This window comes from Pseudofrankia asymbiotica, from assembly GCF_001983105.1.
In the GTDB taxonomy this organism is placed as follows: domain Bacteria; phylum Actinomycetota; class Actinomycetes; order Frankiales; family Frankiaceae; genus Pseudofrankia; species Pseudofrankia asymbiotica.
This window is the reverse complement of sequence record NZ_MOMC01000027.1, coordinates 57,672-115,342: the sequence shown is the minus strand read 5'-3', so window position 1 is coordinate 115,342 and position 57,671 is coordinate 57,672. Positions and strand designations below refer to the sequence as shown.

Genomic DNA, 57,671 nt, shown 5'->3' with positions numbered 1-57,671 from the left:
GGTGATCCGGCCGCCGCGGATGTTGCGGGAGGACAGGACCTGCCGCCGCACGAAGTCGGTGCCGGTCTTCGGGAAGATCTCCATGCCCGTGTGGTTCGGGGCGAACGCGCAGCCCATGTACAGGCCGAACAGCGCCTGGTGAGCCGCGATGAAGACCAGGGCCTTCAACGGCGACAGGACGAGGAAGATCGCGCCGAAGTAGGCGATGGTGTGGGCCGCGAGCAGCACGGCCTCGGTGACCGCGGCCCGGTTCCGCCGCGCCACCACCTCGCGGACGCTGGCCACGTGCAGGTTCAGGCCCTCGAGCAGCACGACCGGGAAGAACAGGTATGCCTGGTAGCAGGTCATCCAGCGCAGGAAGCCGCGGCGGTCGTGGGCCTCGTCCGGCGCGAACACGAACGCGCCGGTGCCGACGTCGGGGTCGCGGCCCACGGTGTTCGGCTGCGAGTGGTGGCGGCCGTGCTTGTCCATCCACCAGCCGAAGCTCAGCCCTATCAGCAGGTTTCCGTGCAGGAGGCCCACGGCCTTGTTGGACCGCCGGCTGGCGAAGATCTGCCGGTGGCCCGCGTCGTGCCCGAGAAACGCCACCTGCGTGAACATCACCGCCAGGAACGCCGCGGTGAACAGCTGCCACCACGAGTTCCCCAGCCAGGCGAAGAACAGCCAGCCGCCGCCGAGCAGCGCCCAGTTCGCCAGGATCAGGAGGGCATAGCGACCAGGGCGGCGCTCCATCAGCCCGGCGCGCTTCACGCGTTGGGACAGCTCGACGTAGTCGAGGCGGCCGGCCGGTGCCGGGGATGTGTCGTCAGACCGGGAACTGTCGTCAGACCGGGTCAAATCCGGTATTTCAGACGCGGCCATGGCATTAACGGTCATGGTCATCCTTCTCAGCCGACCCTACGGAATCAGCGAGTTGGAACCCAGAACAGGCGTTCGGACCAGACCGGGACGAGTACTCAGTCGCTTTCCCACAGAGTACCGGGCGGCGGTCCTGGGGGCTGCACGGGCCAACGGACCTGGCACAATCCGCGAACCTGACACAATCTGTAGTGCGCCGGGATCATGGATCCCGGCGCGGTGGTCGGCACCCTGCCGGCGGTGGGTGTCCGGCGGAGGTCGCCGCCGGGGTGAGGCGGCCGGCGTGACGACGAAGACGGGAGCCCCCGACGGGACTCCACCCCGGCCAGCCACCGACCGGGGCCGGACGGTCAGCGCCGAGCTCAGGTTCGACGTCGAGGAGCCCGCGGACATCGCGTTGTCGATCGCCGCCGCCCGGGGACCCCGGGTATTCGTCGAACGGCTGGCCACCACGACGACGGGTGAGATACCCATCGGCGAGCCGACCGAACTCACCGCCCCGCACGGCGGCCGGATACACCTGCTGCGTGCCCCCCGGGGCCTGTTGTCCGTGTCGTACTGGGCCGAGCTCGAGCTGGTGCCGGCGATCTCCCCCGGCGGCGACGCGGTCGGCCACGGAGACACGGTTCTCGGCTCCGGCGGGCTCACCATGGAGCAACTGACCTACCTGTGGCCGAGCCGCTACTGCCCATCCGATCACGTCGTCGGCTTCGCGGTCGCCGAGTTCGGCGGCCTGCCGCCGGGACGGCCCAGGGCCGACGCGATCGCCGCCTGGATCCACCAGCGCATCGGCTACGTGCCCGGCTCCAGCGCCGTCCACGACTCCGCCGAGGACACGCTGCTCACCGGTCAGGGCGTCTGCCGCGACTTCGCCCACCTGGRCATCACGCTCTGCCGGGCACTCCTGATCCCGGCCCGCTTCGCCGCCGTCTATGCGCCCGGGCTGACCCCGATGGACTTCCACGCCGTCTTCGAGGCCTGGATCGACGGTGCCTGGAGGGTCTACGACGCCACCCGCAAGGTCCCGCGGGCGAGCCTGGTCCGCATCGCGACCGGCCGGGATGCCGCCGACGCCGCCTTCGCCGACATTCTGGGCGGCCTCGTCAGCCTCCAGTCGATCGAGGTCACCGCGACGACGGCCGGGGACCTTCCCGTCGACGAGCACACGTCCGACGCCCTGCTCAGCTAAGAGCCCTGGCCCCGGGCACCGACCTCAGGACCTCGCCCGCTACCGCGGCAGCCGGGTACGGCCGGCCGAGGCCAGGACCGTCGCCGCGGCGTTGCGGCCGGAAGCTCCCCAGACGCCCGCTCCGGGGAAGGTGGCCCCGCCCGTCAGGTAGAGGCCGGCGATCGGCGTGCGGTAGCGGGACAGCTCGCGATGACGGCCCAGCAGCGCCGCCATGACCCCGTCGGGGAACGACGGGACGTAGCCGCGGCGCAGGAAGAACTCGCGCTCGTAGTCGGGCGGGGTCATCGCCCGCCAGTCGCGCACCGACGCGAGCACGCCCGGACCGTCGCCGCAGATCGAGGCGAACCGCTCCAGCCAGCCCCACGGCAGCGCCGGATCGCCCCACCCGCCGCGCAACGCCCACGGCGTCCACAGCACCTCAAGGCTCAGCACGTGCGCGCCCGTCTCGGCCGATGAGTCTCCGGCCATGTCAACTACGGGACCTCCGGGCGCGGGAGGCTCCGCCATCGTCCCGTGCCCTTCGACCATGTCAGCTACGGGATCTTCGGCTGGCGCGGGCCGCATGGTCTCGTCCAGGACGGACGGGGTGTTGAGGAAGAACATCGGCGGGTCGCTGACCAGGCCGGCCCGCAGCGCCGCCGCGGCCGCGATCTGCCGCTCGGGCGTCGGGCTCACGACCGTCGTCGGCACGTGGCGCAGCGCGGCCGGCAGCACGTCCTCGGGCAGCTCCAGCACGGCGCGCGGCGTCGGCAGGGCGGTGACGACCGCGTCCACCTTCGACTCGTAGCCGTCGGCCGCGGGCCTTTCCACCCAGCGCTTCCGCAGGCCCCGCGCGGCCGGCACGCCGGCGAGCCAGTCGACGAGCAGCGTATGCGGGTCGGTGGCGTTGACGACTGCCCCGGCGGTGATCCGCCGCCCGTCGCGCAGCCGCACGGCGCGGGCCCGTCCCGACTCGATGTCGACCCCGGACACCCGCGCCCCGGTGACGACCCGGCCGCCGTGCGCCCGCGCGCACGCCTCCAGCGCGGCCGGCACCGCGCCGCTGCCACCCACCGGCCGGCCCACCCCGACGAGGTGGCGGATCGCGAGCCCGAGCGCCCCGAGCCCGCTGCCGGGCGCGTCCGGCCCGAGCCCCCACACCGCCGGGCCGACGGTGTGCGTCGAGGCGATCACCCACGGCGGCAGGCCGAACGACGTGAGCACGTCGACCAGGCTCCGCCGAGGCCAGTCCAGCAGCACCCGGGAGCCGCGCAGCCGCTGCTTCGCGACGACGGTGCCGACGATCGACGGCGTGGACGGCCGGCCGCACTGCACGGCCAGCACCAGCCTCGCCGCCGGGATCGCGACCTCCAGGTAGCGCCGGTAGGCGGCGGCGACGGCCGGGTCGACGCGGGCGAGGCCGTCGACGGTGCGCTCGATCGAGCGCCACTGGACGAACACCGGCTCGTCGCCCCAGCCGACGCCGATGACCAGCGGGTCGACGTCCAGGTAGCGCAGGCCGTACGAGGCGAGGTCGAGCTCCTCGATGATGCCGCTCGCGCGGATCATCGTGTGGTCGCAGTTGCAGACGTTGACGCGGGCGCCGACCGCGTCGACCGTCGACGCGCACCCGCCGGCCGTCTCCCGTGCCTCGAGGACGACGACGGACCGTCCCGCGCGCGCCAGGTACGCCGCGCAGGCCAGCCCGTTGTGCCCGCCGCCGATGACGACGACGTCCGCGTGTGCCGGCAGCTCGTCCGAGGCGAGCCCGGCCAGCGGCTGGGGCTGGGCCGCCGTGGACAGGCCGGCCGTCACCGGGCGTGCCTCGGGTCGAAGCGGGCGATCTCGCGCAGCGACGCGGCGGCGGTCTCGACCATCGCCTCGTAGCGCTCCTTGCCGTGTTCGGCGGTGGCGCCGACCGGGTCGCCGAGCGTGCCGTTCGTCCCGAAGTCGTCGGACAGCCAGCCGAACGAGACCGGCCGGCCCCAGCCGACCCGCTCGAACCCGGCCAGGTGCTCGGGCACGCTGCGCTCGGCCAGGTCCATCCGGACCAGGTCGGGGCGCAGGTGCAGCATCAGCGACGTCTCCTCGATCCCGGCGTGGATCCCCATGCCCAGCTCGGACGCGGGCGCCGTCCCGCCGTGGTCGGGCGGCAGCGACGGGTGCATGACGAAGGTCCGCAACCCGTGCGCGAGCCGGATGTCGCGGCTCGCGACCTGCAGCAGCGCGCTGTTGCCGCCGTGGCCGTTGAGGAACACCAGCCGCTCGACGGGCGTCGTCGCGAGGCAGCGGCCCAGGTCGTCGAGCATCGCCAGCACCGTCGTCGCCGACAGCCACATCGTCCCCGCCGACCAGGCGTGCTCGTTGGACTTGCTGTAGGCCAGCGTCGGCAGCAGCAGCAGGTCGATCTCGTCCCCGTGAGCCGCGACCACGTCGCGCGCGAGCGTGTCGGCGACGACCAGGTCCGTCGAGAGCGGCAGGTGCGGCCCGTGCTGCTCCACCGAACCGATCGGCAGGACGGCCACCGCCCCCGGCGACAGCTCCGCGATCTCGGGAGCCCGCAGGTCGGCGAAGATCCTGGTCATGATGCCTCCAGACACGAAAGCGCTGCCCGGGGAGCCGGCGGCCGGCCAGACGCACGGACAATCCGGGGAGGCCACACCCCGCTCCCCGCATGTTGACCTGGCGAACACTCTGGCCAGCCGTCATGACAGCCCCGTCAGGACCAAATTTCCGCGTCGCTAACTTCCCGAGTCCAGCCCCGAGGCATGACCACGGCGGGGCCGTGGTCAGCCGTCGCGGAGGCGGGGGCCGAGGCCGTCGTCGGTGAACTGGACGCGTTCGACCAGCAGGCGCAGCTCGCGGATCGCGACCGTGGCCGCGGCGACGTCGACCGGGCCTGTGCCGACCCGGACGTCGGTGGGCCGGAAGCCCGACCGCCGCGCGGCGCGGGGGCGAGGCTCACCGGAGGGTGGCTCACCGGCGAGCTCGGCCAGCACGGCGGTGAACGGGCCGACGGCGTCGGCCCGCCGGACGAGCCAGCGGGCGGTGAGTGCCCGCGCGCCGCCGGCCAGGTAGGCCTCGGCGTCCCAGCCGGTGCTCGTCGGCTCCGCGATCCCCGGCGAGGTCGGGGCGTCCGCGCGGGCGGCGGCGAGCACGAGCCAGTCGAGCGTCGCCCACAGCTCGGTGAGCCGGGCCCGCAGCGCCGCCTTGGCGGCGAGCGTCCAGTGTGAGTCGGCGGCGGCGTCGGCCAGCCGGGCGTGCAGGCCGGCCAGGCCGAGCCAGCCACCGAGCACCTCGTGCACGGCGGCGGCGTCCTCGATGGCCGCCGGCGCCGGCCGGGGCGCGGTCACCAGCAGGTCGAGGGCGGTGCCGAGCGCGCCGAGCCCCGCGATCCTCGCGGTCAGGTCCGCGTCGACGGCCGTGCCACCGCCGACACCGCCGCGGCCGCTGGCACCGGCACCAGCGCCGACGCCGAACGAGGCGGCGAGGTCCGTGGCCGGCCCGCGCAGCCGCCCGGTGACGGTCGTGGTGCCGGCCGGGCCACGGGCGTGGCGCAGCAGCCACTCGGCGGCCAGTTCGTGGAACTCGCGGGCCGCGCGGCGGCCGGCGAGCTCGTCGGCGGCGGGCATCGCGTCGCCGCGCCGGTCGAGAGCCGCCCACAGCCCGTCGAGGCCGAACAGCGCCGCGGCCGCCGCGTACGCCCGGGCGGCGTCGGCGGTGGTCACGCCGACCTGCTCCTCCAGCCGGAAGACGAAGCCGGGCCCCATCCGGTTGACCAGCTCGTTCGCCAGCCGCGTCGCGATGATCTCGCGGACCAACGGGTGCTCGCTGATCCGGTCGGCGAAACGTTCCCGCACCGCCGGCGGGAAGTACCGCTGCGCGATCAGGTCGAGCGCCTTCGCGTCCGGCAGTGGCGAGTCCAGCAGCTCCTGGCGCACGAGCGTCTTCGCCTTGGCCTGCAGCAGGGCCAGCTCCGGGCGGGTGAGCCCGGTGCGCGCCGTGCGCAGCTCCTCCAGCCGCGACTCCGACGGCAGGTGCTCCAGCGACCGGACCAGGCCGGAGCGCGCCTCCAGGTTGCGCAGCAGCCGGATGTGGCGGTCGAGGAAGACCGGCGCGTAGGTCGCCGCCAGGCTCACCGCGACCGCCTGCTGGGCGCTGTCGTCGAGTACGGACGCCGCGACGTCGTCGGTGAGCGAGCGAAGCAGCTCGTCGCGGCCCGCGAGGGTCAGCTCGCCGTCGTCGACGGCGCCGGCGAGCAAAATCTTCAGGTTGACCTCGCGGTCGGAGGTGTCGACGCCCGCGGAGTTGTCGAGGAAGTCGGTGTTGATCTTCCCGCCGAGGTGGGCGAGCTCGACCCGGCCGGCCTGGGTGAGGCCGAGGTTGCCGCCCTCGACGACGACCCGGGCGCGCAGCTCGTCGGCGTCGACACGGACCGCGTCGTTCGCGTGGTCGGCGGCGTCACCGTGGTCCTCGGTGCTGGCCTTGACGTAGGTGCCGATGCCACCGTTGTAGAGCAGGTCGACGGGGGCGCGCAGGAGCGCCTGGATCAGCTCGACCGGCGACATCCCGCCGCCGCCGCTGTCGCTGTCGACGCCGCCGCCGCCGTCACCGACGGCGACGGCGACTGGCGGGCCGCCACCCTCGGCGCCCGAGGCGCCGTCGGCGCCGGTGGGGGCGGGCGCGGGCGGGAGGCCGAGGATCTCGCGCGCCCTGGCCGAGAGCTCGACGCGGCGGGCGTCGCGGCGGAACACGCCGCCGCCGGGCGAGAGGACCTTGGGGTCGTAGTCCGCCCACGACGAGCTGGGCAGGTCGTAGAGCCGCTGCCGCTCGGCGAACGAGGCCGCCGGATCGGGATCCGGGTCGATGAAGATGTGCCGGTGGTCGAAGGCGGCTACCAGGCGCATCGAGCGTGACCGCAGCACCCCGTTGCCGAAGACGTCGCCCGACATGTCGCCGATCCCGACGGCCGTGAACGGATCGCGGTCGGCGTCGACGCCGAGCTCGCGCAGGTGCTGGCGGGCCGACTCCCAGGCCCCGCGGGCGGTGATCCCCATCGCCTTGTGGTCGTAGCCGGCCGACCCGCCGGAGGCGAACGCGTCGCCCAGCCAGTAGCCGTACTCGGCGGCGATCTCGTTGGCGAGGTCGGAGAAGGTGGCCGTGCCCTTGTCCGCGGCGACGACCAGGTACGTGTCCGGTTCGTCGTAGCAGACGGTGCGCTCCGGGCCGACCGGTTTACCGCCGACCAGGTTGTCGGTGACGTCCAGCAGGGCCGAGACGAACGTCCGGTACGCGGCCCCAACCTCCCCACCGATCTGCCAGGCTCGACCAGACCTGGTGGCGTCGGGTCGGTCCTGTCCGGGGCCGGGAGGCAGATCGGCGGGGACCCCGGGCCGGGTGGACGGGAAGTTCATCGCAGGGAGGGTCGGCTCGTGCAGGACGAAGGCGCCCTTCGCCCCGTCGGGGACGATGACGACGTTCTTGGTGACCTGTGCCCGGTAGAGGCCGTGCACCTCGGTGCGGTAGTCCTCGGGCCGGTCGGAGAAGCGCAGGCCGCCGCGGGCGACCCGCCCGCCGCGCATGTGCACGCCCTCGACCGTCGGCGAGGTCACGAACACCTCGACCCACGGCCGCGGCGCCGGCAGGAGCCCGAGCCGCGACGAGGCGATCTTCAGCGCCAGCGCCGGCTTCGGCCGTCCGGCCGCGTCGCGCTGGTAGTGGTTGGTGCGGATCACCGCGGCGAGCACGTCGCGCAGCCCGCGCAGGATCCGGTCCTGGTCGAGGCTGGCGACGGCGGCGAGCAGCGCCTCGAGCCTCGCCGACGCAGCCGCCGCGCCCGCCGCCCGGTGATCCGCGCCGGGGCAGTCCGGATCGGAGTGATTCGGGCCGGCGCGATTCGGGCCGGCGTGGTCCGGGCCGGCGTGGTCCGGGCCGGCATGGTCCGGGCCGGCGTAGTCCGGGTCGAAGCGGGCCCGGAAGAAGTCGAGCAGGCCGTGCGCGAACGCCGGGTTCGCCAGCACCGTCCGCGCGGCGTAGCCGTGCGACAGGCTGACCCCGGTCTGGTGCAGGAACCGCCACGCCGCCCGGATCACATCGACCTCGCGCCACGGAACGCCCGCGGTCAGCGCCAGCCGGGTGAACTCGTCCAGCTCCGCCTGCCCGGTCCACACCGCGACGAACAGCTGCCCGAACACCTCCCGCGCCGCCGGCGCGCCCACCGGCGCCACGCCCGCCGATGCCGGGCCCGTGGGGGCCGGGCCCGCGGAAGCCGGGTCCGGCGCCTCAGGCAGCCGCAGCAGGTACTCGTCCCGCTCAGGCGCCCTGGACCCGAAGGCACCGGCCGGTGGCCGGTCGTGGTCGACGACCTCGACGCCGAGCCGCGTGAACACGTCGACGACGGCCGCGAGCGGGGGGCGTCCCGTCGCCACCGGCCAGGTCAGCGCGCATCGCGTCGTCCCGCCGACGCCGTCGCTGAACGTCACCTCAGGGGCGCTGACCGCCGCCGGTCCCCCRGGCGGCCCCGCCACCAGCGCCGCCTCGCCGTTTCCTGTGCCTGCCTCACGGCCGCTCGCTCCCGCGCGCTCCGTGGCCACGCCGCCACCTGTACTCACGGTTTCACCGGCTTCGTCCGTAGTCCCGACGGTCCTGCCCCGACCGCGCGGCCCGAACCGTCATGTCCGGAAAGCCGGACCTGACGACCCGACGGCCGGAGATCGCGTCGGAGGTCGTCCCTATCCCGTCTGACGCTAGAGCTCCGCACCGAGATCGTGCCGGCCTGGGGCGTTTTCGGTGGATCTTTCGGGAGCGGGTCCCGGCGCCCGCGGGGTGCCAGTCCCCATGCACAGCCAGCGATCACCGCCCACACCTCGCGGGCGCCGCCGCCTCGCCGCGCGCCGGCCCGGTGCCGCGTCACGGACCGGGGCGCGCGGGATGAGTCAGTATGGCCGCATGCGACGCGCGGGACGATACCGATGACCATGGCCGGGCTGCCGCCGGAGGGGCGGGTACTGGCACGGACGGTCACGGCGGTCGTCGACGCGGCCGGCCAGCGGGACGCGGCCGCGCTGCGCGCCGCGTGCCTCCAGCTGCGAGCCCGTGACGAGACGCTCACAGGTGACGTGCTGCACCGGCTGACGCTGGGCCTGGTCGAACGGGCCTACCCCGACGGCGTCGACGCCGACGACATCCGCGGGCTGTTCGACGAGGTCGTCCGCCTGGCGTCGCCGTGGCTGACAGGGCTCGACCCGTACGCGGTCGTCCTCGTGCTCGCCGGCGCGCTGTCCATCCACCCGCCCGACGACGCGCCGAAGCCGAGCCTCGACCCGGACGCCCTGCCGATCGCCTGCGCCCTCGTCGTCGACCACCTGCTCGCCCAGCTGGGTTCCCGGCTGCCCGCCGAGCTGGCGCGTACCTTCGACGACCTGCGCACCGCCCAGACGATGGAAATCCCCTGACATCCGGCCCGCGGAGCCTCGTCATCGCGGCGTAGCCGTCGCGCGACACCTGGAGTCGACGATCGTCACCCGGGCTGCCGTGGGGCGGTGGGTCCTCGACGGGGCCCCGCGGCGTCCGGCAAGACTGGGCCCATGTCTGATGCTCTGGTCGTCCCGGAATCGCACCGGGACCTGTTCACCGGTTCCACGTTCACGCTGAGCACGCTGAACGCGGACGRCTCCATCCAGGCCACGGCGATCTGGGGCCTGGTGGGCGAGGACGGCGTCGTGCGGACCTCGCTGTCGAAGAACCGCCACAAGTACCGGAACCTGATGGCCCGTCCCACGGCCACGGTCTTCGCGATCTCCCCGTCGAACCCATACCACACGGCGGAGATCCGCGCGAAGGCGATCATCGAGGAGGACGCCGACAAGTCCTTCCTGGCCTCGATGCTCGCCACCTACGGCAGGACACTGGAGCAGTTCGGCGCCCCCGGCCTCGAACCCCGGGTCGCCGTGACCTTCCAGCCGACCCGCGTCGTCCTCCTCGGCTGACAGCCCCACCACCTCTCACCCACTCCGGTGAGGCCAGGGCGGTCACGGGACGAAAGCCAACAGTCAGAGGGCACGGACCTCGCGGCGTCGGTGCGGCCGGGGGCAGCCGAGGCGGTCAGGGGGCGAGGGCTTCGAGGGCGTCGGTGAGGATCGTGACGCCCTCGTGGAGGAGGTCGTCGCCGATCGCGAGCGGGGGCAGCAGGCGCAGGACGTTGCCGTCGGTGCCGCAGGTGAGGACCACGACCCCCTGCTCGTGGCAACGTCGGGCGACGCGGCCGGTGGCGACGGCGTCCGGCTGGCCGGTGGCGGGGTCGACGATCTCGACCGCGAGCATGGCGCCGCGGCCGCGGACGTCGCCGATCGCCGGGACCCGTTCGGCGACGGCACGCAGGCGGGGCAGCAGCCGTTCGCCGATCGCGCGCGCCCGGCCGACGAGGCCGTCGCGCTCGATCGTCTCGATGGCGCCGAGGGCGGCGGCGCAGGCCAGCGGGTTGCCGCCGTACGTGCCGCCGAGGCCGCCGGGATGGGCGGTCTCCATGATCTCCGCGCGGCCGGTGACGGCGGACAGCGGCAGGCCGCCTGCCATGCCCTTGGCGACGGCGACCAGGTCGGGGACGACCCCCTCATGCTCGCAGGCGAACATCGCGCCGGTGCGGGCGAAACCGGTCTGCACCTCGTCGGCGATGAACACGGCGCCGTTCGCGCGCGACCAGTCCGCGAGCGCCGGCAGGAAGCCCTCGGCGGGGACGATGAACCCGCCCTCGCCCTGGATCGGCTCGATGAGGACCGCGGCGACGTTGGCGGCGCCGACCTGGCTCTCGATGATCCCGATCGCGCGGTCGGCCGCCTCGGGTCCGGTCAGGCCGCCGTMCCGGAACGGGTAGGACAGCGGCACCCGGTAGATCTCGGGCGCGAACGGGCCGAAGCCGTTCTTGTAGGGCTGGTTCTTGGCGGTCAGGGCCATCGTCAGGTTGGTGCGGCCGTGATAGGCGTGATCGAAGACGATGACGGCCTGGCGGCGGGTGTGAATCCGGGCGATCTTGACGGCGTTCTCGACGGCCTCGGCCCCGGAGTTGAACAGCGCCGAGCGCTTGTCGTGGTCGCCAGGGGTGAGGCGGGCCAGCTGCTCGCAGACCGCGACGTAGCCTTCATAGGGCGTGATCATGAAGCAGGTATGGGTGAATGCCTGAACCTGCGCGATCACGTTGTCGACGACCCGCGAGGCGCTGTTGCCGACCGTGGTGACGGCGATCCCGGACCCGAGATCTATCAGCGCGTTCCCGTCGACGTCGACCAGGATCCCGCCGCCCGCCGCGGCGACGAACACCGGAAGCGCGATCGACACGCCCCGCGCGACGGCCGCCTCCCGGCGCGCCAGCAGCTCCCGCGACCGCGGCCCGGGCAACTCGGTCACCAGCCGCCGCCGCTGCGGCAGCCCCGGCCCGCCCGTCACCCCCGCGCCAGCCGCACCGGGCGCACCGGGCGCACCGGGCGCACCGGGCGCACCGGGCGCCGAAGCGTCGGCAACGTTCCCCGACCCGCCGAGCCCCCTCGCATCCGAGGCTGGGCCGATGGAGGCGGAGGGGCCGGCGGTCGTCGTCATGCGTCAACGGTAGGCCGATCCGCGTCTGACCACCGGGTTCCGCCGCAAGACGCCGGCGCTGGCCGCCCCGCCGGCCACGCCCGCCGGCCACCCGTCGCCCAAGGCCTCGTCGAACCCCGCTCTGTGGCGGACCAGCACGTCCATAGGCTTGCTCATCCGCCACAGTGCCGACCCCTGGCCTTGAACTGTGGCATCTGAGCCTGTCTATTGGCTTGCCCATCCGCCACGGTTCGCGTTCGCGGCGGTAGCCCGGCGGGTGGTGACGCCTCGCGCCGTCGCGGGAGGCCCGGGCGGGACAGGGCCGGCCGGCCGATCGGCCGGCAGCGGCGCGCTCAGCCGCGCATGGCCAGCCACGCCAGGTAACCGAAAGCGCGGGCCGGCCGCGATCGGTCGGCCCGCGCTTCTGGTGGCGGATGGTCGGTCGCGAGCGATCAGGCCTTCGGGCCGCCGGCCACGTAGAGGACCTGGCCGGAGACGAAGCCGGCGCCCTCGCTGACGAAGAACGAGACGGCGTGGGCGATGTCGGCCGGCTGGCCGACGCGGGCGACCGGGATCTCCTTGGCGCGGCGGGCCTCGTAGCTCTCCCAGGTCTCGCCGAGGCGCTCGGCGGTCGCGTGGGTCATCTCGCTCTCGATGAGGCCGGGGGCGACGACGTTGGYGGTGATGCCGAACTTGCCGAGTTCGACCGCCAGCGTCTTGGTGAAGCCCTGCATGCCGGCCTTGGCGGCCGAGTAGTTGACCTGGCCACGGTTGCCGAGCGCCGAGGTGCTGGAGAGGTTGACGATCCGGCCCCACTTGGCGTCGACCATGTGCTTCTGGCAGGTCTTCGTCATCAGGAACGCGCCACGYAGGTGCACGGCCATGACGAGGTCCCACTCGGCCTCGGGCATCTTGAAGATGAGGTTGTCGCGGGTGATGCCGGCGTTGTTCACGAGGATCGTCGGCGGGCCGAGCTCGGCGACGACCTTCGCGACGCCGGCCTCGACCTGCGCGGAGTCGCTCACGTCCGCGCCGACGCCGATCGCCTTGCCGCCCGCCGCGACGATCTGGTCGACGACCGGCTTCGTGGCCTGCTCCTCGAGGTCCAGCACGGCGACGGCGTAGCCGTCCTCGGCCAGCCGCAGGGCAGTCGCGGCACCCAGGCCACGGGCCGCGCCGGTCACGATCGCCACCTTCTGGGCGGACTCCGTCATGCTCACGTTCTCCCGTCTCTCGGCGGGTCCGGCCGAGCTCCGCGGCCGGACCATTGCCTGTCGTCACCGTCATACTGCCGGTCGGCGTCCGCCTCAGTCGTCCCGAACCGGCGGATCTCACGCCGCTGCAGGCGGCGGAACCGAGGCCGCACCGGGTCAGGCGCGGGGTTCGAGGCGGATGACGAGGGATTTTGAGGTCGGGGTGTTGCTGCGCTCGGCCGTCGAGTCGAGCGGGACGAGGACGTTGGTCTCCGGGAAGTAGGCGGCGGCGCACTCGCGGGCCGTCGGGTAGGCGATGATCCGGAAGTCCTCGGCGCGCCGCTGGGCGCCGTCCGTCCAGACGCTCACCAGGTCGACGCGGTCGCCGTCGGCGAGGCCGAGGGTGGCGAGGTCGTCGGGGTTGACCAGCACGACGCGCCGGGCGCCCCGCACCCCGCGGTAACGGTCGTCGCGGCCGTAGATCGTGGTGTTGTACTGGTCGTGCGAGCGGACCGTCTGCAGCAGCAGGTGCCCGGGCGGGACGCGCAGCACGGTGAGCGGGTTGACGGTGAACACGGCCCGTCCCGACGGGGTGCGGAACTCGCGGGCGTCGCGCGGCGGGTGCGGCAGCAGGAAGCCACCCGGCTGGACGATCTTCTCCTCGTAGCCGTCAAAGCCCGGGATGACGCGCGCGATGTGGGCGCGGACGTGCCGGTAGTCGCCGGCGAGCCCCGCCCAGTCGACGACGGGGGCGACCTGGCTCGCGGGATCCGCCCAGGCGGGGTCGGCGGCGGGAGCCCCCGCGGCGTCGGCGGCCGGCACGCTCCCCCGGTGGGCGAGGCGGGCGGCGAAGGTCGCCGCCGCGAGGCCGGTGACGATGGCGACCTCGGAGCGCAGCGCCGGTCCGGCGGGCGCGATGGTGCCGCGGGAGGCGTGCACCGAGCCCATCGAGTCCTCGACGGTGACGACCTGCGGGCCGCCGGCCTGGACGTCGACCTCGGTGCGGCCCAGCGTCGGCAGGATCAGCGCGACCTGGCCGGTGACGGCGTGCGAGCGGTTGAGCTTGGTGGAGATCTGGACGGTGAGCCGGCAGGAGCGGATCGCGGCCTCGGTGACGGCGCTGTCCGGGGTGGCGGCGACGAAGTTCCCGCCGAGCCCGACGAACACCGAGGCCCGGCCGTCGCGCATGGCGCGGATCGCGTCGACGACGTCGTAGCCGTGGTGGCGCGGCGGGGAGAAGTGGAACTCGGCGCCCAGCCGGTCGAGGAAGGCGTCCGGCATCCTCTCCCAGATGCCCATCGTCCGGTCGCCCTGGACGTTGGAGTGCCCGCGCACCGGGCAGACACCCGCGCCGGGGCGGCCGATGTTGCCGCGCAGCAGCAGGAAGTTGACGACCTCTCGGATCGTCCCGACGGCGTTCGCGTGCTGGGTGAGCCCCATCGCCCAACAGACGATGATCTTGTCAGCGGCGAGCACCCGGGCGGCGAGCTCGTCGATCTCGGCGGCCGCCAGGCCAGTCGCCACCGAGACCTCCTCGTCGTCGAGCGTCCGCAGGTGGGCGGCGAACGCGTCGAAGCCGGTGGTGTGGGCCGCCAGGAAGTCGTGGTCGAGGACGGTGCCGGGGGCCGCGTGCTCGGCGTCGAGCAGGCGGCGCGACAGCGCCTGGAACAGGGCGAGGTCGCCGTTGAGCCGGATCTTGAGGAACTGGTCGGCGAGCGTCGTGCCGGCGCCGACGACGCCGGAGGGCCTCTGCGGGTTGCGGAAGCGCATCAGTGAGGCCTCGGGCAGCGGGTTCACCGCGACGATCGACCCGCCGCGTCGCTTGACCTTCTCCAGGGAGGTCAGCATCCGCGGGTGGTTCGTGCCCGGGTTCTGGCCGACGACGAGCACCAGGTCGGCCTCTTCGAGGTCCTCCAGGGTGACGGAGCCCTTGCCGATGCCGATCGTCTCGGTCAGCGCGGTGCCGGACGACTCGTGGCACATGTTGGAGCAGTCGGGCAGGTTGTTGGTGCCGAAGGCGCGGACGAACAGCTGGTAGAGGAACGCGGCCTCGTTGCTGGTCCGGCCGGAGGTGTAGAAGACCGCCTCGTCCGGGCTCGCGAGGGCGGTCAGCTCGGCGGCGATGACGCCGAACGCCTCGTCCCAGCCGACCGGGAGGTAATGGTCGGAGCCGGCGGTCTTCAGCATCGGTTCGACGAGCCGGCCCTGCTGGCCCAGCCAGTATCCGGAACGGCCGGCCAGGTCCGTCAGGCTGTGCTCGGCGAAGAACGCGGGGGTGACCCGGCGCAGCGTCGCCTCCTCGGCGACGGCCTTGGCGCCGTTCTCGCAGAACTCGGCGGCGTGCCGATGGTTCGGGTCCGGGTCGGGCCAGGCGCAGCCGGGGCAGTCGAACCCGTCGACCTGGTTGAGCAGCCGCAGCGTGGCGAGGCTGCGGCGCGCCCCCATCTGCGCGAACGACTGCCCGAGTGCGTGCGCCACCCCGGGCACGCCCGCCGCCCATGAGGCCGGGCCGCGCCCGCTCCCGCCGGCGTCCTCGGGATCCGCCGTAGGTGCTCTGCGCGCCACGTGACCACCTTCCTTGAGCTGCGGGTCCTCTCCGGAAGCTACCTCCAGGTCAGGCCGTCAACGCCCGCATCCGCGACATAGCCGGCAGCTCGCCGCCACCCTGTCGCTGGCTACTCCGGCCGCCGGAGCCACCCCGTGCGGGCCTCCCTCCGGCACCCAGGACCCGGCTCAGCCGCACTCGCCGGGGCGGACGAAGGGCTCGTCGTCGTCGRCCCAGCCACCAGGCTCGTCGGCGCGGGGTTCCGGGACGGCGGGCTCGGGCAGGCGGGGCGCCTCGACGAGGCGGAAGAGGGTGGTGGCGCGCAGGGCGAAGCCGAGGTGCTCGTAGAGGCGGATCGCTGGCGTGTTCGTGGCCGCCGCGTGCAGGATCGGCGTCTCGCCGCGGGCGCGGATCCCGGCGGCGACCGCGCGCATCAGCCGGGTCGCGAGGCCGCGGCCCTGGTAGGCGGGGTCCGTGCACACGGCGCTGATCTCGGTCATGCCGGGGATCCGCAGCCGCTCCCCCGCCATCGCGACCAGCGCGTCGCCGTCGAAGACGCCGAGGTAGGTGCCGAGCTCGATGGTCCGCCGCAGGTAGGGACCGGGCCGGGTGCGGGCGACCAGGTCGAGCATCGCGGGCACGTCGTCCCGGCCGAGCGGGCGGGCCTCGGGCTCGGTGGCGTCCGTGAACGCGTCCGTCGCGACCATCTGGACGAGGCCGAGCGCGTCGACCGACCGCCAGCCGACCGGCGGCTCCTCCTCGACGAAGAACAGCACCGCCGGACCGCCCGGGCCGACGACCCTGGCCAGGTCGTCCCAGGCCCACCGGCCCGGCCCGCCGGCCATGGCCGCGAACGGCGCGACGTCGGTCTGGAACCGCGCCGCCTGGCCGGTCCGCTCGCCGAACCCCGCCTGCGGCCCGGTCAGCGCCGCCCAGATCACGTTGTCCAGCGGACCACCGCCGGTCGCCGGCGATTCCGGCTCGATCTTCTCCGGCAGAACCCGCGTCGACTCCGTCACCGCGCCCATCCCTCCGACCACGCAGCACCCAGGAACGTGGGCCCCCGCCCCACCCCGCGCCAGGCGACGAGCACCTGCCGGCTCGCTCGCCAGCCAGCCTATGGCGCGCGGCGGAACAGGCTCACCCGATTTACCGTCGCCTCMCCGACCGTCGCCCGGGCTGGAGTGGACCCGGCCGACCTTGGCTGACGCGGCTCCGGGACCTCGGTACGCGATCAGCCGACGGGCCGTCCCAGGCCGGTCCCACCAAGATCGATCAGAGGAAGGCCAGGCGAGGGAAGCGTTCCTTGGAGCCGAGCACGACGCCGGCCTCGGTTCCGAGGACGCGTTCCAGAAGGGTGGCGTAGATGGAGCGGAAGTCGGTGGTGAACCTCAGGTCGCCGTCGTCCAGGTTGGTCAGGCTCGGGGCGTCGCCGTGGAAGCCGCCGCGGACGCCCGTGCCCAGGACGAGAACGGGGGCGGCGGTGCCGTGGTCGGTGCCGTCGTTGGCGTTGGCCGCGACCCGCCGGCCGAACTCCGAGTAGACCACCGTCGTGACCGCCGTCCCGTGCGGGTCGCCGCCGACGGCGGCCTGGAAGCGGGTGAGCGCGGCGTCCAGCTCACCGAGCAGCTTCGCCTGGGTCGCCTTCTCCATGATGTGGGTGTCGAAGCCGCCGAGGTTGACCGAGTAGGCCCTGGTCGGCACGCCGGCGCGGATGCAGGCGGCGACCACGTCGAGCTGCGCCCCCAGCGCGCCGGCCTTCGCCGCGGTCGGCCCGGTCGGCCCGGTCGGCGCCGCCGACGCCGAGGGCGACGCGGTCGACGCGGCGGGCGGGGTCGCGGCGGTGTCGTCGCCTCCGCCGGCGTCCAGCTGCCCGGCAGGGCCCTGGTCCTGGTCCGTCTCGTTCGCGAGCACCGGGCCGAGCGTGCCCGCGACGGTGAACAGATCGGCGCCGGACGAGGCGACCCGGGCAGCGAGCGGGCCATCCGCCGGGTCGGGGCGGTAGAGCTGGCGCGACTCCTGGCCGATCGCGCCGCCGGGCGCGGCGAACGGGCCGGTGGGGACGGCCGCGGCGGCGGTCGTCGCGCCGACGACCAGCGGGGCGAGCGTCGGGCCGACCGATACCGCCCGCAGCGCGGCGGCGCTGCCCGGTATCGACGAGCCGGCCGGTGCCGACCAGATGCCCGGTCCCGGCGTGCCGCCCGTGGAGGTCCTGGCCTGGGCGTCGAGCCAGCGGCCGAGCCATCCGGTCGTCGACGTCGTGCCCGGGGAGGCGGTCTGCCAGATCGCCATCGACCGGAAATGGCTGTGGTCCGGCTTCGGGTAGCCGACACCCCGGATGATCGCCAGGCGACGGTCGTCCCACAGCTTGCGAAGCCCGGTCATCGCGGGATGCAGCGCGAAACCGTCGGTGAGCGGGAGCGCCTGCTCGGCGGAGTAGGCCAGCTCGCCGCGCGCGGCCCGGTAGGCCGGGTCCTCGACGGGGATCACCATGTTCAGCCCGTCGTTGCCGCCGTAGAGGGTGACGACGACGAGGACACCGCCCCCGGCCAGCGGCTCCTGGGCGGCGCTGTGGTGCAGCTCCCGGTAGGACACGACGCCGGCGGTGGTGGCCGCGGCGAGCCCCCCGGTCACCCCGGACGCGATCAGAAACCGGCGCCGGTCGAACGGCATCGGGCCCTCCTCCTTCGTGGTTTCCGGGCCGCCGAGATTCCGTGGCCTCCGGGCTTCCAGGGTGGTGTCCTAGACGGTCAGGTACTCGGGTGAGAGCAGGGCCAGCGCGACGAGGCGGGCCGGGTTGCCGCCGGCGCCGGTCATCGCCTCGCGGGTGCGGGCGGTCCAGCCGTCGAGGGACAGCAGGTGGGCGACGGCGTCCGGCCTGCCGGCGGCCGGCTCGTCGGCGATCGAGGCCAGGTTCGCCGCCGCGGCGGCCGCCGTGGCGAACCTGGTACGCACCTGGGTGGACGCCGTCGTCAGCCAGGCCGCGTTCTCGGGCCAGCCGCCGACGCTCGGCGGCTGGAACGGCACCTGTCCGAGGCCGGCGAGCGCGGCCAGCACCGCGCGCTGCGGCAGTGCCCCGCTGCCGGCCGCGACGTCGGTCCCTGCCCCGCCGCCTCCACCAGCGCCGGCGGAGGCGTCCGCGGAGCCATCGGCGGCCGGCGTGACCCGCAGGCCGAGCGCCCGCAGCGTCGTGACGACGTACTCGACCGGCTGGGCGACGAGCTTGCCCCGGCTCGCGAGGAACGCCGGCGAGCGCAGCATGGCCGCGACGGCGGCGCCAGCGTCGAGCGCCGAGCCGTAGGCCGTCAGCATCGCGTCGGCCGCCGGGTTCGCGTCGGGCTCGACAGGCGCCGCGAACCGGCTGAAAAGCCGGGCGCAGACCCACCGGGCCGAGGCCGGCTGGTGGGTCACCAGGGCGATCACGTCCTCGCCGCCGAGGTCGCCGGTCTTGCCGAGGACCGTCTTCGTCCCGTCGTCGTGCTGCTTCGCGGCCAGTTGGAAACCGGTGCGGCTCGCGTCCACCCGCCAGCCGGTGAAGGCGCGCGCCGCCTCCCGGACGTCGGTCTCGGTGTAGTTGCCGATGCCGAGCGTGAACAGCTCCATCAGCTCCCGGGAGAAGTTCTCGTTCGGGTGCTCCTTGCGGTTCTGCCCGGCGTCGAGCCAGGCCAGCATCGCCGGGTCGCGGGCGACCGCGAGAGTGAGCGCGTCGAACGGGCCGTTCCCGGAACGCCGGAAGATCTCGTTCTGCGCGAGCATCGCCTGCGCCACCCGCACCTTGGTGATCGACGTCGCGAAGTGCCCGTGCCAGAAGAACGTGAGCTTCTCGGTGAACGGGTCGGCGGAGGCGACCATCCGGCGCACCCACCAGCCGGTCAGCTCGGTCCCCTGCTGGCGCACCATCTGGGCGTAGGTCGACCGTGCCTGGGGGTCCGTCCGGACGTCGGCCAGCCTGGGCAGCGGCGCGAACGTCGGCGGCGGCTCCGGGTCCGCGTCAGCGCGGGCGCCCACGCCGACCAGAGCGTCGACGGCCGCGTCGTATCCGCCGGCCACGGCGGCGTCGAGCTGGGCCGGGCTCGCGCCGAACCCGGCCCGCCGGTGGAGGAACGCGATGTCGGAACGCGCGGTGGCCATGGACAGACCGTCCCAGCGGACCGTCAGCGTGCCATGGCCGCCATGTTCGAGAACGGTAAGACAATCCAGCCGTTGCCTGGCCGGGGTCGGCGAAGGGTACGCGGCGCCGCAGACTGGGCAGGTGGGAAACCTCCCGATGGCGTCGACGCCGGCCATCCAGCCGACACCGCCCGCGCCGCCCGCGCCGCCCGCGCCCGGATCCTCGACGTCCGCGAAATCGTCGGCGCCCTTGGCGGGGGTGGGGGTGGGGGTGGAGGCGGCGGGCGCGGCGGCGCGGCGGTCGTCGGGACTCGTGCTGGTGGTCGAGGACGAGCCGCACATCTGCGACCTGATCCGGCTCTACCTGACCAGGGAGGGGTTCGGCGTCGAGGTCCGCCATGACGGCGCGGCCGGGCTGGAGGCGGCCCGGGCGCTCGCCCCGGTCGCGATCGTCCTGGACATCCGGCTGCCGGGGCTGGACGGGCGCGACGTCGTGCGGGCGCTGCGCGCTGGCGACGACTGGACGCCGGTCCTGTTCGTCACGGCGAGAGACGACGAGGTCGACCGCATCCTCGGCCTGGAGCTCGGCGCGGACGACTACCTCGTCAAGCCGTTCTCACCCCGCGAGCTGGTGGCCCGGCTGCGCGCGGTGCTGCGCCGGGCCGGCCACCAGGCGGACCGGCCGGCGAGCCGCCTGCTGCGCGCGGGCGCCGTCGAGCTGGACCTGGACCGCCGCCTGGTGCGGGCCGGCGGGGAGGCCGTCGCGCTGACCGCGACCGAGTTCGACCTGCTGGCCGCGCTGCTCACCCGCCCCGGGCTCGTCTTCACCCGAGAACGCCTGCTCTCCCAGGTCTGGGGCTACCAGGCGGCGGCGGGGACCCGCACCGTCGACGTCCATGTCGCCCAGGTCCGCGCCAAGCTCGGCGCCGCCTCACCGATCCGCACTGTCCGCGGCGTCGGCTACACCGCCGATGGCTAGCCCGCCCGCACCCGGCTGGCGAGCCGGCCATCCGGCCCGCACGCGTCGCGATCCGGCCCGCGCGCGTCGCCGGCGAGGCCGCGGCGGCGGGCTCGGGCGGCGTACCGCGCTGGCCACGACGCTGGTCGCGCTGCTCGGAGTGATCATCACGGGGGCGGTGTTCCTCGGGCAGCTGGGCGACGTCGGCGAGGGGCAGGCCCGCCGGGTGCTCGGCCGGCAGGCCGACCTCGTCGTCGCCCTGTACGAGCAGCCGGAGGCGACCGCCGAGCTGCGCGCGGGCGTCACCCGCGCGATCGGGTCGCAGCAGGTCAGCCTGCTGGTCCTCGGCCCGCGCGGTGCCGTGCGCACGACGATGGGCCCCGTCGGGGGGCGGTGGGCGCCGTCGCTGCCGGCGGCGACGCTGCGTCGGCTCGCCGGCACCCACCGAACCGACGTCGTGCGCACCACCGCGGGCCGCCGGGTCGTCATCGCGACCCGGCCGCTGCCCGACGGCTCGACGATCGTGCTCGTCCAGCCCGCCTCGCAGGCTCAGGAGCTGACGTCCGCGCTGTCGCGTCGGCTGCTGGTGGCGCTGGTGATCGCGCTCGCCGTGGCGACGGTCGCCGGCCTGCTGCTCGCCCGCCTGCTGGCCCGGCCGCTGCGGGCCCTGGCCGCCGCCGCGCGCGAGCTGGCGCACGGCCGGCGCGACGTCGACCTGGCGCTCGCGCTGCCGTCCGGTGGCCCGGCCGAGATCGCCGACGTGGCGGACGCGCTCGGCGGGCTCGCCACCGCGCTCACGGTCAGCGAGGCACGCCAGCGGGAGTTCCTGCTCTCGGTCTCGCACGAGCTGCGGACGCCGCTGACCGCGATCCGCGGCTTCGCCGAGGCGCTCGCCGACGGCGTCACCCCGGCGGGGCAGACCCCGGACGCCGGCCGGGTGATCCTCGACGAGGCGCTGCGGCTGGACCGGCTCGTCCAGGACCTGCTCGACCTCGCCCGCCTCGACGCCGACGACTTCCGCGTCGACCTCGCGCCCGTCGACCTGACGAGGTTCGTCGCCGACGCCGCCGAGGTCTGGCGACGGCGCTGCGCGGCCGAGGGCGTCGAGCTGCGGGTGGAGGTGCCGGGTGGGCCGGTCATGGCCGTGACGGACGCGGTCCGGCTGCGCCAGATCCTCGACGGGCTCGCCGAGAACGCGCTGCGGCTGGTCCCGGCCGGCGCGCCGATCGTGCTCGCGGCCCGCGCCGAGCTCGCGGGCGCGGGACCGGCCGGCGCGGGACCGCCAGGCGCGGGACCGGCCGGCGCGGGGCCGCCAGGCCCAGGCCCAGGACCGCAGGGCGCAGGACCGCAGGGCGCAGGACCGGCGGTCGCGGTGCTGGAGGTACGCGACGGCGGCCCTGGGCTCACCGACGACGACCTGGCCGTGGCGTTCGAGCGCTCGGCGCTCTACGAGCGCTACCGCGGCCTGCGGCCGGTCTCGACGGGGCTGGGCCTCGCGCTCGTCGCCCGGCTCGCGTCCCGACTCGGCGGGCACGCGCACGCGGCCGCCGCCCCCGAGGGGGGAGCCGCGTTCACGATCCGCATGCCACTCGCCGACCGGCCCGGCGCGGGCGCGGGCCCTGTCGGCGAACTGACCACGCCGCGGGCCGTTCGCCCTGGAAGTCTCTCGGGGTGAGCCTGAACCTGCCTCGGTCGTTGTCCCTGCGGCTTTACCTGCTCGCGTTCAACCTGGAGAAGGGCCGGATGTACCGCGTTCCCGGCCTGGGACGTACGCTGCGCGCCGCGGCGCTGACCCAGCTCCACCACGACGGCCTGCTCTCGGACGATCACGGCCTCGCCCTGGTCACCGGGGCACCGGCCGACGCCGCCTCGCCGCCGGATGACCAGCTGTCCCGGCTGGTGTTCCGGCAGCTCGCGGCCGAGCCCTCGCCGGCCCGGCCGTGGGCGTACTGGGTCGGGCACGACCGGGCGCCAGCCGTGCGGATGGTGCGCCATGAGCTCGCGGCGGCCGGCTGGGTGACGCTCGGTTCGCATCCGGACGGGCTGCCACGCAGGGGGCGCACGAGCGTGTCCGTGTCGCCGCCGGACCGGCAGACTGTTCGTGTGCTCAACCGTGAGGCGTCCAGGGCGCTGCGCGGCGAGATCGCCGACGCCGAGCTGCCCTGGGAGCTGGCCGCGCTGGTCGCGCTCGCCGCCGCTGGCGACGTCATCACGCTGGTCAGCGCCCGGGAACGGCGGACGTGGCCCGAGCGGATCGCCGCGCTGACCGCCCTCGCCGGTCCGCCGGCCGAGGCGCTGGCGGCCCATGCTGGCGGCACATGACTGACAGGGAAGCCGTGACAGGGACCGATGCCGCTGGGTCTGCGCCGTTGCGGGACCAGCCCGCTCCGGCGCCGCTGGGTCCGGAATCACTGACCTGGCGTTACTTCGGGGACTGGCGCACGCTGCTGCTCGCGCCGTGGGCCGGGGCGATGCAGAACGCGCACCCGGCTCTCGGCGCCGGGGTGGCGCGGCACTCGCGGTTCTTCGAGGAACGCTGGCAGCGGCTGCTGCGCTCGCTCTACCCGATCGGCGGGGTCGTCTACGACGGCCCGCGCGCCGCGGAGACCGCCCGCACAGTCCGCGATTACCACCGCGCCATCGGCGGCGTCGATGACCAGGGCCGCCGCTACCACGCCCTGGACCCGGACACCTTCTACTGGGCGCACGCCACGTTCTTCATGCTCACGGTGCTGACGGCAGAGCGTTTCGGCCCCGGGCTGACGGACGCGCAGCGCGACCAGCTGTACGCGGAGCACGTCGCCTGGTACCGGCTCTACGGGATGAGCATGCGCCCGGTGCCGCCGGACTGGCCGAGTTTCGTGACCTACTGGGACCGGATGTGCGCCGAGGTCCTGGAGGACACCGCGGCGGCCCGCGCCGTACTCGACCTGCGCGACCTCGACCGGCCTCCAGCGCTTGGATGGCTGCCGTGGCCGCTCTGGTGCGCGGCCCGAGTGCCGTTCCGCCTGTTGTTCACCTGGCTGACGGTCGGCCTGCTCCCCGAGGCGGTGCGCCGCCGGTTCGGGTATCGATGGACGGCGGCCGACGAGCGGCTGTTCCGCCTCGCCGGCCGCGCCGTCCACCTCGGTTGGAGGCTCGTCCCGCCCAGTCGCCGCTTCCATCCGCGGGCTCGGGCCGGTTGGCGTCGCGCCACCGGGTCACGCCCGTCCGACACCGACACCGACACCGCGCCGGTCGAGACCCCGGCGCGCAACCTGCCCCCCGCCGACCGCCGCGACGACCCTCGCCACTACGTGCCCGCCGCCGCGCGCCGCGCGCCGCACGTCAGCCCGTGACGCCCGTCCACGTTGATCGCCGGGCCGTTCGCTACTGGATGTAACCCTCGACCTGGCCGACCGCGGCCGCCTTGGCCTCGTCGGGGTCCAGACCGGCGTCGCGCAGCGCCTCGCGGCGGCGCAGCAGGTCCCAGCACTGGTCCAGGGATTCCTCGACGTGGCGGAGCCGCTCGAGCTCGGTCTCGGGGTCGACCTCCCCCGCCGCCCGCTTGGCCCGCAGCTCGTGCTCCTCGGCGACGAGTGCGTTGATCTGCGTGAAAACGCCCTTCTCATCCATGCCGCCACCCAACCACGCCACCCGACGCCTGGCCACGGCCTGTCCCCGCGGTCAGTCCGGCATCGAGACGGCGATCTCGGCGCCGAGGGTGAAGCCGAGGGCGAGCGGGAGGTCGTCGCCACTCCAGAACCTGCCCGGGTCATACCAGCTCGGCCGGCGGCCGGAGGCCAGCAGGCCCATCGCCTGGTAGGTGATCGCGACGACCTCCGCGCAGTACGCGGTCTCCAGGGCGGGACGGCCCTCCTCCCCCTCCTCGGGCTCGCGGGCCTCGTCGCCCGTGGGGCCGTCGGCGGGACTCGCCGTGCGGGCGGGGCCGCGCCGAACGGTCAGACCACGCAGCCGTGACCAGCGGCCCGGCCGCGCGTCGTCACCGTCAGCGACACCGACCGGTGAGGTCCCGGAGCCCGCGCGGCCCGCGACGCCGGCGGAACCCCTGGCGCCCATCGAGCCAGTAGAGCCGGTGGATCCGGTGGACCCGGCCACCAGCCGGCCGGAGTCGGCGGACTCGTCGCGCCAGGGGAAGGGCGCGAGCCAGGGCTCGGCTGTGGGGTCGGAGACCAGCGCCTCCGGCGCGTCGGCGGCCTCGGCGTCTCCTCCCCCGCGCCGGACGAGCGTCGGCAGCCGGCCCCGCAGCCAGCGTCCGGCGAGCTGCGCCGTCGACGGGAAGGGGGTGCCGTCGAGACGGGCGATGATCCGAAGTGCCGCGTCCTCCGCCTCGTGGGAGACCTCGGGCTCGAGCTGGCGCAGCCAGGCACGCTGGCCGTAGCGCTGGCCCCACACCTGGACGGCGTCGCGCAGGTCGTGCAGCTGGACGCCGCGGTGGCGGCCGCCGGTCCACTGGTCGGTCAGCGACCTGCCGAGCTCGGCGTGCCAGATCATCGGCGGCAGGTCCTCGAGGACGAGCGCCATCCCGACGTGGTTGACCGGGCTGTTCGTGAGCGTCTGGATGGCCCGGTCGGCGGGGGTCCGGCCGCGGAAGAGCCACAGGTCACCCGTACGGCTCGCCTCCACGGCGGCATCCAGGCTGACCGGCATGGCACACATGCTCACAGCCTAGGACGGCCCGCCCGCCATCGGACCCGTCCGGACAGGCTGGTCAGCCTCAGGCGCATGATTCTTCCGCCCCGCGCCGCGGTCTGTGGCGGACTGGCGCCCTCGCCTGGGGGCGAAGTTCTAGCCTTGTGGCATGCGTTGGTGGAAAGTGCTCGGTCTGGCCGGAGTTGTGGGAGTGGCGACCACGGGCGCGATGGTGGCCCGCAAGGAACGCGCGCGGCGCGCCTACACCCCGGACGAGGTTCGCGAACGGCTGCACAACCGGCTCGCCGCGAGCACCGCCGCGCCGTCGCCCAACGGGTCCTCCGCCTCGGCCCGGGCCGCCCGCCACCGCCGCGCCCACCCCGACGCCTCCTAGACCGTTCCAGGAAGCGGCTCGGCCCTGGGAACACGGGCCCCAGGTCAGGCGGCTCCACGGCTACGGACGGCTTACGTCGGTTGCGCGCAAGCCTTACCTGATGTTGACATCGGCCTGCGACGATCTAGCCGCACACCTCGTTGATCCACTCCGTGAGGTCGCCGATGCGCCGCCAGCAGTCAGCTCACCACCATGCGCTCGTCGGCGCCCGTACACGGAGGTTTCCGCGGCGACGGGCGGGAGCCGGGGCCGCGGTACTCGCGGCCGCGGCGCTGCTCGGCGTCGCCGCCTGCAGCGGCGGCTCCGCCACCGCGTCGGAACCGCCCCGCCCGACCGCCACCGGGGCGGACGCGTCCGGCCAGGCCTCGGCGCCGCCGCACCAGCCGGGCGACGAGTGGGAGACCGTGGCCCCGGCGGCGGTCGGTCTCGACCCGGCGAAGCTCGACGAGATCGCGAAGACGGCCGAGACCGGCAAGTCGAACTGCCTCCTCGTCGTCCGCGGCGGGAAGATCGCCGGCGAGTGGTACTTCCGCGGCACCAACAAGGACACCACCCAGGACGTCTTCTCGGCGACGAAGTCCGTGACGAGCACGCTCGTCGGGATCGCCCAGGACGACGGCGACCTGAAGATCAGCGAGAGCGCCTCGACGTGGATTCCGACGTGGCGCGGCACGCCGTCGGAGGCGGTCACCGTCCGCGACCTGCTCAGCAACGACTCGGGCCGGCGCTGGAGCGTCGGCCTCGACTACGGCCAGCTCGTCAAGGCGACCGACCAGACCGGGTTCGCGGTCGGCCTGGACCAGGCGAACCCGCCCGGCCAGGTATGGGCCTACAACAACTCCGCGATCCAGACCCTGCAACAGGTGCTGAAGGGCGCCACCGGACAGGACCCGGTCACGTTCGCCGAGGACCGGCTGTTCGGCCCGCTCGGCATGACCGACACCAGGATGACGCCCGACGGGGCCGGCAACGCGCGGACGTACACCGGCCTGCACACCACCTGCCGCGACCTGGCCCGTTTCGGGCAGCTCGCCCTGGACCACGGGGTCTGGCACGGCAAGCAGATCGTCTCGGCCGACTGGCTGCGGGCCGCGACCGGCACCTCGTCCACCGAGCTGAACGCGGCCTACGGCTACCTGTGGTGGCTCAACCACGAGGGCCTCATCGGCAATCCCCTGGTCGCGACCGACCTCTCCCAGGTCGGGAACCAGACGGCCACCCGCGGCCGGCTCGTGCCCGGCGCCCCGGACGACATCTTCTGGGCGATCGGCCTCGGCAACCAGGTCGTCCAGGTCGACCCGGGCTCCGACACGGTCGTCGTCCGCATGGGCATCCCCGAGACCGCCCCCAAGCCGCCCACGTTCGGCCCCGGCGAAGCCAGCCGCGTCGTCACCCAGGCGGTCACCGGCCCCGTCAGCCGCGGCTGACCACCCGGCGCGGCCCGTCCGGCGGGCGTCGCGCCGGAGTTTCGGGCTGGCGTTGACGTCGGCGGCAAGGTTTAGCGTCGGGCTCATGCGGATCGGGGAGCTGGCGCGGCGGGCGGGAACGAGCCCGCGGGCGCTGCGGCACTACGAGCAGGAAGGCCTGCTCGCGGCCCGGCGACGGGCGAACGGGTACCGGGACTTCGACGAGGATGACCTGCGGCTGGTGGCCGAGATCAGGTCACTGCTCGCCATCGGCTTCACCCTCGACGACACCCGCCCGTTCGTCGACTGCCTGCGATCCGGCCACGACCGCGGTGTCGCCTGCCCCGACGCCGCCGCCGTCTACCGGCGGAAGATCGCCGAGATCGACGCGTGCGTGTCCCGGCTCGCCGAGATCCGCGCCGGTCTGGTCGGCCAGCTCGCCGACGAACTGGCGGGCCGGGCGGCCGACGTGACCGGCCCGGCCGACGCGGGCACGTCGCCGTCCGGTGAGGTTGCGCCGTCCGGTGAGGTTGCGCCCGAACCGCGGGTGCCCGGCGCGCCGCCGATGGTGGACGCCGTGCGTGCCGTGCCCGTCCCGGCCGCGCCGCCTGCCTGTGCCCTGTCCTTCGAGCAGACCCAGTCCCAGGTGAAGACCTATTCTGGAAAAAGAGGAAATCTGTCATGACATCGACCCATGGCGAAGTGACCCGCGACGTCGGCGGTGGTCTCGCCGTCGCGAACCCGCCCACCCCGGGGACGGTCGTCGCCGTCACCGACGCGTCCTTCGCCGACGTCGTGCTGGCGAGCCCACTGCCTGTTCTCGTCGACTTCTGGGCGGTCTGGTGCCCGCCCTGCCGGATGATGGCGCCCATCCTGGAGAAGCTCGCCGCGGACTACGCCGGCCGGCTCACCGTCGTGTCCCTCAACTGCGACGAGGAGCCCGAGACCGCCCGCGCCTACGGCATTCTCGCGATGCCGACCTTCCAGGTCCTCCACGGCGGCGAGCAGGTCGCCTCGGTCGTCGGCGCCCGCTCCGGTGCCGCGATGCGCAAGTTCATCGACGACATTCTCGGCGACTGACGGTCGTTCGCGAGGGTCCGCCCGGTCTTCCGCGCGACCGGCGACCTGGCCGTCGGCCCTCATCGGTCGCCCCTCTGGGTTACCCGGATGACGGGACGTGTCCGCGGGTCTGGGTGCGGTAGGGGCGGAAGCCGCGGGCCCGGTAGTTGGCGAGGGCGTTCGGGTGGTCGAGGGTCGAGGTGTGCAGCCAGACGCGTTGGACCCCGTTCAGCGTCGGATGGTCGAGGTTCCAGGCGAGGCGAACGGCGAGGGTGAGCGCGTGACCGCCGATGCCGGTGGCGACGTACTCGGGGACGAGCCCGAAGGAGACGATCTCCACCTCCCAGGGCGGATGGACCGTTGTCTCGAGGATTCCAGCGACGTCGCCGTCGGCGCGCACCAGGAAGCTCTGGCGGCGGGGATCCGCGAACCAGTCGGCCCAGGCCATGTCCGACCAGGTGGCGCTTGGCCAGCGGTAGGGCGCGCCGACCCGCACGATCGTCGTCCGGACCAGCGCTTCGTCGTCCGTGGCCGCCAGCGTGAGCCGGGGGGCGGCCCGTCCGGCCCGCAGCTGGTCAGGGCTGGTCATCTCCAGGAACGTGACGACCTCGCCAGGCACCGGTTCCACCACGGTCACGCCCCGCCTCCCTACTGGCCCCCGCCTCCACGAAGGATCCCCGGCGATCGGGTAGTCAAGACCGTCGGAGTCTCGATTCCGCCACCAGGGCGGAGCCGCACACGGCCGAGGGCCTTCGTCGACACAGTGCGCGGGCGGGGCATCCGCCCACCAGGCCACCGCCCTCGTCGCCTCGCCCGCGTCGCCCCCGCCCGCGACGCCCCGCCAGCGTCGACGATGCCAGGCGCGCGAACACCGCGCCGCGCCGCCATGGCTGGCCCCCTGCCCGCTCGTCGCCGGCGCACACCGGCCCAGGACCGTCAGAGCACCTTGGTTCCGTACATCGCGCCGAGCGGATCGGCGATCAGTTCCAGACGGGCGCCGTCGGGGTCGCTGAAGTAGACCGAGACCTTCGAGTGGATGACGTGCTCGACGCCCGCCTCCGCCAGCTTGGCGACCAGCCGCTCCCAGCGGTCCGGAGCGACCGAGATCGCGACGTGGTGCAGACCGCCGAGCACCTCGGCGTAGGGACCGAGGTCGAGGCCCGGGAAGTCGAAGAACGCGAGCAGGTTGCCATTGCCGATGTCGAAGAAGAAGTGCGACGAGCCCGGGTAGTCACGATTCTCGATCAGCTCGGTGAGCGGGAACCCCAGCAGGTCCTGGTAGAACCTGATCGTCGTCTCGACGTCCCGGCTGATCAGGGCCATGTGGTGCACCCCCCGGGCGGACGAGGCCGGCCGCTGCTCGGGTGGCACCAGGTATCTGTCGCGCAGCGCCGCCCGCGCCGCCGCCAGGGTGGACAGGTCGCGTGGGGCGGGGATGGTCGTCGTCGCCGAAGGTTCGCTGCTCATGGTCACTCCGATGCTCGTCTCGGGACGGTGGCCGTCTCATCGCGCCTGACGTCACCATCCGCGCAAACTCGTTGCCCACACAACATCTTCCCCGGGTCGTCCCGTGGAGCATGCTCCTGTCCGCCGCGGGACACACGCCGCCGAGCCACCGCCGGTCCCCCACTGAGCCGCCCTCGCCCGGCCGAGCGCGTCAGCAGCCGGGCGGAGGCCACCGGTGAGCGCGGAACCCCGGCCCAGGGGCGCCGCCCCCGCGSACTGGCGTGGGCGGCGACACGGGCGGCCCGCCGAAGGCCCCGCGAGCGCGGCCGATCACGCGGACGGTCATGCTCACGACAGMCCATGGACATCAAACGGTCATCGTTCCGTGACGCATCGGTGGCAAATCGAGGCTTTGATGAACCTTTGATGAACGAAAAATGGCGAGCGACGGAAGACGGCGCGGACATTGGGTACGACCGTCGCGCTCCGCCTCAAACGCCAGCTACAACGGCTTTGTGGGGGACACCGCGCTGGTCCTAGTCGTCGTCACGGCCCTGGCCTTCGACTTCACCAACGGCTTCCATGACACGGCGAACGCCATGGCGGCCTCGATCGCGACCAAGGCGCTGCGGCCCAAGGCCGCGGTCGCCATGGCGGCATCGCTCAATCTCGTCGGGGCGTTCCTGTCCCTGTCCGTCGCGGCGACGATCGCGAGCGGGCTGGTCAACACACACCTGATCACACTGCCGGTGGTCTTCGCGGGGCTGGCCGGTGGGATCGCCTGGAACCTGGCCACCTGGTACCTCGGCATCCCGTCCAGCTCGTCGCACGCGCTCATCGGCGGGGTGATCGGCTCGACGCTCGCGGCGGCCGGCACGGACGCGGTCAAATGGCACGGCCTCGTCCAGAAGGTCGTGATTCCGGCCGCGCTCTCTCCCCTCATCGCGGTGCTGATCGCGGCGGTGGGCACCTTCGTCATCTTCCGGATCAGCCGAGGCGTCCGCCAGGAAACCCGGGACCGCGGGCTGCGGCTGGGCCAGGTCGGGGCGGCGTCGATGATGTCGCTGGCGCACGGCACCAACGACGCGCAGAAGACGATGGGCATCATCACGCTGGCGTTGATCACCAACGGTTCACTCGCCGCGGGCTCGAAGGCACCCACCTGGGTGATCATGGCCTGCGCCGTGGCGCTAGCCCTGGGAACGTCCTGCGGCGGCTGGCGCATCATCCGGACCCTCGGCAAGGGTCTCGTCACCATCGAGCCGCCGCAGGGCCTCGCGGCGGACTCTTCCTCGGCGGCGACCATCCTGCTCTCCAGCCACTTCGGCTACTCGCTGTCGACGACACATGTCGCGTCCGGGTCGATCCTCGGCAGCGGGCTCGGCAGTCGGGACGGGCGGATCCGCTGGGACGTGGCCCGCCGGATGGTCACCGCCTGGCTGCTGACGCTGCCAGCCGCGGGGCTCGTCGGCGCGGGGAGCTATGCCGCGGTCCACGGCATCGGCGGCACCGCGGGCGTCGCCGTCGGGTTCGTGGTAGTCGTCGCCGGCGCCGGTGTGCTGTTCGGGCTGTCGCGGCGTTCTCCGGTCAGCCACCGCGATCTCCACGAGGAGCCGAACGGCCCGGCCACGGCCGAGACAGCGGCGGCTCGCTCCGTCGCCGAGACCCCGGTCGCGGCCTAGTCATGAGCGCGGTGGACCTGAACGGACCCGTCCATCCGACGGGACGGATCCCAGCGACGGAGGAACGGCCATGACGTCCTGGATCGACCTGGACGCCCTGTGGAAGATCGTCGTCATCGGCCTGCTGTGCGGCGCCGGCCTGCCGGCGGTGTTCACCCTCGGCCTGCGCACGCTGAGCCGCTCCGAGCGGCGCGCGGCGGCCGTCACCCCCGTCCCCGACGCGGTAGGCCTGACCGGCGGCACGTCCACACGGGTCCAGGCCGCGCGGGCCGGGGCCGAGATGGTCGTCGCGGGCCTGTGTTTCGCCGTGGTGCTCGCCGCCATCGGCTGGGGCGTCGCCTTCATCGTCTCGCACGGCTGACTGGTCGCCTACCACCACCCAGTCCCCCGCCGCCGTCCGGACGCCCGGACGGCATCCCACCCGCGGCCCAGGTCGCATGCTGACATTTCTCTTACCTGCCGTTGACGGTACGTAAGCCGGCCTCTGCGAAGGTGCTGCCTGCCAGGGAGTCAGGGCGCACCGGACGGAGGCGACAGGACAGATGCGACGAGCGAGGCCGCCCCGGGCGTTCACGGCGGTGGCACTGGCGGCCGTGGCRCTGGCGGGGGCGGTGGCCCTCACGGCGTGCGGGCCGCGGGACCGGCCGGCGCCCACGGCCTCCCCGCCGCCGGCGGGGACCGCGCCACCCGCGGGGACGGCAACCCACACCCTGACGGCCGGCGGGGTGCGGCGCTCCTACGAGATCCACGTCCCGCCGGGCACCGGGACGGCGCCACGGCCGCTCGTCGTCGAGCTGCACGGCGGCGGCGGCGACAACGACGCCATCGAGCGGCAGACCGGCTTCTTCGACCTCGCGGACCAGAAGGGCTTCCTGGTCGCGAGCCCGAACGGGACCGGGCGGCTCGAGGACCGGTTGCTGACGTGGAACGCGGGCTGGTGTTGCGGGCAGGCCGCCCAGAACGACGTCGACGACGTGGGGTTCATCGCCGCCATGCTCGACGACATCGCCGCGCACTACCCGCTCGACACCCGCCGGGTGTATGTGACCGGGTTCTCGAACGGGGCGATGATGACCTACCGGCTGGGCTGCGCGCTCGCCGACCGGCTGGCCGCGATCGCCCCGGTGTCCGGCGCCCTCGACCACGACGGCTGCGCGCCGAGCCGGCCGGTGCCGCTGCTCGCGATCCACGGCACCGCCGACCAGAACGTCCCCTACAACGGCGGCACCGGCGCCGTCCAGGAGGAACGGTTTCCCTCCGAACGCGGCCGGGTCGACCGGTCGGTGACGGACTCCGTCGGGTTCTGGGTCCGGCGCGACGGCTGCCCGGCCACCCCCGCCGAGCGGCACGACGGCACCGTCACGCGGACCACCTACACGCCCTGCGCCGACGGCACCGAGGTCGTCCTCGACACGATCGACGGCGGCGGCCACGCCTGGCCCGGCGGCCGCAAGGGCCGCCCGCGCGCGGACGCGCCCGCGGCCGACCTCGACGCCACCGCCGCGATCTGGGATTTCTTCGCCCGCCACGAGCTGCCCCACCGGTGACCGGCCGTGTCGAAATGTCGGACCGCACCACTATGGTGATCAGCATGGTTGCTCCAGACGCGACGACGCTGATACTGGACGCTCCGATCACCGCGGTCGTCGTCTACCCGCAGCAGGCCCGGGTCACCCGCCGTGGGACGGTCACGCTGCCGCCCGGCGCCGAGGACACGGAGGACGGGGCCGCGGAGGACGGCGCGGCGGAGAATGACGCACCGGAGGTCACGGTGACGCTCGGCGGCCTGCCGATGGAGCTGGACACGAGCTCGGTGCGGGTGTCGGGGCGCGGCGCGGTGCGGGTGCTCGGTGTGGACGTCGTCGTCGAGTCCCGCGCGGTGACCACGGACCCGCGGCTGGCCGAGCTGGAGGACGAGGTCGACCGGCTGCGGCGGCGGGCCCGCGAGCTGGCCGACGACCAGGAGACCGAGCAGGCCCGCCGCAGGTTCCTGGACGTCGCCGCCCGCAACGGCGCCGCGGCGCTCGCCAGGGGCTGGGGCGCGCCGTCCTGGAGCCGCGGCCCCGCGGAGGGCGGGACGACGACCCCGAGCGGCGAGGAACGGCGGCTCGCGGAGGCCGGCGGCGCGCTGGCCACGCAGCTCGCCGGCGTCCACGCCCGGCTGCGCGCGATCGCCGACGAGCAGGAGAACATCCAGAAGCTGACCGACGCGGCCCGGCGCGCTCTGGAGGCCCGCCGCGGCGTACGCCTGCCGGACGCGAGGCAGGTCGTCGTGACGCTGGAGCCGACGGGTGGCCCCGGTGCCGCCGCCGGCGGCGAGGTCGACGTCGAGCTGGAGGTCTCCTACCTGGTCGCCAGCGCCTCCTGGTCGGCGCGGTACGACGCGCGGCTGGTCGACGGCGTGGTCACGCTGACCTGGTTCGGGATGGTGCGCCAGCGCAGCGGCGAGGACTGGCCGGCCGGCGACCTGAGGCTGTCGACCGCGCGGCCGGGCCGCGCCAGCGGCCTGCCCGAGCTCACCCCCTGGTATGTCGACGTCGCCCGGCCGGCGATGCCCTTCGCCCTGGCGGCGGGGGGTGGCGCCTTCGCTGGCGGTGCCGCCTTCGACGCCGCCGCCGAGATGACGCCCGTTCCCGTCGCCGCGCGGGCGAAGGCCCCCGGGGCGGCGCCCCCGCCCCCGCCGGTGGAGCACGCGGTGGCCACCGTCGACACGTCGGGAACCGCGGCGACCTACCGGCCGGCCCGTCCGGTCGCGGTGCCGGCCGACGGGCGGCCGCACCGCACCACCCTCGCCGTCCTCGAGCTGGAGGCCCAGCTCGACTACCTGACCGTGCCCAAGCTCGCCCCCGAGGCCTACCTGCGCGCCACCGTCACCAACACCTCGGCGCACACCCTGCTGCCCGGGCCGGTCGCGGTCTTCCACGCCGCCGACTTCGTCGGCACCAGCACCGTGGAGCTGGTGGCACCGGGCGCCGAGGTGGAGCTGCAGCTCGGCGTCGACGACCGGCTGCTGGTGGAGCGCGAGCTGGTCAGCCGCGCCACCAGCCGCAAGGTCGTCGGCAACCTGCGGCGCACCGACGTCGGCTACGTCATCACCCTCACCAACCACACCCCGCGGCCGGCGCGGGTCACCGTCCGCGACCAGATCCCGGTCTCGCGTCACGAGGGGATCACCGTCAAGGACTTCCAGAGCTCGCCCGCCGCCGGCGAACGCACCGACCTCGGCCAGCTCACCTGGACCGTCGACCTCGAGCCCGCCGCCCAGCGCGGGATCGAGTTCGGTTTCCGCCTCGAGCACGCCCGTGGCCTGGACCTCACCGGCTGGACCGACTGACACCGGCTGGCGAAGCCGGCGGCCGCGCTGCCGCCGGAGAGGGCCCTTCGGCCTGACTCCTCGCGCGACGATCGCCGGGATGCGACAAACATCCAGCATCCAGACGACGGCATCGGGAGGTTCGACATGGTCGGACGGGTCGAGGGCAAGGTCGCGTTCATCACCGGGGTCGCGCGGGGGCAGGGGCGGGCACACGCGGTCCGGCTCGCGCAGGAGGGCGCCGACGTCATCGGCGTCGACCTGTGCGCCGACGTCGACACCGTCGACTACCCGATGGCCACCGCGACGGACCTGGCCGAGACGGTGGCGCTGGTGGAGAAGCTCGGCCGGCGGATCGTCACCGCGGTCGCGGACGTCCGCGACGAGGACGCGCTGCGCACGGCCGTCGACGCCGGGGTCGCCGAGCTGGGCCGCCTCGACATCGTCGTCGCGAACGCGGGCGTCTCCGGCGGTGGCGCCGCGACGGAGACCCTCGATGCGCACGCCTGGCGCACCCTGCTCGACATCGACCTCACCGGCTGCTTCCTGACCGCGAAGGTGGCGATCCCGCACCTGGTCGCCGGCGGGCGCGGCGGCTCGATCATCCTGACCAGCTCGATGCTCGGCCTGAGGGGCCAGGGCTGGATGGCGGCCTACGTCGCCGCCAAGCATGGCCTCGTAGGTCTCATGCGGTCGCTGGCCAACGAGCTAGCCGGCCAGCTGATCCGGGTCAACAGCGTCCACCCCGGCAACGTCCGCACCCCGATGGTCGACAACGAGTCGCTGCGCCGCATGCTGCGCCCCGACCTGGCGAACCCGACGATCGACGACGCCGCCGCCGTCCTCGGTCAGCTGCACCTCATGCCGGTTCCGCTGATCGAGGCCGTCGACGTCGCCAACGCCGTCCTGTTCCTCGCCTCCGACGAGGCCCGCTACATCACCGGCGTCCCCCTCCCCGTGGACGCCGGCGCCACCGCCAAGGCCTGACCTGCCTGGCGGCTTCCCTCAGCTGCCGCGATCCGCCAGCTGGCGGATCGCGGCTAGCGCATGGTGCGGAAGGCGCGGCGGACCTGGTCGGAGAAGAGGGCGGGCTGCTCGAAGGCGGCGAAGTGGCCGCCGCGGTCGGTCCGCTCGTAGAAGCGCAGGTCGGAGAAGTGGTGCTCGATCCAGCGTCGCGACGGCCGGATGATCTCCCTCGGGAAGACCGAGACACCGGCGGGAACGGTCACGCCGAGGCCGCTGGACAGGGCGTGTACGCGGCTGGGCCGCGCCAGGCCCGTCTCCCAGTACAGGCGCGCCGACGAGGCCGCGGTCGCGGTCAGCCAGTACAGCGAGACGTCATCGAGCATCTGGTCACGGGTCAGCGCCGTGTACGGGTCGCCGTCGTGGTCGGTCCAGGCGTGGAACTTCTCGGTGATCCAGGCGCACTGCCCCACGGGCGAGTCCACCAGCCCGTAGCCGAGCGTCTGCGGCCGCGTCGACTGCTGGGCGGCGTAGCCGCCGCCCCACTCCTGGAACTCGGCCATCGCCGTGAGAGCGTCCCGCTCCTCGTCGGTCAGGTCACTGAGGTCGCCGCCCGGGCCGGTCATGAGGAAGTTCAGGTGAACGCCGGCCAGGTGGCCCGGGTCCACGGCGGCGAGCCCGATCGTCACCGCCGATCCCCAGTCGCCGCCCTGCGCGCCGTAGCGGTCGTAGCCGAGCCTGGCCATCAGCTCCGCCCACGCGGCGGCGATGCGCGGCGCTCCCCAGCCGGCGCCGGACGGGCGGCCGGAGAAGCCGTACCCGGGCAGCGACGGCACGACGAGGTGGAAGGCGTCCGCCGGGTCACCGCCGTGCGCCGCGGGGTCGGTGAGCGGGCCGATCACGTCGAGGAACTCAAGGACCGAGCCCGGCCAGCCGTGGGTGAGCAGCAACGGCAGCGCGTCCGGATTGGGCGAGCGCACATGCAGGAAGTGGACGTCCAGGCCGTCGATGGTGGTGACGAACTGGTCGTGGGCGTTCAGCCGGTCCTCGCAGCGCCGCCAGTCGTAGCCATCGCCCCAGTAGGAACACAGGTCGCGCAGCCATTCCAGCGGCACGCCCTGGCTCCAGTCACCCACTGTCTCCTTCTCCGGCCAGCGGGCCGCGGCCAGCCGGCGCCGCAGGTCGGCGAGGTCCGCCTCCGGAATCGCGACCTTGAACGGCACGACGTCGTTACCCATCCAGCCCACCTCATCGTGTTCAAGCCCCTGGATACCCGGGCGCAGGTGCCATCGCACACGGCGGGGCGCCCAGTCCGTCACCTGGCCGGGTCTCGGCGAAGTGCATCCTTGCGCTCCCCGGGCCCCGTGCCCATCCCTTCCTGATGACCGCGAGAGCAACCGGGTCGGTGGTAGGTCGGTGGCGCGGGCCCGGCGAGCCGTGGTTTGGTGCGTTCCGGGCCGGCCGGCGACGRTCGGCCGGCGTGGCGGGACGAGCGTGGAACGTGCGTGGATATGGCGAGCGGGGCCGGCCGAGGAGGCGGGATGGAATTCCATCTGTACTTGCCGCAGATGCGGATGACGATGCCCGAGATCGTCGAGCGGGCACGCAACGCCGAGCAGGCGGGATTCACGGGTATCGCGCTGATGGATCACCTCGCGCCGCCCATGGCGGCGGGCACGCCGATGTTCGAGGCCATGACGGCGGCGACCTGGGTGGCGGCGAAGACCGAACGGTTGACGGTCGGCCACCTGGTGCTCTGCGACATGTTCCGTCATCCGGTCCTGCTCGCGAAGCAGGCCGTCACGCTCGACCATGCCAGCGAGGGCCGCTTCGAACTCGGCATCGGGTGGGGCTCCGTGCCAGCCGAGCTCGAGCAGTACGGAGTGGGCGACGCGACCGCGCGGACCCGCGTCGAGCGGCTCGCCGAGACGCTCGCCGTCCTGCGCCTGCTCTGGAGCGGCGAGCGCGCCGACTACCAGGGTGAGCACGTCACGCTGCGCGACGCCATGGCACTGCCGGTCCCGACCCGGCCGATCCCCATCACCATCGGCGGCACCGGCCCGCGCACGCTCGCGCTCGTCGCCGAGTACGCCGACTGGTGGAACATCCAGATCGGCCGGCTGGGCCAGCTCGACGAGCTGCGCCCCCGCGCCGGCAAGGCCCGCGTCTCCGTCCAGCAGCTGGTCACGCTCGTCCCCGCCGACGCCTCGCCGGCCCGGCGCGACGAGATCACCGCGCTCGCCCAGCGCCGGTTCGGCGCGATGGGAGCCGGCGGCGGCCTGGTCACCGGCACCCCCGCCGAGCTCACCACCTACTTCGCGGGGCTCGCCGCCCGTGGCGTCGACCGCGCCTACGCCTGGTTCACCGACTTCTCGGCACCCGAGACGCTCGCCGCCTTCGCGGAGGTCGTCGAAAACCTCCGCTAGCGGTCTCCAGCGTCAGGGCGACGTCGGGGGCGAGGTCKGGCCGTCGGTCTCGGACTGCTCGGCGAGGAAGCGCTCCAGCTCGGCGCCGAGCTCGTCGGCGGACGGCAGGTCCTCTGGGTCGACCGTCGGCAGGCCGCCGTTGTCCTTGCCGCGCTTGTAGGCGTCGTACTGCTCCTCCAGCGCGTGCACGAGCGACGCCATCTCTCCGCCCTTGGCGAGCTCCTGGTCGACCTCGCCGCGCACCGTCTCGGAGGCGGAGCGCAGGCCGTCGAGGGGCAGCATCAGTCCGGTCGCCTTGGAGACAGAGGTCAGCAGCACCTCGGTCGCCTGGGGGAAGTCCGTCTGGTTCAGGTAGTGCGGGACGAGCGCCGCGAGGCCCATCGCGTCGCGGCCCTCCCGCCCGAACTCGTACTCCAGCAGATGGCCGGCGCTGCCCGGCACCTGGACCTGGCGCACCCACGGCTCGTAGCCGGCGATCAGGTCCTTGCGGGTGGCGTGCGCGATGAGCCCGGTCGGGCGAGTGTGGGGCACGGCCATCGGGATGGCGTTCAGACCGACGGACAGGTGCAGGTTCATCCGTCTGGTCAGCTCGCGGACAGCGGTGGAGAACCGCTTCCACATCAGGTCCGGCTCGGGGCCCGCGAGCAGCAGGAACGGCGTGTCGGCGCGGTCGCGCAGCATGTAGAGGGCCAGTATCGGGTCCTCGTAGTGCTCCCAGTGGTCCTCGACAAACGTCATCGCCGGGCGCCGGGACCGATAGTCCAGCAGCAGGTCGATGTCGAACGTCGCTATGACCTGGTGCTCCAGCGTCGTCAGCAGGTGCTCGCTCGCGAGCCGGATCGCGTTTCCGGAGTCGACGACACCGGTCATCGTCTCGAGCATCACCGGTCGCCCCAAGTCGGGCAGGTCACCGTGGACCTCGTAGAGCTCACTCGGGTCGAGCATGGGCCGAGACCTCCCCACTGGTGTGTTGACCCCTTCCGGGGGCGCCCATAGTCGGCATGGTCACTCTCCAGGAGTAACAGTGGCGCATGGTCGCACCTCCTTCGGGCAGGGTCCTGCCAGGGCGACGGCCTCGGCCGTCACCGCATTGTCGCGTCACGGGCTTGCCAGCGGGTGGCGCCTGCCGGCATAGTCCTGCCTTGCCCGCAAAATCGTGGCCAGCCCGACCCGCCGCGTCGCCGCGAAGGGCCGGGGCAACCTCCACCACAGCGCGAACCGAGCGCCGCCGCGGCAGGTCGGGCGGGTCCGCCCATGCCGACCGTGCCGGCCGCTCGCACCGCGCCGCCCGGTGTCCACCCGCGTCGCTTGCCGCTACCGTCGGGACGTAACCGGTCGGGCCTCGGTTGCTTCTTCAGCCTCGTCTGCTTCAACGGTGACGACGCGGATCCATTCCTACTCCACCCCGCCCGCCTTCCAGCTTCCTCCTCGGTCGCCCGGATGTACGTCGATCGGCCGAACCGCGACCGAAGAGCGTTGCCAGCGAGCCGCCGACGCGCCGCGCTTCCGCCGCGCGGATGGCGACGGTGTTCACGGATCATCGCCGCAACGATGCTGGTAAACCCCGGTTCACCCGAGTACAGGGACCCGAGACGACAGCATCCCGGGGGCACCGGCGCGGGCCCAGCCCGACATTCTCGACAGCCACGTTCGAGTGACCGGCGGCGGGTCAGGTTCCGCCCGTCTTCGCATGTTTCGCGCTGTTGACGAAAATCCATCCGCGCGCCGCCGGGACGTCGTCAACGGCGTTGTCTACAGTGCAGGTGATCGGATTGGCGATCACGGCGCCCCGACGCGGGCCGGCGGAACCGAGGTGGATGGCGATGTCGGACGACAACGAGCTCGAACAGGACGACTCCGGGCCTGGCGAACCAGGAGCGGGCGCCGCGAGCGGCCGGGTGACGGTCAGCGCGGCCGGGCGGCGGACGCCGCGCGGGACGCTGTCCCGGCAGGTGCTGCTGGACAGCGCCCGGGAGATCGTCGACATCGGCGGGGTGAACGCCCTGTCGATGCGGGCCCTCGGCGCGCGGCTCGGCGTCGACCCGACCGCGATCTACCGGCATTTCCAGAACAAGAACGAGCTGCTGGACGCGCTCGCCGAACTGATGATCCGCGGCGAGGAGCYGCTGCCCTCGACCGGCGACCCGGTCGCGGATCTGCGGGAGAACCTGCGCCAGTTGCGACGCCAGCTGCTGCGCTACCCGACCCTCGCCCCGTCGGTGCTGCGCCAGCCGCCGGGCGCCGGCCCGTGGTGGGACCGGATGGAGCATGCTCTCGGCGCCCTGCGCGCCACCGGCCGGACCGAGGCGGAAGCCGGGGCGACCTGGCAGACGCTGCTGTTCTTCGTCGTCGGCCATGCGCTGGTGGAGGCACGCCACCTGGCGGAGAACATCGCGACAGACCGGGTCGGCGCGCCGATGCCGACCGTCAACCCGCCGCGCTCGCGCTACCCCGAGCTGGCGGGCGCCGCGCCTCACCTGCACGCCGACCTCGCCGACCAGTTCGAGACCGGCCTCAGCCACATCCTCGGCTGACCCGGTCCCGTCCCGATCCCCGCGGACCCGATCCCCGCGAGATCGGGAGCAGCGTCGGATCCGGCGTGCGAGGGCTGTCGCACAACGGCGTCTTAGCGGACGGATCGGCCCGGAGGCGTCGAGAGCGGGTGTTGCCGGCCGGTCGCGTACGCACGCGGACCACCGCGCCGCGCCTGGCGGAAAGCCGTCCGGTCGGGCCGAACACTCCCAGGTCAGGCGCCCCGCCCGGGGGCGGGACAACTGGGAGCGAACGATGGACCAGCGCAGCGCCCAAACGTGGCGCCGCGCCGCGACGGCCGCGTGCGCGGCCGCGCTGGCGCTGGGCGTGGCGGGCGGCTGCTCGCAGCCCGACCCGTCCGCCGACTTCGACATCCCGTCGACCCCGGCGCCGACACCCGCGCCGCTGGCGGCCGCGATCCCGGCCGCGACTACTTCCGCCGACGCCGGCACCGACGCCGGCTCGACGCCGTCGGCCGTGGCCGAAACAGAGACCGATACGACCAACAAGCCGTTCGCCACCGACGGCGCCGCCACGGACGGCACGACCGCCGACGGCACGACCGCCGACGGCGGGGCCTGGCCCGCCGGGACGGCCGACGCGGCGCGGTGTACCGGCGCGGGCCTGACGGTGCGGCTCGGCACGCCGACCCAGGTCACCACGCTCGCGCCGGGGCTGACCCAGCTCGCGTTCATGATCACATTCACCAACGGCACGCCGCGGACCTGCGCGATGTACGGGTTCCCGGGCACGACGCTCGTCACCGCCGCGGGCGACACCTACGACCTGCCGCGCCGCACGACCGTCATGCCCGCCTCGCTGCGCCTCCCGCCGGGCGGCGGCGCGGCGGCGGTCCTCACCTACCTCGCCGCACCGACGCGGGAGGCGACACCGGCGCCGGCCACGCCACCCGCGGGCGACGACCCGCCCGCCGAGGCGATGCCGGTCTTCGACGCGCGCTACCTGCTGGTCACGCCGCCCGACGACCGCGACCCGGTGCGCGTCGACTGGCCGGGCGGCCCCGTCGCCGACCAACGCCGCGCGGCCTACCCCGGCAGCTACATCGGCCCCGTCACCCGCTGAGCCGGTGGTCTCGAGATTCCGCCACGGCCCGCGACCGGTCCGCCGCCGGCCACCGGCCCACCGCCAGCGACCGACCCGCCCTTCGCGGCGACGCCAGGCGGGCGCGTCCGCCTGGGGCCCGGCGCGCTCGGCCGGCCGGGCGGCACCGGACGTCCGAACGCGGGCAACGTCAGCGAGAGACCCGGTGCCCGACCGTCGCGGGATGCCGCCGCCGGGCGCCGCCCGCCGCCACCCGCCGAGCCCGTCGGCACCAGCGCCGGCGACGCGTCCGCGCCACTCTCGGCGGGCAGCGCAGGCGTCACCGGCGCGTCACGGCGCGCGCGAGGCCCGCTGAGAGCGGCGGCGCCGACCAGGCCGAGCGAGCGACGTCGGCGGCGGTGCTCGTAGAGCCAGGCGGCGGACGTCGCGAGCGTCGCCGACGCCAGCACCACCGACCAGCCGACCGGTCCCACCGGGCGGCAGCCGAACAGCCGGGACAGCAACGGCGTCTGGACCAGCGCCGCCAGCACCAACATGCTCCCGAGCGCGGTGGTGATCACCAGGGGGTCACGGCCGGCCAGCATCAGCGTCTGGCCGAGCTGGGTCGTGACCAGCGCGAGCAGGCCCATCGTCGACGCGCGCCGCGGCGTGCCGGTGTACCGGCCGATCAGCCAGGCCGCCGTCGCGCCGGCGGTCGTCGTCGCGCCTCTGACCAGCAGCACGCGGCGCAGCGGCCCGCTGAGCCAGCGGTCCGCGACCGCGTCCGCCTCCGCCGCCGGGGCCCGCCCGAGGTCGGTGCCGTTCGACACGGCCGCGACCGGGGTTCCCGCCGGATCGGCGACAGGGCCACTGTCGGTTCGACCGAGCCCGCGGAGCCGATCGGGGAGGTCAGCGATCTGAGAGGTCCACGGCCAGGCACCCCGGCCGGGGCGCCGCGGGCCCGAGACCGCGTCGGTGCGGTCCGGTCCGCGCGCGCCGCCGGTGTCCCCGCCGCCCGGCCCGTCGCCGCCCGGCCCGCCTTCGCCGTGGTCGCCTCGTCCGCGGCCCTCCTGGGAGCGCACGGCGAGCGCCATCGCCGGTGCCATGTCGGTGAGCAGGTTGACCAGCAGCAGCTGGCGCGGGCGCAGCGGCGCCTCCCCGGCGATCGCCGTCCCGAGCAGCGTGAAGGCGATCTCCCCGGCGTTGCCGCCGACGAGCACCGACACCGCGTCGGTCACCGAACGCCACATCCGGCGGCCCGCCAGCACGGCGTCGGCGAGACGGGTGACCTCGGCGTCCGTCAGCAGCAGGTCGGCGGCGCCCGTGGCGGCGGCGGTGCCCCGGCCGCGCACGGCGACGCCGACGTCGGCGGCCCGGATGGCGGCGGCGTCGTTCGTCCCGTCGCCCGTCATCACCACCACCTTCCCCAGCCGCTGCAGGGTCGTGACCAGCCGCACCTTCTGCTCCGGCGAGATGCGGGCGAACACCGCGGCGGCGCCGACCTGGGAGGCGTAGCCGTCGTCGGTGAGCCGGTCGAGCTGCGCGCCCGTCACCACCCGTTCCGCGCCGGGGACGCCGACCTCCTGGGCGATCGCCGAGGCGGTCTCGGGGTGGTCTCCGGTGACGACGACGACCCGCAGGCCCGCGTCCAGCAGGCGGCGCACCCCCGGCGCGGCCGACGGGCGCGGGCTGTCCGCGATGCCGATGAACCCCAGCAGGCGAAGCGAGCCCAGGTCGACGGCGGAGGCCGGCTGGCTCCCCGGGATCGACTCGGCCACCGCGAGCACCCGCAGGCCCTGGCGGGCGAGCCGGCCGGCGGTGGCCCGGGCAGACGCGAGCCTGGCCGCGTCCAGGTCGACGAGGCCGAGCACCACCTCGGGCGCGCCCTTGAGCGTGAGCACCGGCCCGTCGGCGGTGCGCAGGAGAGTGGACGCGTAGCCCCGGGCCGTCTCGAACGGGCTCTCGTCCACCCGCTCGCCTGTCAGCACCCTGGCCAGCTCGGGCCGACCGACGACCGCGTCGAGCACGGCCCGGTCGGTCGCGTGCGACACCCGGCCCTCCGGCGGCGGGCAGGCCGCGGCCGCCACCGCCAGCATCCGGGCGGCCGTCCCGTTCGTCGGGGCCGTCGCGGCTGTCCCCGCCGCCGGGGCCGTCGCGTCGTCCGTTCCCGGGGCGGGCACGGGAACCGTCCGCCACCGGCCGGCCGCGTCGGGCACGGCCGCGGCGCGCAGCAGCAGCCTGCCCTCGGTCAGCGTGCCGGTCTTGTCGAAGCAGACGACGTCGGCGCGGCCGAGCGCCTCCACCACCCGCGAGGAACGCACCAGTACGCCGAGCTTCGCGAGCCGGCGGGCCGCGGCGACCTGCGCGACCGTCGCGACCAGCGGCAGGCCCTCGGGCACCGCGGCGACGGCGACGGCCACGCCGGAGCTGAGCGCCGACCTGGCCGGCGCGCCCCGCAGCGAGCCGAGCGCCGCGACCGCGAGCCCGGACAGCCCCGTCGCCGGCAGGGCGAGCCTGGTCAGCTCGCCGAGCCTGGCCTGCACGCCGACGGGGCTGGCCGCGTGGGCCGAGGCCACGACGCCGGCCCGGCCCGCGAGGGTGGCCTCCCCCGTCGCGACGACGACGGCCCGGCCGGTGCCGGCGAGCACGGTCGTCCCCTCGTAGACCATGCAGTCGCGGTCGCCGATCTCGGCGGCCGGGGTGGGCTCGACGCCCTTGGTCACCGGCAGGGACTCGCCGGTCAGCGCCGCCTCGTCCACCTCCAGCGCGTCGGCGCGCAGCAGCCGCGCGTCCGCCGGCACGACGTCCTGGGCGCCCAGCTCGATGACGTCGCCGGGTACCAGGGTGTCGGCCCGGCGGGTCTCCGTCTCGTCGTCGCCGGTCACGACGCGCGCCATCGGCACGTTCCGGTCGATCAGCCTGGCGAGCACTCCCTCGGCGTGCGCCCGTTGCGCGCCGCTCATCGCCGCGTTCGCCACGGACACCGCCGAGACGAGCAGCGCGTCGGTGGTGGATCCGAGGACGGCGCTCGCCGCCGCCCCGACGAGCAGCACGGGCACGAGCGGGTCGGTCAGGTCCGCGACGACCGCGGTGACGTAGCGGCGCGCGCCCGTGCCGGCGAGCGCCATCCGGCCGCCGACGCCCCGCGCGGCGGCTCCGGTGAACTGGCCGTTCGCGTCCAACGCCCGCGCGCCGTTCGCCGCCAGCGCCCGTGCGCGGTCAGCGCCGAGCCGAGCGCCGAGCGCGCCCAGTCGGCGCCGGGCCGCGGACGACCCGTCGGTCCCCGGCCGTTCGCCGGTCGGCGGCGACCCGTCGGCTGGTGACGTGGCCACCGTCGCGCGGGCCGGTCCGCCGCCCGCGCCGACCCCGCCGCGCAGCCGGCGCAGCGCGGTGTCAGCCGTCAGCGCGTGCCAGTCGGTGTGCAGGATGGGCGGCGGCGGCGTGGCCCGGTCCGCGCGCAGGGCCGCGATGAGGCCGACGGCCATGGCCGTCGCCGCCGCGGCGGTCACCGGCCCGCTGACGAGGGCGAGGCGGCGGTTCGCCGGCCGGGTGCCCCGGCCGTCGACGACGGTGGTGAGCGCGGCGAGCGCCGAGCCGGACACGGACAGCGTGGCGGCCCGTCGGCTCGTCGCCGCGGCGTACGGCGGCAGCCGCAGCACCCGCCAGACGTCGGTGAGCTCCGGGCCGCACAGCAGGTCCGCGGACCAGGGCGGTCGCCTGCCGGCGCGGGCCAGCCCGACGCCGACGTCGGCGACCCGCAGCGCCTCGTCGCCCTCGGCGTCGGCGACGACGCACACCCCGGCGCCCGCGGCCTGCAGCCGGCGGACCTCGGCGGCGAGACCGCCCGCCGACCGGGACGGCCGCGGCGCGGGCGCCGGGCCGGGCGGACCGGTGGGCAGCGTCACGTCCGCGAAGCCCGCGAGGTCGGCGACGCTGGCGTGCTCGGTCAGCACGACCCGGCCGCAGCCGCGCGCGGCCCGCAGCACCGCCTCGGCGTGGCCGTCCAGCATCACCCCGGCGAGCGCCTCGGTGCTGTTCTGTCCATGCCACAGCAGCAGCGGCAGCCCGCCGGGGTCGGCGGCGCGGCGGCGGCCGGCGTAGTGCGCGGCGACGAGCCGGTCGCCGCCGGCGCGGGCGACCAGGTCACCCGGCCGGAACGTGTCGTGAGGGTCGAGGCCACCGAGCATGGCCTCCACCCGGTTCCAGGTCGCGGCATCGGTGGCGGACAGCACCCGGGCGCTGTCGCCCAGCAGCACCGACGCGCACACCACCACGGTGTCGACCCGGTCGAGGCGGCGCAGGCATCCGGCGTCCAGCGGCACGACGCCGCGGCCGGCGAGCCGGCGACCCGCTGTCGCGGCGAACATGTCCCGCCCCGCCCTGGCCGCGCGTGGCAGCGCCGCGAGCATCAGCTCCCCGGCGAGCCGCGGCGAGCGGCCGGCGAGGAGCCCGGCGCCGCCGAGCGCGAGCCCGGCGACGGCGAGCCGCGCGCTGGCCAGCTCGACCGGCCCGTCCGGCAGCGGTACCGGCCGGTCACGCCTGGCGGCGCCGGCGCGGTCACCGCCCTCGGCCCGGGAGACGGCGGCGCGGGCGGCGGCCGGCGCGTCGGTGCCGGCGCGGTCGTGGTCGGGCCCGGCCCGGCGCGCGGTGTCCGCGGTCAGCCGAGGAGCCCGCTGGTCGAACACCCGCGCGCCGGCGCGCAGCTCGGCGACGCGCGCGGCCCGGTGGACCATGGCGACCGCGAGCACGTCCGGCTGCTGGGTGAGCGCGCCGACCCACGCGTTGGCGAGCCCGATCGCGAGGTCGCAGGCCGTCGGGCCGATCCGTTCGGCGAGGGCGGCGCGCGCCCGGGGCTGACCGTCCACCAGCGCGACGACCGCGCCCGCGGCACGGGGCACAGCCGGCAGCCGGACGAGCCGTCCGGCCATCGCGACGCCGAACGCGACGGTGTCGGCGGCGAGCGCGACGGCCTCCGCGAGCACCGGGTCGGTCTCCGCGGGATGGCGTTCGGGGGCCCGGGCCGGTCCCTGGCCGCCGCCGGACTCGGCGTGCAGCGCGCGTTCGATCTCGGCCACGGCGTCGATCAGGTCCGAGACCTCGAGCTCGTCGCCGTCGAACCCGACGAGCACCTGGCCGAGGCCCTCGTCGACCTCGGCCCAGTCGACGCCGGCGAGCCGGCGCAGCGCGTCCTGGACGGCCGTGTGCGCCTGGGCGCCGCCGGTGCGGGCGGCGCCGATCAGCTCGATGTGCGCGGTGCCGTCCTGGTGCCACACCCGCCGGGGCCGGCGGTCCGGATGCGCCAGCTCATGCCGCAGCGCGCGGGCCACCTGGCCGGGGCTCGGCAACGCGTGCGCCACCCGGCCGGGACTGGGCAGAGCGGCCGCGACCCGGCGAGGGCTGGGCAGCGCCGCCGCCACCTGACCGGGACTCGGCAACGCGCGTGCCACCTGACCGGGACTCGGCAGCGCACGTGCCACCCGGCCTGGGTTGGGCAGCGCGCGCACCGCGATCGCGGGAGCGGTCAGCGCCCGCGCGAGGCCGGCGCGCCCCGGCAGCGCGAGCCCGGGCGGGCGCAGGGCGACCACCCGTCAGCTGTTCGCGGACGTGCGGCGGCGCGAGTGGCCGTTGTGCGCGTGGGCGCCGGCCATGGCCGCGGGGCCGGCGGCGTTGCTGGCGTGCCCGTTCTGGCTGTGCTCGTCGTGGCCGGGCCCGTCGCCGCGGTGCAGAAGCTCCCAGGGCGCGGTGCCGGCGGCCGGTGCCTCCGGCCTGGTGTGCTGGGCCACCCAGGTACCCGCCGCGACCGCGGCCGCTACCGGCCATTCGACGACCTCGAACGCGGCCAGTGCGCCGAGCCCCAGGTAGTAGGCCGTCTTGCGCGGTGAGGGCAGGTCGAAGCGGCCGATCCGCCAGCCCTCGGCGCCGGCCCGGTCCGCCTCCCCCCGCATCGCGGCGGGCTCGGTCATGGGAACGCGGCGGCGGTGCGGCCGCTCCACGTTGACCCGCACGAACGGCAGCCGGAACGAGGCGGCGACCGCCTCCTGCTCGAGCGAGACCGCGTCCATGACGCCGCGGCGGTACCAGTCCTCGGCCACCGGCGCCTGCTTCCCCATGCCCATGCCGTTCGCCTCCGAGGCGGTCTGACGGCCACGCCGGGCGGTCGCCCGGCCGGTCGACGACGCGGGCCGCTTCGCCGCGCCGGCCGTGCTGGTGCCGGCGGCGCGCGAACGCGGCGTCCGCCGAGTCGTCGTGCCCTTGGCCGCGGTGGTGCCGGCGGCGGCCGCGCGCGACGAGGTCCCTCGGGCCGCCGGGCGGGCCGCGGCCGGCCGCGCCGCCGCTGAACGCGTGGCGGTCGAACGCGTGGCGGTCGAACGCGACGTCGTCGAACGTGTTCCCGCCGCACGCGCGGCGGTCGAACGGGTGGCGGTCGAGCGCGCGGGCGTCGAACGAGTCGCGGGCGAGGGCGACGCGGCCGACGTGGCGGTCCGCGTGGGCCCAGCCGGGCTGCTCCCGTCAGGGCTGGCGGTCGTCGTTCGCGCCTTCGACGGCATCGTTGTTCCCCTTTCCGCCCAGGCAGCGGCGACAGTCGACTACGCTTAGTAACTGCGTTGAAGCCAAGTGTCTACCACGCGTGACGGTCGACCGCGCGGCGGCCGGCCGTCCCTGGCGGTCCTCCCGGCGGCGTCCGTCCCGCCCGGGGGCTGGAGGCTGCCTGAGCGGCCTCCATGGGCGCGAGGCTTCGCCATTTTCGCGCCCCCTTTGGCCTACAGCGAGCGCTCGAGGCCGTCGACCAGCAGCCCGAGAGCCCGGTCGAGGATGGGGATCAGATCGGCGCCGGCGCGGACGAGCCACTCCTCATAGCCGGCGACCGCGACGCCGAGGAAGGCCCAGGCCATGGCCTGCGGCTCGAGCGCGCCGACATCGCGCCCGGTCCGCTCGGCGATGAACTCGGCGACGACCGCCCGCCACCGGGCGTAGCGCAGCGTCGAGTGGGCCTGCAGGGCGGGGGTCCGCAGGATCAGCGCCATCCGCCGCCGGTGCCAGTCCGCCTCGGCGGCCGGGTAGGTGTTGAAGTCCAGGATCGCCCGGCGCAGGGCCAGGAGCACGGGCACGTCGGGCGGCATGGCCGTGAAGCCCGTGCGCATCGTCTCCAGGTGGGCGTCGAACTCTCCCCAGGCGACGTCGTTCTTCGACGCGTAGTACCGGAAGAACGTGCGCCGCCCGATGCCCGCCGCGGCCGCGATGTCGTCGACCGTGGTCGCGTCGAACCCACGCTCCTCGAAGATCAGCAAAGCGTGCCGTTCCAGCTCGGCCGCGCTCGTCACCGGCCGGCGCCCGGCCCGTCCCGCGCTCACCCTGGACCCATCCCCCCGGCTGGTGTCATCTCCAGGAACCACGTCATCATCCCCGCGGGCCGTGCCGTCCCCGCCGGCCTCGCCACCCCCGCGTGCGGCGGCCGTCGTCGCGMTGTGTGGCCGCTCGCGCGGAGCCGGGCTCGCGGAACGCATCGACCGATCCCTTCCCTTTGGCATCGGGTGCCAATATGCTTCCTGTCACCCGTCAAGTTGTGACATCGGGTGTCACAATCGGGCGGGCCGCGGTCACCTTCCGTCCGGGAGGCGACTAGCCCATTGCGATGTGGACGGACATCACGGTATGGCCACAGCATGAACCCGATCGACGGTGACACCGACGGGAAGCCCGAGCCACCACTTTCGGTGGTGCCTCCGGCGCGGGCGGTGGCATGCTCCGCGAGCCTGACGCTCACGGAGCCGTTCACGCTGCGCGAGCACACCGCGCCGTCGCGTGTCCTGTTCGGCCCGCACGAGACGAACCTGGCCCGCCGTCGGGACATCTCCGACCGCCACGTCGCCTACTACGCCCGCCGCGCGGCCGGCGGCGCCGGCGTCCTCGTCACCGAGACGGCGTCCGTCACCGCCGACGACTGGCCCTACGAGCGCGCCCCGCTGGCCGCCGACTGCGGTCCCGGCTGGGCGGCCCTCGCCGCGGCGGTCCGCCCGCACGGCACCCTGGTCCTCGCCGGCCTGGGACACGCCGGTGGCCAGGGCTCGAGCGCGTACTCGCAGTCGGTGCTGTGGGCGCCGTCACCGGTCGCGGACGCGGCCAGCAGGGAGCTCCCCGCCGAGCTGGAGCAGGGCGGGATCGACGCGGTCGTCGCCGGTTTCGCCGCCGCCGCCGAGCTCGCCGCGACCGCGGGCCTGGCCGGGGTCGAGATCGACGCCGGGCCGCTCGCGCTGCTGCGCCAGTTCCACTCCGGGCTGACGAACCACCGCGGCGACGGCTACGGCTCCGACCGGCTGCGCCTCACCCGCGAGGTGCTCACCGCGGTGCGCGCGGCGCTCGGCCCGGACGGGATCCTCTCGCTGCGGCTGTGCTGCGACGAGCTGGCGCCGTGGGCGGGGGTGACCCCCGAGCAGGCCGCCGAGCAGGTGGACGCGCTGGCGGGCCTGGGGCTGCTCGACCTGCTGGTCGTGACGCGCGGCGGCCCGTACTCGACGACCTCCTACCGGCCGACGTCGCACACCGCGCCGACGTTCAACCGCGAGCTGTGCGCGGCGATGCGGACGGCGGCGGCGGGGCGGGTGCCGGTCGTGCTGCAGGGCAGCGTCGTCGACGTCGACGACGCCGAGGCCGCGCTCGCCGACGGCGTCGCGGACCTGGTCGAGATGACCCGCGCGCAGATCGCCGACCCGGAGCTGGTCGCCAAGGCACGCGCCGGGCACGCGGAGCGCGTGCGGCCCTGCCTGCTGTGCAACCAGGCCTGCCGGGTCCGCGACAACCGCAACCCGATCGTGAGCTGCGTCGGCGAGCCGCGCAGCGGCCACGAGACCGAGGACGCCCCGCCCGAGGGCACGGACCACCGGCCACGCGAGGTTCTCGTCGTCGGCGGCGGGCCGGCCGGCCTGGAGGCCGCGAGGGTGCTCGCGTCGCGCGGCCATGGCGTGACGCTCGCCGAGGCCGGGGAGCGGCTCGGCGGCGCGCTGCGCACCGCCGCCGTCGGCCCCGGCCGGGAACGGCTCGCGCTGCTGACCGACTGGCTCGCCGCCGAGTGCGCCCGCCTCGGGGTGCGGTTCCTGTTCGGGCGGACGGTCACCGCCGTCGACCTGGACGCGGCCGAGGCGGCCGGCGAGGCGGTCATCCTCGCCACCGGCTCGGTCCCGGCTGATCGGGTCTACCCGTCGCCGCCCGGCGCGGCCACGGTCCCGGTCGTCTCGGCGCTGGCGCTGCTCGACGGCGGCGTCGGCGTCCTGCCCGACGGGCCGGTCGTCGTGCACGACCCGGTCGGGGGCCCGGTGGCCGTCGGGATCGCGGAGTGGCTGGCCGGCGCCGGCCGCGAGGTCGCGCTGGTCGCCCCCGACCAGGTCGCCGGCACGCTGCTGTCGCTCACCGGCGACCTCGCGCCGGCCAACACCCGCCTCGCCCAGGCGGGCGTCCGCCGTGAGCTGCGCTCGCTGGTCCGCGAGGCCGCGGCCGGCCGGGTCGTGCTGGAGGACGTCTGGACCGGCGCCCGCCGCGACATCCCGTGCGCCGTCCTCGTCGACTGCGGCCACCGCCTTCCGATGGAGGCGCTCTACCTGCAACGGCCCGGCACACCGCGCGCCGGCGACTGCGTCGCGCCGCGCACCGCGCTGGAGGCCGTCCTCGAGGGCCGCCGCCGCGCCCTGGAGGTCGCCGCCTCGACCGGCAGGCCGCGGCGCGCGCCGGTCGGTGCCGGAAGCGCACGGGAAGGAGCGGCGCGATGAGCGCGACGGGGCGGTACCAGTACCTGTTCAACCCGCTGCGGATCGGGCCACTGACGGTGCGCAACCGGGTGGTGTTCTCGGCGCACCTGACGAACTACGCCGCCGACGGGATGCCCACCGAGCAGCACGCCGCCTACTACGCCGCCCGCGCGGCCGGCGGCGCCGGGCTGATCATCACCGAGGAGCACTCGACCCACCCGACCGACTGGCCCTACGAGAAGCTGATCCACGGCTTCAACCCGGCCGTCATCCCCGGCTACCGGCGGATCACCGAGGCGGTGCACGCGCACGGCACGCCGATCCTGGCGCAGATCAACCACAACGGCGGCCAGGCGTCGAGCATGTTCTCCCGCCAGCCGGTGTGGGCGCCGAGCCCGGTGCCGGACCCACTGTTCCGCGAGGTGCCCAAGGCGCTGGAGCCGCACGAGATCCGCGAGGTCGTCGCCGGCTACGGCCTGGTCGCCGAGCACTGCGTGGCCGGCGGGTTCGACGGCATCGAGCTGCAGTGCTCGCACTCGTCGATCGTGCGCGGCTTCCTCTCCCCCGCCACCAACAAGCGGACCGACGCCTACGGCGGGTCGCTCGCGAACCGGGCCCGGCTGCTGCTGGAGATCGTCGACGCGGTCCGCGCCGCGATCGGCCCGGCCAGGGCGCTCGGGGTGCGGATCTGCGGCGACGAGCTGATCGAGGGCGGGACGACGATCGAGGACGCCGTCGCCATCGCCCAGATGGTCGAGGCGCAGGGCAAGGTCGACTACATCAACACCTCGATCGGCGTCGCGACCGCCACGCTCTACATGATCGAGGCGAGCATGCAGGTGCCGCCCGGCTACGCGATGTTCATCCCGAGCGCGATCCGCGCCGCCGTCTCGCTGCCGGTCGTCGGCGTCGGCCGGTTCAAGGACCCGCTGCAGGCCGACCGGGCGCTCGCCGCCGGCCAGGCCGACCTCATCGGCGTCGTGCGCGGCCAGATCGCCGACGCGGACTTCGTCGCCAAGGCCCGCGCCGGGCACGCCACCGAGATCCGCACCTGCCTGTCGTGCAACCAGGAGTGCGTCGGGCGGATGGGCCTGAACCGCTGGCTCGGCTGCATCGAGAACCCGCGCACCGGCCGGGAGGCGGTGCCGCTGCCGGCGCCGCGGCGGCGCGGCCAGCGGGTGTTCGTCGTAGGCGGCGGCCCGGGTGGCCTGCAGGCCGCCGTCACCGCCGCGGAGCGCGGCCACCACGTCACCCTGTTCGAGCGGTCCGACCGGCTGGGCGGCCAGGTGCTGCTCGCGGCGAGCGTGCCCAGCCGCGCCGAGTTCCTCGACATCACCCGCAACCTGGTCGCCCACGCGCAGCGCGCCGGCGTCGACGTGAAGCTGTCGACCGAGGTGGACGCGGACCTGCTGCTCGCCGAGCGGCCGGACGCGGTGATCCTCGCGACCGGCGCGACGCCGAACGCCCCGTGGTGGGCCGGCGGGCACCCCCGGGTCGTCGACGTCCGCGACGTGCTGGAGGGCCGCGCGGTCCCCGCCGGGAAGGTAATCGTCGTCGACGAGCTGGGCTTCCACCAGGCGACGTCGGTCGCGGAGCTCCTCGCCGACCGGGGCTGCCAGGTCGAGGTCATCACCAACGGCATGGTCGTCGGCCAGGACCTGGGCGTCACCCTCGACATGGAGCAGTGGAACGTGAAGGCGGCGGCGCGCGGCGTCACCCAGGCCACGGACCTCGTCCCCATGGGTGCCGCTCCCGCGGACGACGGCGACGGGGTGGTGCTGAGCCTTCAGCACCACCCGACCGGAACCGACCAGACGCGGGCCGTCGACTGGGTCGTCTGCGCCGTGCACCAGCGGGCCGACGACACGCTCTACCGGGCGCTGCTCGCGGCCCGGACCGGACTGCCTGCCGGCCCTCATAGCCCCGAGGGCCGGCAGGCGGGCGACCTGCCCTTCACGGTGACCCGCGTCGGCGACTGCCTGTCCCCCCGCCGCGCGCACGCCGCCGTCGTCGAGGGCCAGCGCGCCGCGGTGGCGATCGCATGACCACCGGACACAGCCCCACCGGGTGGGCGACGCTCAGGTGGGGGGCACCGCGTGATCTATGAGATCGAGTGGACCATGGGCGAGGAAGTCGTTCCGGGGTTCCTCGCCCTGTTCACCGCCGAGATCGAAGCGGGCAGTCTTGAGGAGGCACACCGCATCCTCGACGACATCGTGATGGAGAGTGATCGTCTGTGGCGGGAGTTCTGCTGATCGTCGCGGGCAGGCCCGCCCCGCCGGCCCGGGACCACGCGCGATGACCGAGACCGTGCTCTCCCAGACGGCACCCGTCGCGCCGGACGCGCTGGCCACGGCACCGGCGCCGCTGCCAGGGCTGCCGGTCACCGGGACGGTGGCGGTCGTCGTCGCGCGCGGCGGGCAGGTGCCGCCGGGCGGCGCCGAGGCGGTGGCGGAGGCCGGCGGGCAGGTGCTGGTCGTCGGCTCCGGGGCGGCCGAGGCGGCCGCGACACTGCACCGGGCGACCGGCGGCGGCCCGGCGGCCGAGGTCTGGTGGGCCGACACCGGCCCTGGCCTGCGGGCCGGGGCGCTCGCGTGCTCGCTCGCCCCGCTGCTCGCCCGCGCGGACCTGGTCGTGCTGCCCGCGTCCGCGGACGGCCGCGACCTCGCGCCCCGGCTGGCCGCCGCGCTCGACGTCCCGCTGCTCGCCGGCGCCGTCCAGGCCGCACTGGCGGGCGACGGCCAGGTGCGGGCGGAGCTCGCCCGGGTCGACGGCCGGCTGCTCGTCACGACGACGTGCGCGGCGCCCGCCGTCGCGACGCTGCTGCCGGGTGCGCGGTCGGTGTACGACGGTCCCGCGCAACCGTTGGAACTGGTGGAGCTCGCGGAACCGGCGGACGCGCTGGACGCGCCCGCGACGGGAACGACGGGAACGGCGGACGCGCCGGCGGCGGGAACGGCGGGAGCGCCAGCCGCGGCGGAACCGGCGGCGCGGGCGGCGCGGTCGGCGGTGAGCCCGGCGCGGATTCCCCGCCAGGCCCCCGAGGGCGCACTGGGGCCGGTCGAGGTGTCGCTGGCCGCCACGCCGGGCGACGTCGTCGACGTCGAGGTGGTCGAGGTGCTGGAGCCGGACCCGGCGACGATGGACCTGGGCGAGGCGCGCCGGGTGCTCGGCGGCGGCGCCGGCCTCGTCGCCCGCGGCAGCGGCCTGGCGGACGTCGGGCCGGCCGCCGCGTTCGAGCTGCTCGCCGGCGTCGCCGCGGCGCTCGGCGCGTCCGCGGGCGCCACCCGGGTCGTGACCGACGCCGGCTGGATGGGCTACGACCGCCAGATCGGCACCACCGGCGTCGCCCTCGACCCCGAGCTCTACATCGCGTTCGGCGTGTCCGGCGCGAGCCAGCACACGGGGGGCCTGGGCGCGCCGCGCCACGTCGTGTCCGTCAACACCGACCCGAGCTGCCCGATGACGGCGATGGCGGACCTCGGCCTCGTCACGGACGCGGGCGAGCTGCTCGTCGAGCTCGCCCGCCGCCTCGGAGTGCCTGCCCCCGCCGGTCTCACCGCCTCTGCCGCTCCTGCCGGCGGCGCCGGCGGCGCCGCGGCCAGCCCGGACGGCTCGGCCAGCCCGGACAGCTCGGCCAGCCCGGACAGCGCGGCCAGCCCGGACAGCCCGGACAGCGCGGCCAGCCCGGACAGCGCGGCTTCCGGCGTTCCCAACCCGCGTGCGGAGAGCAACCATGGCTGACGAGCGAGTCCCCTACGCCGGCCCGGGCGCCGCTCCCGGCGCGGCCGTCGGGGACCAGCCGGCGGACGTCGACGTCATCGTCGTCGGCGCGGGGCCCGCGGGCGCCGCGGCGGCGCTCGCCGCCGCCCGCGCGGGCGCGTCCGTCGTCATGCTGGAGCGCGGCCCGTTCCCCGGCTCGAAGAACGTCTACGGCGGGGTCATCTACGGCCGGATCCTCGACACCGTCCTGCCGAACTGGTGGGAGGAGGTGCCGGTCGAGCGCTGGGTCGTGCGCCGCTCGACCATGGTGCTCACCGAGACGCAGGCGCTCACCGTCGACTTCCGCACCCAGAGCTGGGCCGGCCCGCCGTACAACGGCATGACGGCCTACCGCGCCGACTTCGACAGCTGGCTCGCCGAGAAGGCGACCGCCGCCGGCGCGCGGCTCGTCACCTCGACGGTCGCGACCGGGCTGCTGCGCGACGCGGCAGGCAGGGTCGTCGGTGTCCGCACCGACCGCGCCGACGGCGAGCTGCGCGCCCGGGTCGTGATCGCCGCCGACGGCGTCAACTCGTTCCTGGCCAAGGAGTCCGGCCTGCTGCCGAAGGCCGACCCGAAGCACCACACCCTGGGCGTCAAGGAGGTGCTGTCGCTGCCGCGCGAGGTGATCGACGAGCGCTTCGGGCTGCGCGGCCAGGAGGGCCTCGACATCGAGATGCTCGGCAACACCCGCGGCATCCCCGGCGGCGGATTCCTCTACACGAACAGCGACACGGTGAGCATCGGCGCGGTGCTCGCGCTGCCGGGCCTGGCCGCGGCGAAGGTCCGCCCGGAGGAGATCATCGCCGACCTGAAGGGGCACCCGGCGATCGCACCCTACCTGCGCGGGGCGACGGTGAAGGAGTACGCCGCGCACCTCATCCCGGAGGGCGGCTACGACCACATGCCGCCGCTGCACGCCGACGGCCTGCTGATCGCCGGTGACGCCGCCGGGATGACACTCGCCGCCGGCATCTGGCTGGAGGGGGTCAACTTCGCGATCGGCTCCGGCCTGGTCGCGGGCCGGGTCGCCGCCGAGGCGGCCGCGGCCGGCGACGCGTCGAAGAAGCGGCTGGCCCGCTACCGCGACGAGCTGGAGAAGCAGTTCGTGCTCGCCGACCACAAGCGGCTGCGCGGCGCACCCGAGATCATCCTGTCGGAGCGGATCCAGCGCCGCTACCCGGGGCTCGTCGCCGACCTGGTCGAGAGCCTGTTCACGGTGACGAACCCGGAGCCGAAGCCGGGAGCGCTGGCACTGCTGCGCCGGGCCGCCAAGCGCAACGGTGTCAGCCTGCGCGAGCTCGCGCGCGACGGAGTGAGGATCGGGAAGGTGTTCCGGTGAGCCGGTTCTGGTTCAGGAAGCCGGTGGGCGCCGCCAGCGCGCCCGCCGCCACCGAGGCCGCGGAGGGTATGGGGGGCGGCGGCGGGCGGCTGGGCGACATCGCGTTCGAGGACCGGATGGCCACCGTCGACTTCCGGGTCGGCGAGCGGGCGCACATCGTCGTCGACTCGGACGTCTGCCGCTCCTGCACGACCCGCGCCTGTGTCACCGCCTGCCCGGCGAACCTGTTCGCGCCGACGGCGGACGGCGGGATCCTGTTCAACTACGAGCAGTGCTTCGAGTGCGGCACCTGCTACATGGTCTGCAACGGCGAGGGCGCGCTCACCTGGACCTACCCCGACGGCGGCCAAGGCGTCGTCTTCCGCCAGGGCTGATCGGAGACATCGTGACCGTTGATCGGAACGATCCCGAAGGTTCCGAAGGTCCCGAAGGTCCCGAAGGTCCCGAAGGTCCCGAAGGTCCCACCGGATCATGGCCCGGCTCATGATCTGGTGGGATCTTCGGAGTCAGAGCGCCGAAGATCCCACCAGATCAACGGCGGCCTCCCGCGCCACCGGCCGTGGGCTGGTTTCCGTCACCCAGGTGGCCGGCCCAGGCCGGCCCGGACCACCAGAAGGCCGCTGGGCGCACGAAAGTGATCTTCTTTCGCGCGCCCGGCGGCCTTCGTACCCGAAGTCACCAGGAGGTCGGCGATGACGAACGCGACAGGCGACGCGGCCCGCGCGGACGGCCCGCTGATCGCCGTGTGCCTGCGGGTAGCCGACCTGCGGCCCGAGGTCGATCCGCTGACCGGGGCCGTGACGCGCTCGGCGCACGGCGCCGGGCTCTCGGCGGCGGACGAGGCCGCGCTGGAGCGCGCGCTGACGATCGCGCAGGCCTGGTCGGGACGGGTGCTCGCCGTCGCCGCCGGCCCGCCGATCGCCGACGGTCCGCTGCGCGCGGCGGCGGCGCTGGGCGCCCAGGTGCTCCGGGTGGCCTGGCCGCCCGCCGGCGAGAGTCACGGCTCGGCGTCCGCCAGCCCTGCCGGCCTCGCCGGCCATACCAGCCACGGCGGCGCGCAGGGGCGGGATGAGCCGTTCGGGCCGGCGGACGCCTACCTCGCCGATCTCGCCGGTGACACCCGGGCGCTCGCCGAGGCGTTGGTCGAGGCGATCCGGACGGTCGGCGAGCCGACGCTGGTGCTCTGCGGCGACCATTCCCCGGACCGCGGCACCGGCGCGCTGCCCGCACAGCTCGCGCATGCCCTCGGCGCCGCGCAGGCTCTCGGGCTGGTCGGCCTGACCCCGGCGGACGACGGCTGGCTGCTCGCCGAGCGCCGGCTCGACGGCGGGCGGCGCGAGCGGCTACGCGTCCCGACGCCCGCGGTCTGCTCCGCCGAGGCCGCCGGCCTGCGCCTGCGCCGCGCCGCGCTGCCGGCGCTCCTGGCCTCGGACAGCGCCCCGGTGCCCGTCGTCGAGCCGGCACGGGCCGCCGACGGCGCGGTCCGGGTCGCCGACGTCCGCGCCTACCGCCCACGGGCCAGGGTCGTCCC

Annotated in this window: 46 protein-coding genes (2 of these 46 cut by a window edge); 27 read left to right on the top strand and 19 right to left on the bottom strand. The window is 74.9% G+C overall.

Annotated features, from left to right (window positions below):
- Nucleotides 1–876 carry the 5' portion of a fatty acid desaturase family protein gene (locus BL253_RS14690; RefSeq protein WP_081438315.1) on the bottom strand. The gene continues 219 nt to the left of window position 1, outside the view, so only the first 876 of its 1,095 coding nucleotides appear in the window; the start codon lies at nt 874–876; the stop codon falls past the left edge of the window.
- A gap of 265 nt (nt 877–1,141) precedes the next feature.
- Here BL253_RS14690 and BL253_RS14685 point away from each other — a divergent pair, with 265 nt between their 5' ends.
- Complete coding sequence (locus tag BL253_RS14685; RefSeq protein ID WP_076817394.1) at nt 1,142–2,047, top strand: transglutaminase-like domain-containing protein; 906 nt, start codon at nt 1,142–1,144, stop codon at nt 2,045–2,047.
- 39 nt (nt 2,048–2,086) lie between these two features.
- Here the strand turns inward: BL253_RS14685 and BL253_RS14680 are convergent, their stop codons facing one another.
- The 3 genes from BL253_RS14680 to BL253_RS14670 form a co-directional block, all read right to left on the bottom strand.
- Nucleotides 2,087–3,841 (bottom strand): phytoene desaturase family protein, encoded by a 1,755-nt coding sequence (locus BL253_RS14680; RefSeq protein ID WP_076817277.1) that lies wholly within the window; start codon nt 3,839–3,841, stop codon nt 2,087–2,089.
- The gene (locus BL253_RS14675) at nt 3,838–4,611 is read right to left on the bottom strand and encodes a creatininase family protein (protein ID WP_076817275.1); all 774 of its coding nucleotides are present in this window, start codon (nt 4,609–4,611) and stop codon (nt 3,838–3,840) included. Before BL253_RS14675 ends, BL253_RS14680 begins: the two co-directional genes overlap by 4 nt.
- Nucleotides 4,612–4,815: 204 nt before the next feature.
- The gene (locus BL253_RS14670; RefSeq protein ID WP_076817273.1) at nt 4,816–8,619 is read right to left on the bottom strand and encodes an NAD-glutamate dehydrogenase domain-containing protein; all 3,804 of its coding nucleotides are present in this window, start codon (nt 8,617–8,619) and stop codon (nt 4,816–4,818) included.
- Between the two features lie 378 nt (nt 8,620–8,997).
- On the opposite strand from BL253_RS14670, the gene BL253_RS14665 reads away from it, so the two are divergent.
- Both BL253_RS14665 and BL253_RS14660 read left to right on the top strand, forming a co-directional pair.
- Nucleotides 8,998–9,480 (top strand): hypothetical protein, encoded by a 483-nt coding sequence (locus BL253_RS14665; RefSeq protein WP_076817271.1) that lies wholly within the window; start codon nt 8,998–9,000, stop codon nt 9,478–9,480.
- A 132-nt stretch (nt 9,481–9,612) separates the two neighbouring features.
- Nucleotides 9,613–10,014 (top strand): pyridoxamine 5'-phosphate oxidase family protein, encoded by a 402-nt coding sequence (locus tag BL253_RS14660; RefSeq protein WP_076817269.1) that lies wholly within the window; start codon nt 9,613–9,615, stop codon nt 10,012–10,014.
- Between the two features lie 115 nt (nt 10,015–10,129).
- Here BL253_RS14660 and gabT read toward each other — a convergent pair whose 3' ends face one another.
- The 6 genes from gabT to BL253_RS14630 form a co-directional block, all read right to left on the bottom strand.
- On the bottom strand, nt 10,130–11,617 hold the full coding sequence (gabT, locus tag BL253_RS14655) for a 4-aminobutyrate--2-oxoglutarate transaminase (protein WP_081438314.1): 1,488 nt from the start codon (nt 11,615–11,617) through the stop codon (nt 10,130–10,132).
- A 431-nt stretch (nt 11,618–12,048) separates the two neighbouring features.
- Nucleotides 12,049–12,810 carry a 3-oxoacyl-ACP reductase FabG gene (fabG, locus tag BL253_RS14650; RefSeq protein WP_076817392.1) on the bottom strand — a complete coding sequence of 254 codons (762 nt, stop codon included), beginning with the start codon at nt 12,808–12,810 and terminating at the stop codon, nt 12,049–12,051.
- A 156-nt stretch (nt 12,811–12,966) separates the two neighbouring features.
- Complete coding sequence (locus BL253_RS14645; RefSeq protein ID WP_076817265.1) at nt 12,967–15,354, bottom strand: FdhF/YdeP family oxidoreductase; 2,388 nt, start codon at nt 15,352–15,354, stop codon at nt 12,967–12,969.
- Between the two features lie 168 nt (nt 15,355–15,522).
- Entirely contained in the window at nt 15,523–16,362 is an 840-nt protein-coding gene (locus BL253_RS14640; RefSeq protein WP_241834797.1) for a GNAT family N-acetyltransferase, read from the bottom strand.
- Nucleotides 16,363–16,609: 247 nt separating this feature from the next.
- Nucleotides 16,610–18,007: a DUF1501 domain-containing protein gene (locus BL253_RS14635; protein ID WP_076817263.1), complete on the bottom strand. Its 1,398-nt coding sequence runs from the start codon at nt 18,005–18,007 to the stop codon at nt 16,610–16,612.
- Nucleotides 18,008–18,076: 69 nt separating this feature from the next.
- Nucleotides 18,077–19,786, bottom strand: coding sequence for a DUF1800 domain-containing protein (locus BL253_RS14630; RefSeq protein WP_241834796.1), 1,710 nt, complete (start codon nt 19,784–19,786; stop codon nt 18,077–18,079).
- On the opposite strand from BL253_RS14630, the gene BL253_RS14625 reads away from it, so the two are divergent.
- From BL253_RS14625 to BL253_RS14610, 4 genes are read left to right on the top strand one after another with little or no spacing between them, the layout of a single operon-like run.
- A complete protein-coding gene (locus BL253_RS14625; protein WP_198946268.1) occupies nt 19,758–20,423 on the top strand; it encodes a response regulator transcription factor in 666 nt (221 codons plus the stop codon). The two genes, BL253_RS14630 and BL253_RS14625, sit on opposite strands and share 29 nt — an antisense overlap.
- The gene (locus BL253_RS14620) at nt 20,416–22,077 is read left to right on the top strand and encodes a sensor histidine kinase (protein WP_076817260.1); all 1,662 of its coding nucleotides are present in this window, start codon (nt 20,416–20,418) and stop codon (nt 22,075–22,077) included. Before BL253_RS14625 ends, BL253_RS14620 begins: the two co-directional genes overlap by 8 nt.
- Nucleotides 22,074–22,724, top strand: a complete 651-nt coding sequence (locus BL253_RS14615; RefSeq protein WP_076817258.1) for a GPP34 family phosphoprotein — start codon at nt 22,074–22,076, stop codon at nt 22,722–22,724. Before BL253_RS14620 ends, BL253_RS14615 begins: the two co-directional genes overlap by 4 nt.
- Nucleotides 22,725–22,771: 47 nt before the next feature.
- Nucleotides 22,772–23,740, top strand: coding sequence for an oxygenase MpaB family protein (locus tag BL253_RS14610; protein ID WP_198946267.1), 969 nt, complete (start codon nt 22,772–22,774; stop codon nt 23,738–23,740).
- Nucleotides 23,741–23,771: 31 nt separating this feature from the next.
- Here the strand turns inward: BL253_RS14610 and BL253_RS14605 are convergent, their stop codons facing one another.
- Together BL253_RS14605 and BL253_RS45815 are read right to left on the bottom strand one after the other, a co-directional pair.
- Nucleotides 23,772–24,017, bottom strand: a complete 246-nt coding sequence (locus BL253_RS14605; protein ID WP_076817254.1) for a DUF2630 family protein — start codon at nt 24,015–24,017, stop codon at nt 23,772–23,774.
- A 51-nt stretch (nt 24,018–24,068) separates the two neighbouring features.
- Entirely contained in the window at nt 24,069–25,052 is a 984-nt protein-coding gene (locus BL253_RS45815; protein WP_241834795.1) for a hypothetical protein, read from the bottom strand.
- A gap of 193 nt (nt 25,053–25,245) precedes the next feature.
- Here BL253_RS45815 and BL253_RS14595 point away from each other — a divergent pair, with 193 nt between their 5' ends.
- The 4 genes from BL253_RS14595 to trxA all read left to right on the top strand — a co-directional run bounded on the left by BL253_RS14595 (nt 25,246) and on the right by trxA (nt 27,914).
- Nucleotides 25,246–25,428 (top strand): hypothetical protein, encoded by a 183-nt coding sequence (locus BL253_RS14595; RefSeq protein ID WP_241834794.1) that lies wholly within the window; start codon nt 25,246–25,248, stop codon nt 25,426–25,428.
- Nucleotides 25,429–25,592: 164 nt separating this feature from the next.
- Nucleotides 25,593–26,855 carry a serine hydrolase domain-containing protein gene (locus BL253_RS14590; RefSeq protein WP_241834793.1) on the top strand — a complete coding sequence of 421 codons (1,263 nt, stop codon included), beginning with the start codon at nt 25,593–25,595 and terminating at the stop codon, nt 26,853–26,855.
- A gap of 85 nt (nt 26,856–26,940) precedes the next feature.
- The gene (locus BL253_RS14585; protein WP_076817251.1) at nt 26,941–27,519 is read left to right on the top strand and encodes a MerR family transcriptional regulator; all 579 of its coding nucleotides are present in this window, start codon (nt 26,941–26,943) and stop codon (nt 27,517–27,519) included.
- Complete coding sequence (gene trxA, locus BL253_RS14580) at nt 27,516–27,914, top strand: thioredoxin (RefSeq protein WP_081438312.1); 399 nt, start codon at nt 27,516–27,518, stop codon at nt 27,912–27,914. The genes BL253_RS14585 and trxA overlap by 4 nt, the downstream gene beginning before the upstream one ends.
- Before the next feature lie 79 nt (nt 27,915–27,993).
- Here the strand turns inward: trxA and BL253_RS14575 are convergent, their stop codons facing one another.
- Together BL253_RS14575 and BL253_RS14570 are read right to left on the bottom strand one after the other, a co-directional pair.
- A complete protein-coding gene (locus tag BL253_RS14575; protein WP_081438311.1) occupies nt 27,994–28,530 on the bottom strand; it encodes a GNAT family N-acetyltransferase in 537 nt (178 codons plus the stop codon).
- A 299-nt stretch (nt 28,531–28,829) separates the two neighbouring features.
- Nucleotides 28,830–29,360 carry a VOC family protein gene (locus BL253_RS14570; RefSeq protein ID WP_081438332.1) on the bottom strand — a complete coding sequence of 177 codons (531 nt, stop codon included), beginning with the start codon at nt 29,358–29,360 and terminating at the stop codon, nt 28,830–28,832.
- Between the two features lie 494 nt (nt 29,361–29,854).
- On the opposite strand from BL253_RS14570, the gene BL253_RS14565 reads away from it, so the two are divergent.
- From BL253_RS14565 to BL253_RS14545, 5 genes are all read left to right on the top strand, one after another.
- Nucleotides 29,855–31,021 carry an inorganic phosphate transporter gene (locus tag BL253_RS14565; protein ID WP_076817249.1) on the top strand — a complete coding sequence of 389 codons (1,167 nt, stop codon included), beginning with the start codon at nt 29,855–29,857 and terminating at the stop codon, nt 31,019–31,021.
- A gap of 70 nt (nt 31,022–31,091) precedes the next feature.
- Nucleotides 31,092–31,382 carry a hypothetical protein gene (locus BL253_RS14560; RefSeq protein ID WP_076817247.1) on the top strand — a complete coding sequence of 97 codons (291 nt, stop codon included), beginning with the start codon at nt 31,092–31,094 and terminating at the stop codon, nt 31,380–31,382.
- 181 nt (nt 31,383–31,563) lie between these two features.
- Nucleotides 31,564–32,568 (top strand): CE1 family esterase, encoded by a 1,005-nt coding sequence (locus BL253_RS14555; RefSeq protein WP_076817245.1) that lies wholly within the window; start codon nt 31,564–31,566, stop codon nt 32,566–32,568.
- Nucleotides 32,569–32,612: 44 nt separating this feature from the next.
- Entirely contained in the window at nt 32,613–34,355 is a 1,743-nt protein-coding gene (locus BL253_RS14550; protein WP_076817379.1) for a DUF4139 domain-containing protein, read from the top strand.
- A 126-nt stretch (nt 34,356–34,481) separates the two neighbouring features.
- Nucleotides 34,482–35,321 (top strand): mycofactocin-coupled SDR family oxidoreductase, encoded by an 840-nt coding sequence (locus BL253_RS14545; RefSeq protein WP_076817244.1) that lies wholly within the window; start codon nt 34,482–34,484, stop codon nt 35,319–35,321.
- Between the two features lie 53 nt (nt 35,322–35,374).
- Here the strand turns inward: BL253_RS14545 and BL253_RS14540 are convergent, their stop codons facing one another.
- Complete coding sequence (locus BL253_RS14540) at nt 35,375–36,535, bottom strand: epoxide hydrolase family protein (RefSeq protein ID WP_076817377.1); 1,161 nt, start codon at nt 36,533–36,535, stop codon at nt 35,375–35,377.
- Nucleotides 36,536–36,838: 303 nt separating this feature from the next.
- Here BL253_RS14540 and BL253_RS14535 point away from each other — a divergent pair, with 303 nt between their 5' ends.
- Nucleotides 36,839–37,723, top strand: coding sequence for an LLM class flavin-dependent oxidoreductase (locus BL253_RS14535; protein WP_076817242.1), 885 nt, complete (start codon nt 36,839–36,841; stop codon nt 37,721–37,723).
- A gap of 12 nt (nt 37,724–37,735) precedes the next feature.
- On the opposite strand, the gene BL253_RS14530 is transcribed toward BL253_RS14535, so the two are convergent.
- On the bottom strand, nt 37,736–38,668 hold the full coding sequence (locus tag BL253_RS14530) for a PAC2 family protein (RefSeq protein WP_076817240.1): 933 nt from the start codon (nt 38,666–38,668) through the stop codon (nt 37,736–37,738).
- Nucleotides 38,669–39,546: 878 nt separating this feature from the next.
- On the opposite strand from BL253_RS14530, the gene BL253_RS14525 reads away from it, so the two are divergent.
- On the top strand, nt 39,547–40,257 hold the full coding sequence (locus BL253_RS14525; RefSeq protein WP_076817376.1) for a TetR/AcrR family transcriptional regulator: 711 nt from the start codon (nt 39,547–39,549) through the stop codon (nt 40,255–40,257).
- A 253-nt stretch (nt 40,258–40,510) separates the two neighbouring features.
- Nucleotides 40,511–41,338, top strand: coding sequence for a DUF4232 domain-containing protein (locus tag BL253_RS14520; protein ID WP_076817238.1), 828 nt, complete (start codon nt 40,511–40,513; stop codon nt 41,336–41,338).
- Here the strand turns inward: BL253_RS14520 and BL253_RS14515 are convergent.
- Nucleotides 41,314–46,881: an HAD-IC family P-type ATPase gene (locus tag BL253_RS14515; protein ID WP_076817236.1), complete on the bottom strand. Its 5,568-nt coding sequence runs from the start codon at nt 46,879–46,881 to the stop codon at nt 41,314–41,316. The two genes, BL253_RS14520 and BL253_RS14515, sit on opposite strands and share 25 nt — an antisense overlap.
- Nucleotides 46,882–46,884: 3 nt before the next feature.
- Entirely contained in the window at nt 46,885–47,412 is a 528-nt protein-coding gene (locus BL253_RS14510; protein ID WP_076817234.1) for a hypothetical protein, read from the bottom strand.
- A gap of 85 nt (nt 47,413–47,497) precedes the next feature.
- Here BL253_RS14510 and BL253_RS14505 point away from each other — a divergent pair, with 85 nt between their 5' ends.
- Nucleotides 47,498–47,893: a hypothetical protein gene (locus tag BL253_RS14505; protein ID WP_076817232.1), complete on the top strand. Its 396-nt coding sequence runs from the start codon at nt 47,498–47,500 to the stop codon at nt 47,891–47,893.
- A gap of 164 nt (nt 47,894–48,057) precedes the next feature.
- On the opposite strand, the gene mftR is transcribed toward BL253_RS14505, so the two are convergent.
- Complete coding sequence (mftR, locus tag BL253_RS14500) at nt 48,058–48,648, bottom strand: mycofactocin system transcriptional regulator (RefSeq protein ID WP_076817230.1); 591 nt, start codon at nt 48,646–48,648, stop codon at nt 48,058–48,060.
- 312 nt (nt 48,649–48,960) lie between these two features.
- Here mftR and BL253_RS14495 point away from each other — a divergent pair, with 312 nt between their 5' ends.
- The 7 genes from BL253_RS14495 to BL253_RS14470 form a co-directional block, all read left to right on the top strand.
- Entirely contained in the window at nt 48,961–51,057 is a 2,097-nt protein-coding gene (locus tag BL253_RS14495; RefSeq protein ID WP_076817228.1) for a mycofactocin system FadH/OYE family oxidoreductase 1, read from the top strand.
- Nucleotides 51,054–53,081, top strand: a complete 2,028-nt coding sequence (locus BL253_RS14490; protein ID WP_076817226.1) for a mycofactocin system FadH/OYE family oxidoreductase 2 — start codon at nt 51,054–51,056, stop codon at nt 53,079–53,081. Before BL253_RS14495 ends, BL253_RS14490 begins: the two co-directional genes overlap by 4 nt.
- A 51-nt stretch (nt 53,082–53,132) precedes the next feature.
- Nucleotides 53,133–53,291 carry a hypothetical protein gene (locus BL253_RS42265; protein ID WP_158230358.1) on the top strand — a complete coding sequence of 53 codons (159 nt, stop codon included), beginning with the start codon at nt 53,133–53,135 and terminating at the stop codon, nt 53,289–53,291.
- A gap of 43 nt (nt 53,292–53,334) precedes the next feature.
- Complete coding sequence (locus BL253_RS14485; protein ID WP_241834792.1) at nt 53,335–54,780, top strand: mycofactocin-associated electron transfer flavoprotein alpha subunit; 1,446 nt, start codon at nt 53,335–53,337, stop codon at nt 54,778–54,780.
- Nucleotides 54,773–56,140, top strand: coding sequence for an FAD-dependent oxidoreductase (locus BL253_RS14480; protein ID WP_076817224.1), 1,368 nt, complete (start codon nt 54,773–54,775; stop codon nt 56,138–56,140). Before BL253_RS14485 ends, BL253_RS14480 begins: the two co-directional genes overlap by 8 nt.
- On the top strand, nt 56,137–56,514 hold the full coding sequence (locus BL253_RS14475) for a ferredoxin family protein (RefSeq protein WP_241834791.1): 378 nt from the start codon (nt 56,137–56,139) through the stop codon (nt 56,512–56,514). Before BL253_RS14480 ends, BL253_RS14475 begins: the two co-directional genes overlap by 4 nt.
- A gap of 318 nt (nt 56,515–56,832) precedes the next feature.
- Nucleotides 56,833–57,671, top strand: partial view of a mycofactocin-associated electron transfer flavoprotein beta subunit gene (locus BL253_RS14470; protein ID WP_076817222.1) — the 5' portion only. Its footprint extends 157 nt past the window's final position; the window shows 839 of its 996 coding nt (coding positions 1–839); the start codon lies at nt 56,833–56,835; the stop codon falls past the right edge of the window.

Coding starts and splice junctions, on each gene's coding strand:
- BL253_RS14570 (WP_081438332.1), bottom strand. CDS start 29,360: ATGAGCAGCGAACCTTCGGCGACGACGACCATCCCCGCCCCACGCGAC.
- BL253_RS14490 (WP_076817226.1), top strand. CDS start 51,054: ATGAGCGCGACGGGGCGGTACCAGTACCTGTTCAACCCGCTGCGGATC.
- BL253_RS45815 (WP_241834795.1), bottom strand. CDS start 25,052: ATGCCGGTCAGCCTGGATGCCGCCGTGGAGGCGAGCCGTACGGGTGAC.
- BL253_RS14485 (WP_241834792.1), top strand. CDS start 53,335: ATGACCGAGACCGTGCTCTCCCAGACGGCACCCGTCGCGCCGGACGCG.
- BL253_RS14540 (WP_076817377.1), bottom strand. CDS start 36,535: ATGGGTAACGACGTCGTGCCGTTCAAGGTCGCGATTCCGGAGGCGGAC.
- BL253_RS14665 (WP_076817271.1), top strand. CDS start 8,998: ATGACCATGGCCGGGCTGCCGCCGGAGGGGCGGGTACTGGCACGGACG.
- BL253_RS14620 (WP_076817260.1), top strand. CDS start 20,416: ATGGCTAGCCCGCCCGCACCCGGCTGGCGAGCCGGCCATCCGGCCCGC.
- BL253_RS14675 (WP_076817275.1), bottom strand. CDS start 4,611: ATGACCAGGATCTTCGCCGACCTGCGGGCTCCCGAGATCGCGGAGCTG.
- BL253_RS14635 (WP_076817263.1), bottom strand. CDS start 18,007: ATGCCGTTCGACCGGCGCCGGTTTCTGATCGCGTCCGGGGTGACCGGG.
- BL253_RS14605 (WP_076817254.1), bottom strand. CDS start 24,017: ATGGATGAGAAGGGCGTTTTCACGCAGATCAACGCACTCGTCGCCGAG.
- BL253_RS14510 (WP_076817234.1), bottom strand. CDS start 47,412: ATGGGCATGGGGAAGCAGGCGCCGGTGGCCGAGGACTGGTACCGCCGC.
- BL253_RS14545 (WP_076817244.1), top strand. CDS start 34,482: ATGGTCGGACGGGTCGAGGGCAAGGTCGCGTTCATCACCGGGGTCGCG.
- BL253_RS14590 (WP_241834793.1), top strand. CDS start 25,593: ATGCGCCGCCAGCAGTCAGCTCACCACCATGCGCTCGTCGGCGCCCGT.
- BL253_RS14520 (WP_076817238.1), top strand. CDS start 40,511: ATGGACCAGCGCAGCGCCCAAACGTGGCGCCGCGCCGCGACGGCCGCG.
- trxA (WP_081438312.1), top strand. CDS start 27,516: ATGACATCGACCCATGGCGAAGTGACCCGCGACGTCGGCGGTGGTCTC.
- BL253_RS14480 (WP_076817224.1), top strand. CDS start 54,773: ATGGCTGACGAGCGAGTCCCCTACGCCGGCCCGGGCGCCGCTCCCGGC.
- BL253_RS14560 (WP_076817247.1), top strand. CDS start 31,092: ATGACGTCCTGGATCGACCTGGACGCCCTGTGGAAGATCGTCGTCATC.
- BL253_RS14630 (WP_241834796.1), bottom strand. CDS start 19,786: ATGTGCGGCTCGTCCTCGACCACCAGCACGAGTCCCGACGACCGCCGC.
- BL253_RS14585 (WP_076817251.1), top strand. CDS start 26,941: ATGCGGATCGGGGAGCTGGCGCGGCGGGCGGGAACGAGCCCGCGGGCG.
- BL253_RS14535 (WP_076817242.1), top strand. CDS start 36,839: ATGGAATTCCATCTGTACTTGCCGCAGATGCGGATGACGATGCCCGAG.
- BL253_RS14495 (WP_076817228.1), top strand. CDS start 48,961: ATGAACCCGATCGACGGTGACACCGACGGGAAGCCCGAGCCACCACTT.
- BL253_RS14550 (WP_076817379.1), top strand. CDS start 32,613: ATGGTTGCTCCAGACGCGACGACGCTGATACTGGACGCTCCGATCACC.